This window comes from Patulibacter defluvii (assembly GCF_034096925.1).
GTDB classification, from domain to species: Bacteria; Actinomycetota; Thermoleophilia; order Solirubrobacterales; family Solirubrobacteraceae; genus Patulibacter; species Patulibacter defluvii.
In genome coordinates, this window is sequence record NZ_JAWZSQ010000012.1 from 1 (window position 1) to 57671 (window position 57671).

40 protein-coding genes (1 of these 40 running past the window's edge) are annotated in these 57671 nt (G+C 74.5%); 21 read left to right on the forward strand and 19 right to left on the reverse strand.

What is annotated here, in order from left to right; translation table 11 throughout:
* Window positions 1-198 (forward strand): hypothetical protein (locus tag SH587_RS13330; protein ID WP_320671117.1); only part of this gene is annotated, 198 nt, incomplete at its 5' end.
* Window positions 199-202: 4 nt separating this feature from the next.
* Here SH587_RS13330 and SH587_RS13335 read toward each other — a convergent pair.
* Window positions 203-2071 (reverse strand): glycosyltransferase family 4 protein, encoded by a 1869-nt coding sequence (locus tag SH587_RS13335; protein ID WP_320671118.1) that lies wholly within the window; start codon window positions 2069-2071, stop codon window positions 203-205.
* A gap of 220 nt (window positions 2072-2291) precedes the next feature.
* Between SH587_RS13335 and SH587_RS13340 the strand changes: the two genes are divergently transcribed.
* The 3 genes from SH587_RS13340 to SH587_RS13350 are packed head-to-tail and all read left to right on the forward strand — an operon-like array spanning window position 2292 to window position 6174.
* Window positions 2292-4316 (forward strand): glycosyltransferase, encoded by a 2025-nt coding sequence (locus SH587_RS13340; protein WP_320671119.1) that lies wholly within the window; start codon window positions 2292-2294, stop codon window positions 4314-4316.
* Window positions 4295-5284, forward strand: coding sequence for a class I SAM-dependent methyltransferase (locus SH587_RS13345; RefSeq protein WP_320671120.1), 990 nt, complete (start codon window positions 4295-4297; stop codon window positions 5282-5284). The genes SH587_RS13340 and SH587_RS13345 overlap by 22 nt, the downstream gene beginning before the upstream one ends.
* Window positions 5285-5292: 8 nt before the next feature.
* Window positions 5293-6174, forward strand: coding sequence for a class I SAM-dependent methyltransferase (locus SH587_RS13350; RefSeq protein ID WP_320671121.1), 882 nt, complete (start codon window positions 5293-5295; stop codon window positions 6172-6174).
* Here the strand turns inward: SH587_RS13350 and SH587_RS13355 are convergent.
* Genes SH587_RS13355 through SH587_RS13365 form a run of 3 tightly spaced genes read right to left on the reverse strand, consistent with a single transcriptional unit; the run spans window position 6154 to window position 11093 of the window.
* The gene (locus SH587_RS13355) at window positions 6154-7386 is read right to left on the reverse strand and encodes a class I SAM-dependent methyltransferase (RefSeq protein WP_320671122.1); all 1233 of its coding nucleotides are present in this window, start codon (window positions 7384-7386) and stop codon (window positions 6154-6156) included. The genes SH587_RS13350 and SH587_RS13355 overlap by 21 nt on opposite strands.
* A gap of 57 nt (window positions 7387-7443) precedes the next feature.
* Window positions 7444-9336, reverse strand: a complete 1893-nt coding sequence (locus SH587_RS13360; protein WP_320671123.1) for a hypothetical protein — start codon at window positions 9334-9336, stop codon at window positions 7444-7446.
* Window positions 9336-11093 carry an NHL repeat-containing protein gene (locus tag SH587_RS13365; RefSeq protein WP_320671124.1) on the reverse strand — a complete coding sequence of 586 codons (1758 nt, stop codon included), beginning with the start codon at window positions 11091-11093 and terminating at the stop codon, window positions 9336-9338. Before SH587_RS13365 ends, SH587_RS13360 begins: the two co-directional genes overlap by 1 nt.
* A gap of 464 nt (window positions 11094-11557) precedes the next feature.
* Here SH587_RS13365 and SH587_RS13370 point away from each other — a divergent pair, with 464 nt between their 5' ends.
* The 8 genes from SH587_RS13370 (at window position 11558) to SH587_RS13405 (ending at window position 27130) form a co-directional block, all read left to right on the forward strand.
* The gene (locus SH587_RS13370; RefSeq protein ID WP_320671125.1) at window positions 11558-13291 is read left to right on the forward strand and encodes a hypothetical protein; all 1734 of its coding nucleotides are present in this window, start codon (window positions 11558-11560) and stop codon (window positions 13289-13291) included.
* A gap of 291 nt (window positions 13292-13582) precedes the next feature.
* On the forward strand, window positions 13583-15295 hold the full coding sequence (locus SH587_RS13375; protein ID WP_320671126.1) for a hypothetical protein: 1713 nt from the start codon (window positions 13583-13585) through the stop codon (window positions 15293-15295).
* Between the two features lie 363 nt (window positions 15296-15658).
* Entirely contained in the window at window positions 15659-17398 is a 1740-nt protein-coding gene (locus SH587_RS13380) for a hypothetical protein (protein ID WP_320671127.1), read from the forward strand.
* Between the two features lie 185 nt (window positions 17399-17583).
* Entirely contained in the window at window positions 17584-19245 is a 1662-nt protein-coding gene (locus SH587_RS13385; protein WP_320671128.1) for a hypothetical protein, read from the forward strand.
* A gap of 191 nt (window positions 19246-19436) precedes the next feature.
* Complete coding sequence (locus SH587_RS13390; protein ID WP_320671129.1) at window positions 19437-21167, forward strand: hypothetical protein; 1731 nt, start codon at window positions 19437-19439, stop codon at window positions 21165-21167.
* A gap of 187 nt (window positions 21168-21354) precedes the next feature.
* Window positions 21355-23088, forward strand: coding sequence for a hypothetical protein (locus tag SH587_RS13395; protein WP_320671130.1), 1734 nt, complete (start codon window positions 21355-21357; stop codon window positions 23086-23088).
* Between the two features lie 237 nt (window positions 23089-23325).
* Window positions 23326-25059, forward strand: a complete 1734-nt coding sequence (locus SH587_RS13400) for a hypothetical protein (protein ID WP_320671131.1) — start codon at window positions 23326-23328, stop codon at window positions 25057-25059.
* 316 nt (window positions 25060-25375) lie between these two features.
* Window positions 25376-27130, forward strand: a complete 1755-nt coding sequence (locus tag SH587_RS13405; protein WP_320671132.1) for a hypothetical protein — start codon at window positions 25376-25378, stop codon at window positions 27128-27130.
* A gap of 185 nt (window positions 27131-27315) precedes the next feature.
* Here SH587_RS13405 and SH587_RS13410 read toward each other — a convergent pair whose 3' ends face one another.
* The 3 genes from SH587_RS13410 to lon form a co-directional block, all read right to left on the reverse strand.
* Window positions 27316-28752, reverse strand: coding sequence for a S8 family serine peptidase (locus SH587_RS13410; RefSeq protein WP_320671133.1), 1437 nt, complete (start codon window positions 28750-28752; stop codon window positions 27316-27318).
* On the reverse strand, window positions 28749-29645 hold the full coding sequence (locus tag SH587_RS13415; RefSeq protein ID WP_320671134.1) for an SPFH domain-containing protein: 897 nt from the start codon (window positions 29643-29645) through the stop codon (window positions 28749-28751). Before SH587_RS13415 ends, SH587_RS13410 begins: the two co-directional genes overlap by 4 nt.
* 180 nt (window positions 29646-29825) lie before the next feature.
* A complete protein-coding gene (lon, locus tag SH587_RS13420) occupies window positions 29826-32171 on the reverse strand; it encodes an endopeptidase La (protein WP_320671135.1) in 2346 nt (781 codons plus the stop codon).
* 227 nt (window positions 32172-32398) lie between these two features.
* Here lon and SH587_RS13425 point away from each other — a divergent pair, with 227 nt between their 5' ends.
* Complete coding sequence (locus SH587_RS13425) at window positions 32399-32815, forward strand: hypothetical protein (protein ID WP_320671136.1); 417 nt, start codon at window positions 32399-32401, stop codon at window positions 32813-32815.
* 142 nt (window positions 32816-32957) lie between these two features.
* Complete coding sequence (locus SH587_RS13430) at window positions 32958-35402, forward strand: DUF6351 family protein (RefSeq protein ID WP_320671137.1); 2445 nt, start codon at window positions 32958-32960, stop codon at window positions 35400-35402.
* Here the strand turns inward: SH587_RS13430 and SH587_RS13435 are convergent.
* Entirely contained in the window at window positions 35399-36151 is a 753-nt protein-coding gene (locus tag SH587_RS13435) for a DUF2705 family protein (RefSeq protein WP_320671138.1), read from the reverse strand. The genes SH587_RS13430 and SH587_RS13435 overlap by 4 nt on opposite strands.
* Entirely contained in the window at window positions 36151-37122 is a 972-nt protein-coding gene (locus SH587_RS13440; RefSeq protein WP_320671139.1) for an ABC transporter ATP-binding protein, read from the reverse strand. Before SH587_RS13440 ends, SH587_RS13435 begins: the two co-directional genes overlap by 1 nt.
* Before the next feature lie 111 nt (window positions 37123-37233).
* On the opposite strand from SH587_RS13440, the gene SH587_RS13445 reads away from it, so the two are divergent.
* Window positions 37234-38130 (forward strand): phosphotransferase enzyme family protein, encoded by an 897-nt coding sequence (locus tag SH587_RS13445; protein WP_320671140.1) that lies wholly within the window; start codon window positions 37234-37236, stop codon window positions 38128-38130.
* Between the two features lie 132 nt (window positions 38131-38262).
* Window positions 38263-39768 (forward strand): long-chain-fatty-acid--CoA ligase, encoded by a 1506-nt coding sequence (locus SH587_RS13450; protein WP_320671141.1) that lies wholly within the window; start codon window positions 38263-38265, stop codon window positions 39766-39768.
* 21 nt (window positions 39769-39789) lie between these two features.
* Here SH587_RS13450 and SH587_RS13455 read toward each other — a convergent pair whose 3' ends face one another.
* Window positions 39790-42654: an ATP-binding protein gene (locus SH587_RS13455; protein WP_320671142.1), complete on the reverse strand. Its 2865-nt coding sequence runs from the start codon at window positions 42652-42654 to the stop codon at window positions 39790-39792.
* Between the two features lie 41 nt (window positions 42655-42695).
* Window positions 42696-43154 (reverse strand): MarR family winged helix-turn-helix transcriptional regulator, encoded by a 459-nt coding sequence (locus SH587_RS13460; protein WP_320671143.1) that lies wholly within the window; start codon window positions 43152-43154, stop codon window positions 42696-42698.
* 91 nt (window positions 43155-43245) lie between these two features.
* Between SH587_RS13460 and SH587_RS13465 the strand changes: the two genes are divergently transcribed.
* Genes SH587_RS13465 through SH587_RS13475 form a run of 3 tightly spaced genes read left to right on the forward strand, consistent with a single transcriptional unit; the run spans window position 43246 to window position 45847 of the window.
* Window positions 43246-44172 (forward strand): VOC family protein, encoded by a 927-nt coding sequence (locus SH587_RS13465; RefSeq protein ID WP_320671144.1) that lies wholly within the window; start codon window positions 43246-43248, stop codon window positions 44170-44172.
* Window positions 44169-44861, forward strand: a complete 693-nt coding sequence (locus SH587_RS13470) for an alpha/beta hydrolase (protein WP_320671145.1) — start codon at window positions 44169-44171, stop codon at window positions 44859-44861. The genes SH587_RS13465 and SH587_RS13470 overlap by 4 nt, the downstream gene beginning before the upstream one ends.
* Complete coding sequence (locus SH587_RS13475; RefSeq protein ID WP_320671146.1) at window positions 44858-45847, forward strand: dehydroquinate synthase/iron-containing alcohol dehydrogenase family protein; 990 nt, start codon at window positions 44858-44860, stop codon at window positions 45845-45847. Before SH587_RS13470 ends, SH587_RS13475 begins: the two co-directional genes overlap by 4 nt.
* 49 nt (window positions 45848-45896) lie before the next feature.
* Here the strand turns inward: SH587_RS13475 and SH587_RS13480 are convergent, their stop codons facing one another.
* Together SH587_RS13480 and SH587_RS13485 are read right to left on the reverse strand one after the other, a co-directional pair.
* Complete coding sequence (locus tag SH587_RS13480; RefSeq protein WP_320671147.1) at window positions 45897-46709, reverse strand: spermidine synthase; 813 nt, start codon at window positions 46707-46709, stop codon at window positions 45897-45899.
* A gap of 19 nt (window positions 46710-46728) precedes the next feature.
* Window positions 46729-47394: a TetR/AcrR family transcriptional regulator gene (locus tag SH587_RS13485; protein WP_320671148.1), complete on the reverse strand. Its 666-nt coding sequence runs from the start codon at window positions 47392-47394 to the stop codon at window positions 46729-46731.
* A gap of 155 nt (window positions 47395-47549) precedes the next feature.
* Between SH587_RS13485 and SH587_RS13490 the strand changes: the two genes are divergently transcribed.
* A complete protein-coding gene (locus SH587_RS13490; protein ID WP_320671149.1) occupies window positions 47550-49598 on the forward strand; it encodes a DUF2339 domain-containing protein in 2049 nt (682 codons plus the stop codon).
* An 86-nt stretch (window positions 49599-49684) separates the two neighbouring features.
* Here the strand turns inward: SH587_RS13490 and SH587_RS13495 are convergent, their stop codons facing one another.
* Window positions 49685-51871: an MMPL family transporter gene (locus SH587_RS13495; RefSeq protein ID WP_320671150.1), complete on the reverse strand. Its 2187-nt coding sequence runs from the start codon at window positions 51869-51871 to the stop codon at window positions 49685-49687.
* Between the two features lie 173 nt (window positions 51872-52044).
* On the opposite strand from SH587_RS13495, the gene SH587_RS13500 reads away from it, so the two are divergent.
* Complete coding sequence (locus SH587_RS13500; RefSeq protein WP_320671151.1) at window positions 52045-52758, forward strand: TetR/AcrR family transcriptional regulator; 714 nt, start codon at window positions 52045-52047, stop codon at window positions 52756-52758.
* On the opposite strand, the gene SH587_RS13505 is transcribed toward SH587_RS13500, so the two are convergent.
* The 5 genes from SH587_RS13505 to SH587_RS13525 form a co-directional block, all read right to left on the reverse strand.
* The gene (locus tag SH587_RS13505) at window positions 52731-53717 is read right to left on the reverse strand and encodes an SDR family NAD(P)-dependent oxidoreductase (protein WP_320671152.1); all 987 of its coding nucleotides are present in this window, start codon (window positions 53715-53717) and stop codon (window positions 52731-52733) included. The two genes, SH587_RS13500 and SH587_RS13505, sit on opposite strands and share 28 nt — an antisense overlap.
* A gap of 71 nt (window positions 53718-53788) precedes the next feature.
* Window positions 53789-54574: a hypothetical protein gene (locus SH587_RS13510; protein ID WP_320671153.1), complete on the reverse strand. Its 786-nt coding sequence runs from the start codon at window positions 54572-54574 to the stop codon at window positions 53789-53791.
* A gap of 119 nt (window positions 54575-54693) precedes the next feature.
* Entirely contained in the window at window positions 54694-55875 is a 1182-nt protein-coding gene (locus SH587_RS13515) for an ABC transporter permease (protein WP_320671154.1), read from the reverse strand.
* On the reverse strand, window positions 55872-56543 hold the full coding sequence (locus SH587_RS13520; RefSeq protein WP_320671155.1) for an ABC transporter ATP-binding protein: 672 nt from the start codon (window positions 56541-56543) through the stop codon (window positions 55872-55874). The genes SH587_RS13515 and SH587_RS13520 overlap by 4 nt, the downstream gene beginning before the upstream one ends.
* Window positions 56540-57671 carry the 3' portion of a peptidoglycan-binding protein gene (locus SH587_RS13525; RefSeq protein ID WP_320671156.1) on the reverse strand. It continues 131 nt past the right edge of the window, so 1132 of the gene's 1263 nt are visible here — the last part of the coding sequence; the start codon falls outside the window, past its right edge — the gene reads right to left on this strand; its stop codon occupies window positions 56540-56542. Before SH587_RS13525 ends, SH587_RS13520 begins: the two co-directional genes overlap by 4 nt.

Below are 57671 nucleotides of genomic sequence, written 5' to 3' on the forward strand. Positions count from 1 at the left end.
GCGCCGGCGGGTTCGGATCCGTATCTGCGGGTCTATGGCGTGACGCGTGAGGGGTGGTTGTTCGAGACGTTGACCGATGTCGCGAACAACACCCCTTGGGGGTCGTACGGGCTCGGGCCGGTGCGGCTCGCGGCCGGCCGCCTGAGCGCCTTCCGCACGCCCGACGGACGGCAGCACGTCTACGGCGTGAAGCCGTGACCGATCAGATCCACTGCATTCGGTCGCGCTCGATCTCGGCCAGCGCGTCGCCGGCGGGCCGGTTCGCCCCCGGCCGCGTGCGCGGCCGGCCGAGCAGCGTCTCCGGAATCGCGAGGCCGAAGCGCCGGCCCGAGGCGAGTGCGGAGAAGGCCGCTCCCCTGGCCTGAGCGGTGAGCGTGTCGACGGCGTCCGGCGCCACCAGCAGCACGGTTCCGCCGAGGTCGCGTTCGGGCAGCAACTCGGTGGCGTCGTTGGCGATCGGCACCGCGCTGGGAGCACGGCCGGTGCCGCGGGCGGTGACGTAGGCCGGGCCGCCATCACGAGCGAGCAGCCCGAGCCCGCGCGGAACGAACGACGGCTCGAACCGGTCGCCGGCGCGGAGCAGGAGCACGGCGCCGTCGCGTCGGCGAGCGGCGATGCCGGTCCGAAACGCACCATCGTCGTCGGTCGCCGCGGGCAGGAGCTGCAGGGCATCGATCCGGTCCAGGGCGTCAAGGGCGACGCGTCGCGGGTCGTCGGCGACCACGATGGTCTCGACCGGCGTCCCCGGGATCGCCGCGATGGCGTCGAGCGTGGGCGTGAGCGGCGTGCTGTCGTTGGCGACGACGACCGCGGTCAGCTCGTCCGCGGCCTTCGGTTCGGCGACGGCGACCGCGGCAACCTCGTCCAGGAGCCGTCGGTACGCGGCGGTGAAGGCCCCCGGATCGGGCAGCGCCGCCGACTGGGGGGCCCGTGACGCGATCATCCGGTCGACGGCGCCGGGGTCCGCGGCGAGCGCCTCGATCGCGGCGGCGAGGGCGTGGTGGTCCGTCCCCTCGGCGACCCATCCGGATCCCTGAGCCACCGCGTCCTCCAGGCCACCGACGGGCGTGACGAGCAGCGGACGGTTCTGCTGGAGCGCTTCGCGGGCCACGTACCCGTAGCTCTCGAACCGAGAGGGGAGGACGACGAGGTGGTGCGCGGCGTAGACCGAGGACAGCGCGTCGTGCGGGACCTCGTCCCGGATCGCGATTCGGGGGTCGCCGTCGCTCAGGCGGTCGAGCTCCGCCCGCATCGAACCGCCGCCGGGCGCGGTCGGCGTGTCCCGGCCGACGACGGTCAGTCGTAGCCGCGGGTCGTCGACCTCCCGCAAGGCAGCCACCAGGGCGCGTACGCCCTTGCGTTCCTCGAGCCGACCGACGAACAACAGCCGCAGGCCGTTGCCCGCGGGCGGAGGGTCACTGGGAACCGCGTCGACTTCGCTGCTCGCGAGCGGCATCGGGACGATTCGGCTGGCCGCCAGCCCGTCGCGGCCGTAGAAGCGCTCGTAGGTCTCGAAGGTCTTCGCGCTCGGTGTCAGCAGTGCGTCTGCGAACCGCAGGGCGTGACGTTCGAGCGCCATCGTGTAGCGGCCGACGTCGTCGTGGTGCGCGACACCGTTGAGGACGGCGGTGAGCTCCCAGGTCGTATGCAGGCGAACGCAGACGCGTGGGGCCGGATCGCCGGCGCTGCCGGCTCTCACCGCGTCGACGACCACGGCCGCGTCGCCACCGTAGTCGGCCAACTCGATCAGGTCGACCGGGCGTCGTTCGTGGATGCTGCGGAGCGCCTGCCACAACGAGTCGGCGACCGCGTGCGCCCGGCTGGCGAAGGGCGACAGATCGCCGCCGACGACGTCAGGCGCCCAGGCGAACTGCACATGCGGGTCGAACGGCAGCTCGCCGCTGTCGGCCAGCTGTCGGTGATGGGCACGGAAACGCTCCGGCAGGAGCACCGTGACGTCCATGTCCCGCGCGAGCAGGTTCGCTGCGTCGCGCACGTAGCGACCGAGCCCTCCGCCGCCGACGAACGGCCAGACTTCCTGAGAGGCGAGGACGACGTGGGGGCGGGACACCTGCGGGACTCTAGTTTCCACGCGGAGGCCGGGCGCCGACCGCTGGCATGGTGCCCCGGCGTGCCCTAGACTCCGCGAGGTTCGAAGGGTCCTCGCGGGTCGTCGGCAGTCCTCGGAGACATGACGTCCCGGCGTCTGCGGCGCACGAACGGTCAAGGGGTCGGTCATCGACGCAGCACGCGTCAACAACAGCAACAACGGAGCACCGGGGCGCGGTGAGGTGTCGTCGGCGGTTTCCGCGCGGTCGCAGCGGGGGCCTGGCGGGCGTCCGCAGATCGTCCTCGCGACCCGCGAGCTGTTCCCCTTCGCCGGTCCCTTCGGTTGGAGCGGGATCGGGGCCTACGTCGCCGAGACAGCTGTTGCGCTGGCGCCGATCGCGGACGTCACGCTGGTCGTCGCCGACTGGTTGCGGAGCGACTACGATCGGGCACGGGCGACCAACGACCCTCGTGCTGAGCTGGGCGGGGCTCGGATCGCGTGGGTCGCGGTGCCCGAGCCGGCCGAGGAACAGGGCTACTTCGCTCACATGCAGCTGTACGGGGCTCGCGTCCTCGAACGGATCCGCGAGCTGTTTCCGTTCGAAGGCCCCGACCTGATCGAGTTCTGCGACTACCTCGGCGAGGGCTTCGTCACTGCCGAGGCACGCCGTGCCGGCGATCCGCTGCTGGCCGAGACCCTGATCGCCGTTCGCCTCCACACCAGCCTCGACATCTGTCACGCGCTCAACGAGCATCGCGAGCGTCGCTTCGACACTCGCGTGAACCGCGAGCTCGAGCGGCGAACCCTGGAGCAGGCTGACGTCCTTCTCCACGGCGGTGGTGACGTGCTCGACACCTACCGTCGTTGGTACGGGCCCGGCCTGGCGCCGGCGGTTCGCGTCCGCCACCCGCTCACGACCGTTGGCGCCGAGCCCGGACCGGCGCCGGACGGGCCGCTGCGCCTGCTCTACATCGGGCGGCTCGAGCGGCGCAAGGGCCTGAACGAGCTGATCGAGGCGATGACTGCGGTCGGTGGCGCCTGGACGCTGTCGCTGGTCGGCGGAGACAGCCCGACGGCGCCCCGGGGCGAGTCGATGCGAGCGGCGCTGGAGCGCGCGATCGCGGGCGACGAGCGGGTGCGGTTCGTCGACGCTGTCCCCCGGGAGCAGCTTCCGCAACTGATCGCCGATCACGACGCCGTGGTGCTCCCCTCGCGCTGGGAGTGCTGGCCCTACGTCGGATTGGAAGCGATGCTGGCCGGGATCCCGCTGATCGGGACGCCGGTCGGAGGCCTCACCGAGATGGTCCAGGAAGGGGTCTCCGGGTGGACCACCGGCGGCACCGACGCCGAGTCCCTGATGACGACGCTGAGCCCGTTGATCCAAGATCCGGCGCGGGTCCGGTCCTTGCGGGGCAGCAGCGTCTTGCGCAAGCACGTGGCGGGCCTGGTGGACGCCGACGGAATCCGGTCGTCCTACTCCCACCTGCTGCACGACCGCCCGCGGGAAGTGCCGGGCCGCCGTCCGCGGCCCGCCGGTGCCGTCGATCCGTTGGTCTCGGTCGTCATCCCCTACTACCGGATGCACCGGTTCCTGGAGGACGCGGTCGCGTCGGCCTTTGCGCAGCGCTACCAACGGATCGAGGTGATCGTCGTCAACGACGGCTCGTTCAGCCCGCAGGATCGGGCCCTCGCCGAGATCGCGAGCCGCTGGCCGGTCGCCGTTCTCTCCCGACCCAACGGCGGGCTGGCCTCGGCCCGGAACTTCGGGATCGGCCAGTCGCGGGGACGTTACGTGCTGCCGTTGGACGCTGACAACGTGCTCGAACCAGAGTTCGTGGAGCGCTGCGTCGCGGTGCTCGAGCACGATCCGCAGACGGCGTACGTGACGTCGTGGAACCGCTACGTCGATCAGAACGGCACGCCGATGCCGGCGCCTGACATCGGCTATCACCCGCTCGGCAACTGGTGCCCGCTGGTCGAGGAACGGAACGTCGCGGGCGACGGCACCGCCGTGCTGCGGCGCTCGGTGTTCGACCGTCATCGCTATCCGCCGGAGATGACGGCTTACGAGGATTGGGCGTTGTACCGGCTCCTGCACCGGAGCGGGCTCCACGGTCGAGTGATCCCCGAGCGTCTGTGGCGCTATCGGGTGCGGCAGGACTCGATGCTGCACACGATCGACGAGCGAGACGCACAGCGGCTGCTCGCGGAGAAGGACGCTGTGATCCTGAAGGAGGAGATGACGTGGACGTCGACGAGCGCCTGAGCCTCGAGGCCGTCAGCGCCAATACGCTGATCGCGGCCGAGCACCGCCACCGCTACGAGGTGGCGGCTCGCGCGGTCGTCGGTCAGCGCGTTGTCGATCTCTGCTGCGGGGTCGGCTACGGGACCGCGATGCTGGCGGAGGGGGCGCTCTCCGTCGTCGGCGTCGATCGTGCGGCGGCCGCCACCGACGCGGGTCGCGCGAGCTGCGAGCGGGCTGGTCTCGACAACGTGACGTTCGTGACGGCGGATGCGCTGGGGTACCTCCGGAGTCTCGTCTCGGGTGAGGTCGACGTGGTGGTGTGCTTCGAGGGGCTCGAGCACCTGCCCGAGCTCGACCGGGTGGTCGACGAGCTGGCGCGGCTCGCGTCATCGGGAACGGCGATCGTGACGTCGGTGCCGAACAGCGCGACGCTCGGCGAGGAGAACGACTTCCACCTGACGGACTTCGATCTGCCGTCGGCGGAGGCATTGGCGGTGCGGATTCCCGGCGCGTGGATCGCGTACCAGACCCACGCCGAGGGCTCGTTGATCCGGACGGCCGAGACTGACGACGTCGACGCGCGGGTGCGGCTCGGCGGAGAGCACGACCTGGACTGGGCGAACTCGTTCCTGGTCGTGGCCGGGATCGACCAGCGTCGCCTGCTGCCGGTCGAGGACGCGAACCTGCAGCTGACAGTCTCGCCGGTCAACCACCGTTACATGCGCCACCTGGAGCAGGCGAACCGCGAACTCTGGGCCACGAACATGCGGTTGGGCCGCGAACGGCTGGGGCGGGTCGCTCGGGACGCCGGCGACACGGAACAGCGAGACCGCGACCCGTCCGATGTGACCCGGATCGCCGATCTCGAGGCCCAGCTCGCGAGCGCGATCCGTGAGCGGGACGAGCATCGACGCGCCTGGATCGTCGTCCGGCACAGTCGCCTGACGCGGGTTGCCGCTCGCCTGGCCGGCCACAGGTTCGACCGATGACGCGGCCCATGAACGGCTCGGCCGCCGACTCACGAGACGATGCCTTTGCTCTGCTGGCCGATCAGGTCTGGCAGATGAGCTACGGCGAGCGCCTGGCGATCGAGGGGCTGCTGTCCGCGCTGAGTCCGTCGTTGGCGGTCGAGATCGGCACCGCCGAAGGCGCCAGCCTGCGTCGGATCGCCGCCCACAGCGCGGAGGTCCACTCCTTCGATCTGGTCCAGCCCCAGCTCGAGTTGCCGCCCCACGTTCACCTGCACTCCGGCGACTCGCATCAGCTGCTCCCCGAGGTGCTGGCCGGCTTCGCCACCGAGGGTCGCAACGTCGACTTCGTGCTGGTCGACGGCGACCACTCGGCCGAGGGCGTCCGCCGCGACGTCGAGGACCTTCTCGCGTCGCCGGCGATCTCGCGAACGATCATCGTCACCCACGACACCGGCAACGAACGCGTTCGGGCGGGCCTTGACGCCGTCGCCTACGGCGCGTGGCCCAAGGTTGCGCACGTCGACCTGGACCTGGTGCCGGGACACCTGGGACGTGAGCGGTTCCCTGGTGAGCTGTGGTATGGCCTTGGCGTCATCGTCGTCGACGCCCGACGGGGAGCTTACGGCCAGCCCGACCCGGTCCAGCGCGACCGCTACCACGGAGGGGAGCTGCTCGCGCTGGCCCGCGACGTCCTCTCCGCGGGCGGACCTCCGCCCCCGGCGCTGGTTGCCGCCAACGCCCGCGTGGCCGAGCTCGAAGCGACGGTCGCTGGACTGCGGGGCGAGGTCGAGCATCATCGCGCGCTGTGGCAGGCGCTGATGGCGTCCCCGAGCTGGCGGGCCACGGCGCCGCTGCGGCTGGCGAAGCGGCTGGTGGCGCGCCGACGGTCACCAGCCGAAGACGCGTGAGCTGCCCCAGCCGTCGAGGCCGGTTGGGGCCCCAGGCGCAGCGGCATAGCCGACGAAGGTGAGCTCGCCGCCGCCGGCGAGCGACAGCTCGACGTGATCGGTCACCCAAGGCAGTGCGGCGACGGCATGCCACGGCGGCGTACCGAGACGGTTGCGGAGCCCGAGGGGGCTGAGCGTCCGATCGCCGACATGGACTCGGACAGCGTGCCGCGGATCCTCGCTGGCGATCATGCCTACGTGCAGTTCGTCGGTGGCAGTGGGTAGGCGCACGGGCAGTCGCATCCCCGGGCCGAGGACGATCCGTCCGTCGTCGCGGACCCACGCTGCGCCCGCTGCATCGGGGTCGATCCGCATCCGCCACGGGCGCACCAGCGCCGGCGGGTCGTCAAGCGGACGGGCGCTCAGGATCGTGTCGATCCAGCTGCGTGACCAGGCCGGAGGCAGGTCGGGCCTCCAGCCGTCCATCATCGCGGCCAGCTGGAGCTCCTCCCAGAGGACCGGTCGGACGCCGTAGAGCGATTCGGCGTAGCTCGACGCCACGGTTCGCTGCGCGAGGTCGCCGAATACCAGCTCGAACTCGTGGAAGGACACACCACGACCGGCGCGGACCAGGGCCAGGCGCTCGGCCGCAGCGCCCCCGGCCGCCCGCGCGGCAGCGATGTCCTCGACGAAGGACGCCCGTGGCGAGCGTTCCGCGTAGCGGGCGAGGACGTCCTCGGGCAGACCGTCGACGAACGGCAGCCGGGAGCTGTGGTGATCGACCGGTGTCAGACGGTTCGGGCATTCGACGATCACGACATGGCCGTCCTCCGCCACCACGTCGCGGGCCATCTCGAGCACGGCGAGCCGCTCATCCCTCGTCAGGTGCTCGACCACGGCGTAGAGCAGCACCACGTCGATCCGCTGGTCCAGAGCGCGGACCTGGTCGACGATTCCGCCGACCGGCAGGGCCCGCAGGTCGACGTTGTCGAGGCCGCGCTCCGCCACCCGAAAGCGAGCCTGCTCCACGGCATCGGCGTCGATGTCGACGCCGATGTGGCGGGCGACGTGGGGTCCGAACGCACAGCTCACAGCGCCTTGGCCACAGCCGTACTCGAGGACGGTCGCGTCGGCCAGCGGAACGTGCTCGGCGATCCACGGGATCACATGCGAGGTCGCGGTCCTCCAGCGTGCGCTCCATTCGGGATGCTCCGGACCGAACGTCGTCGCCACGGCGGGCACCCTACCGTGGCGGCGCGCTCGGGCAGGTGGGCGATCGGAGCCGGCCCGTCATCGGACGGTGAAGCCGATCCGCGCGACCGTGCCGCCGGCCACGCGGACGACCAAGCGGTAACGGCCGCGCCGCAGCGACTTGCCGAGCAATCGGCGCGTGACGGTTCGCCGGTTGTTCCCGGCGACGCCGCTGAACGACACCTTGCCGGCGACCGCGACCACCCGGGTGCACCGGGGACGCCGAGCATTGCGCGGCGTCGGCGCGCGACAGACAGAGCGAGCAGGGCGCCCGACCTGCTGACGCCGACCGGGCAACAACCGCTCGACGGTCAAGGTCGAACGCGCCGCCGCGTCGAGCCTGAAACGCAGCTGCGCGCGCGTGCGGCTGGTGAGTGTGCGCGGCCGCAGCGACGCATCGAAGATCCGGGCCGCCGGGGAGCCCGCTCCTCCGCCGGCGCCGCCATTCGCCGGTTCGCCGCCGGTGCCTCCGTCGCCGTCCGGCCCGCCGCCACCCGGAGCCGGCTCCGGGATCGCGGTGAAGAGCGCGATGACTCCGCGCGTGGCGGAGGGCGTCACGCCGCCCAGGTTGCTGCCAGCGACCCCTGCGCCGACCAGGTAGCGCCCGTCGGCGGTGCGGGCGAGCGCCTGCAGGCTGCTGCCTGGACCGGTTGTGGCCGGCTCGGCCATACCGTTCACGAAAGCGTAGGTCGTTCCCGGTTCTTGCGGGAACATCTGGTAGTCGACGCCGAGCGTGGCACCGAAACCCGAGATCGGCGTTCCGGTGACGGCGTCGAGGGCCGTCAACGCCATGATGCGGTACTGCGAACCCTCCGCGGTGCCGCCGACGTAGACGGTTCGCGGGGTCACCAAAACCGCGGTGGCTCCCGGATAGGGCCTCGTGAGGACCGTGGCGCTGGGGGGCGCCGCGCGGTTCCAGGCGAAGCCGCCCGACCCGAACGTCGGATCGAGGCCACCTCCCGACGACCGTCGTAGCGCGAAGGCGTCGGCGCTGCTGCTCACGGCGTTGCTGCCGACACCGATCACGTCGTTGGCCGTCGTCAGCGCGATGCCCTCGACCGACGAGTACGACCCGCCGAGGCCCACGAGAGGGACTTCGAGCGTCCCGTCCGGCCCCATGCGGCCGATCGCCATCTGTTGGGCCCCGAAGGTGTTGGTGACGCGCCCGCCGAGGACGATCCGGCCGTCGCCCTGGACTGCCACCGATCGGCCGACGGATTCCTGCGTTCCCGCGCTGCGCGGCCGCTGCCAGACCCCGTCCCCGTCGAAGCTCGGGTCGGGCTGGCCGCTCGCGTCCCAGCGGGCGACGGTCGCCGCGTCGGAGCCGTCGTCCAGGCGAGTGGTTCCCGCCACCACCGCTCGCCCGTCCGAGGTCAGGGCCAGCGCGGCTCCGCGGCTGGCCGCCGCGCGCTGGGCGACCGCGACGCCGCCGCTGCCGTAGCTGCCGTCGAGGTGGCCGTCGGCGGTGAAGCGCTCGGCCAGCAGGCCGACCGCGCTGCTGCCCTGGAGGAGGGTGCCGCCGACGACGATCCGGCCGTCGGGCTGGAGGGCGATGCCGCTGGCCGAGGAGTTCGTCGCCCCGGCCGCGGGGCCGCTGAAGGAGACCGGGCCACGGGCGATGCCGCCGTCGCCGAATCCGGGATCGAGCCGACCGTCGCGGAGGTAACGCGCCACGATCAGGCGCGGGCCGCTGGCCGGGCCCTCCTGGCCGGCCACCAGGAAGCCGTCGCCGTGGGCCACCACCGCCGCGTAGGCGCTGTCGACCGGGCCGAGGACGACCCCGGCGGTCTGCGGGGGCGCGGCGGCGCCGAAGCTCGGCACCAGCGCACCCGGAGTCCCCGGGGCCGGGGCCCCGGGTGTCGCCGCGCCCGCCGTCGCCGGCAGGGCGGCGAGCGCCAGGGCGGCGGTCAGGAGGGCGCGACGACGGACCATCAGGGCCGGACCTTGAACTGCATGGTCAGCTTGTTGCCCTTGCGGCCCTGGGCGTCCGTGGCCTGGATCTGCAGCCGGTAGTCGCCGCGGGCGAGCGCCTTCTTGATCACGGTGCGGGTGATCGTGATGGTGTTCTTGCCCTTCTTGCCCTTGACGCTCTTGCTGCCGGGCAGCGGGGCGTAGCGGGTGCAGCGCTTGGCCTTGCGGTTCTTCTTCGTCTCCTTGACGCAGGTGGTCTTCGCCGTCTTGCCCTTGCCGGTGGTCTGCTTGCGGCCGCCGGTCGCCTTCTCGACGTAGTACTTGACGGTCCCCGCGTCGGCCAGGTTGAAGGTCAGCTTGGCCTTCGTCTTCTTCTTCAGCGTCCGCGTCGACAGCTTCATGCCCGAGATCCGCGGCCCGACCTTGGTCTCGCCGCCGTCCCCGGGCGGGATCTCCTTGCCCTGCTCGTCCGGCAGGCTCGGCCCCGTGTACGGGTACGCCCCGTAGCGCGCCACTACGCCGTAGGTCGTCGTCCCCGACGGGCTGGTCGCCGTTCCGGCCAGGTAGACCCCGTCGCTGCTCAGCGCCACCCCGGACGCCCGCAGCGCGGTCGAGTTCGACCCCGGCACGCCGTTCTGGACCTCGCCGCCCGCGAACGCGGCGTCCGGGTTGCCGTTGCCGTCGAGCGCGGCGATCGAGAGCCGCGAGATCGCGTTCGCGTCGAAGCTGCCCCCGACGTACGTGTGCGCCCCGTCGATCGCGACCCCGTAGCCGCCCGGCACCGGCGCGTTGGGCGGGAAGTTCTCGCCCGCCGACGCCGCCCGGTACGCCTTGCCGCCGTTGCCGAAGGCGTCGTAGGCGCCGTTGGCCTGCAGCCGCACCGCCAGCGAGAGCGCGCCGGGGCTGCCGCCCTGGCGGGCCGCGCCGGCCAGCGCGATCCGGCCGTCCGGCAGCAGCGCGACGTCCTCGAACGAGGAATAGGACGCGCTGATCGCGTACTGCTCCAGCAGCGAGCCCGAGCCGCGGAAGCTGCCGTCGGGGCTGCCGTCCGCGTTCACCCGCAGCGCCAGGCCGAGCGTCGGCTGCCCGACCTGCTGGGCGCCCACGGCGACGATCCGACCGTCGGCCTGGACCCGCAGGGCGTTGATCCGCGACGGCCCCGCCGCCACCCGCACGCCGCCGCCGAGGCCGCCGTCGGGCGCCCCGGCCGGCGTCAGCCGGGCGACGGTCGCCGCCGGGTTCGGATCGGTCTGGTCGTTGACCGACGATCCACCGAGGACGATCCCGCCGCCGGGCGCGACCGCCACGTCGTTGGCCTCGCCCTGGCCGTTGAAGCCGCCCTTGACCGCTTGCACGCCGTCGCCGTCGAAGCTGCCGTCGCGCTTGCCGTCGGCGTTGAACTTGACCGCCACCATCCCGTCGGCCAGGCCGCTCGCGCGGGCGGTGGCGGAGACGACGACCTTGCCGTTGGCGAACAGCGCGACGCCGGTGCCCTCGAGCGAGGTGGCGTCGGCGACGGCCTGGTTCGGTGCCGGGATCTCGGCCGCGAACGAGCCGTCGCGCGAGCCGTCGCGGTTGAGCCGGGCGACGAACAGCTGCGAGCTGCCGGGCGCGCCGCTGCTGCCGACGACGACCGCCTTGCCGTCGGCGCCGACGGCCACGGCCTCGATCCGCGTGTTGTCGTCGAAGCGGGCGATCCCGGCTCCGGTCGGGCTGCCGACGGCGAACGCGCCGTCGAGTTGCCCGAGCGGGGCCGCGGCGGCCCCCGAGGCGAGCATGAGCGTGCCGCCGGCGGCGAGCACGGTGATGGACGCCAGACGGCGCGAACGGCCTCGCTCGGCGAGGCGACGATGATCGGACACTGATCCGCTCCTTGACCCTGGGAGATCCCGGCACCCCACCGGGACGGACCCGAGCCAGGCTACTCCATCGCCTGCGGCCCGCGACGCAGTTCCCCCGGTCCCGACGGCGGCCGCCGCGCTCTGTCGTCGCGCCGACAGCCGGACCGACGCGGCGGCGTCGCAGCGGGTGACGAAGCGGTGAATCGGGCGCCGATTTCCGACGGCGGCACGGGCGACGTGCGACAGTCTCCCCTGCGCCGGGGATCCGGCCGCGGGGGTCCGCGGCCGGGAGGCGCGATCCGCGGGTCCACCGGTGCCGGGGCTCGCGGATGGGGACGGGGCCCGGTCAGGCCCGCCCGATCCGTTGAAGACGGCGCCGGGTGTCTCGAGGGAGACGACGAATGGGTCAGAAGACGACGCGGCGCGCCCGGCGCGCCGCGGTCACCGGTGGCGTGCTCGCCGCCACGCTCGCCGCGGCCGCTCCGGCCTCGGCCGCGCTCGGCGGGGCGAACCCCGCCAGCTACAACCACGTGCCGGACCTGCGCTCGGTGACCTTCGGGTCCTCGGGGCCGGACAAGGTCGCCTGGTTCACGTTCGACGAGCCGCTGGCCTCGAACGCGATCGATCCGAGCCAGTTCACGCTCGGCGGCTACGCGTCGTCGGACCGGCTGCCGACGGCCAACGCGGCGTCGGTGGTCGGCACCAAGCCGAACACGGTCGAGCTGCGCTGGACCTCGACCTCGCCGGACTTCGACGAGACGTCGTACGGCGTCGTCAACGCGGGCGCCGTGCGGGCCTTCAACGGCAACCAGCCGAACCGCGTCGACTCGACCTCGGTGACCGCCGCGAAGGGCCAGTCGGGCACCCGTGGCCATTCGGTCGCGCCGGACCTGGTCGGGGTGCGGGTCGACGAGACGAACCTGAACGCCAACGTCCTGATCTACACCTTCGACCAGAAGATCAAGGGCCCGGTCGCCGCGCCCGCCTATGGCTTCGTCAAGCAGGACGGCCAGAGCGTCGCCGGCGCCTCGATCGCCGCCCAGAGCGACTACGAGGTGGCCGTCCGCTTCCCGTCGCTGCCCGGCGACGACCTGGTGACCGAGGCGGTCAACGGCTTCGTCGACGTCAACAGCAACACGTTCGCCAAGAACTACGCGTCGGACCTGCTCCACGCGGCCACGCCGACCGTGCTCGCGGTCGCCGGGAAGAGCAAGGCGACGGCGATGCCGGACCTGCTCTCCGCCGAGCTCGGCAGCGGTGGCGGATCGACCTCGATCACGTTCCACTTCGACGAGCCGGTCAACACGCCGCTCGCGCCCTCGATCCTCGCCCGGACCGCGGCCGGGCAGCTGGTCCAGGCGACCTCGGCGGTGGTCAACGCCGACGGCAAGTCGGTGACGGCGAACTTCCCGAACCCGGCGGCCAACCTGGCGCAGGAGCACTTCGTCCAGGCGATCCTGTTCGGCGGGGCCCTGCGGAACGCCAACAACGTGCCGATCTTCGGCGACACCGCGCCGATCGGCGGCAACGCGGGGGCCAGCTCGACCGGCTGGACCAGCGCGCCGGAGGCCACCTCGGCCACGTTCAACAAGAGCAACGGCCAGGTCGACGTCACGCTCGACACCCGGCTGCAGATCCCGTCGGTCAACACGGCCGGCTTCACGCTGGTCGACGCCAACGGCGACACGGTCGCTCCGGCCGCCGCCTCGGTGGTCAGCGAGGGCTCCAACGGGGCGCCCGGTCCGCAGACGATCCGTCTGCAGTTCCTGCCCAACCAGGTCGCGGCGTCGTCGGCGCTCGAGATCCAGGGCTGGAACGCGGGCGGCCAGTCCGGCCCGTTCGGCCTCTTCGGCTCCAACCTCGGCTTCGACGGTCCGAACGCGGCGCCGGTCGCGCAGTCGCTGACCGCGGCCGCGTCGGCGGCGGCGATCGCCCCGGTCGGCACGCCGAAGTCGGCCTTCAAGCTCCGCCGCCCGACCTCCAAGGTCGTGCTGCCGGCGAAGATCCGCAAGGCCCTGAAGCCGACCAAGAGCGCCAAGCAGGCGCGCGCCAACGCCCGGATCCTGCGGGCCTACGCGCTCAGCAAGCACAAGGTCCGCGTGGTCGCGATCAAGAAGGCGGCCAAGCGCAAGTAGCGCCGCCCTCTCGATCGGCAGCACCCGACGCGCCGCGGTCGCCCGACGACCGCGGCGCGTCCTCCTTCAGGACTCCCGGTCGCGCGCCCCCCTCGCCCGTGCGGGGGAGGAATCCGGGGGTGCGCCTCAGGGCTGATCTTGGGGTGGCTCCCGCTTGCGGGGTCCCCGGACGTCGTCTTTCCTTGCAGCCTCTGTACGGCTGCCCTCGTGGCGGTCGTGGGGTGCGGCCCGCACGACGCCCTGGTCACGGTGAGCGGGTCGGAAACGACACCAGGCCTCGAAGGAGACCTCATGACGCATCAGTCCCGGCGCGGTTCGCGCCGTGCCACCATCGCCGGCGGCGTGCTCGCCGCGTCCCTGATCGCCGCCGCTCCCGCGTCGGCTGCCCTCGGCGGGGCGAACCCGGCCAACTACAACCACGTGCCGGACCTGCGCTCGGTCACCTTCGCGACCTCCGGTCCGGACAAGGTGGCGTTCTTCACCTTCGACGAGCCGCTCGCCTCGAACGCGATCGACCCGACGCAGTTCACCCTCGGCGGCTACGCCTCGAACGACCGGATCGCCGACGCCGACGCCGCGTCGGTCGTCGGCAGCAAGCCGAACACGGTCGAGCTGCGGTGGACCTCCACCGACCCCGACTTCGACGAGCTGACCTACGGCGTCGTCAACGCCGGTGCCGTCCGCGCCTTCAACGGCAACCAGCCGAACCGGGTCGACTCGACCTCGGTCACCGGCGCCAAGGGCCAGTCGGGCACCCGCGGCCGCTCGGTCGCCCCCGAGCTGACCGGCGTGCGGGTCGACGAGACGAACCTCAACGCGAACGTCCTGATCTACACCTTCGATCAGAAGATCGACTCCGGCTCGGTGGTCGCCGGCTCGTTCCGCTTCATCAAGCAGGACGGCTCGGCCGTCGCCACCGGCACGATCGCCTCGGCGTCCGACTACGAGGTCGCCGTGCGCTTCCCGTCGCTGCCGGGCGACGACCTGGTGACCGAGGCGATCGAGGGCCAGGTGCTGCTCGGCGCCGTCCAGGGCCGCAACCACAGCAAGCTGGGGACCCCCGGCGTGATCGCGGTCGCCGGCAAGAGCAAGGCGACGGCGCGGCCGGACCTGCTCAGCGCCGAGCTGACGCTGACCGGTGGCTCGACCTCGATCACCTACGTCTACGACGAGCCGGTCAACACCCCGGTCGCGGCCAACTTCCTGGCGCGCACCGCCGCCGGCTACCTGGTCGCGGGCACCAACGCCGTGATCAACGCCGACGGCAAGTCGGTGACGGTCAACTTCCCGACGCCGGTCGCCGGCTCGCAGGAGCACTTCGTCCAGGCCGTCAACTTCGACGGTGCCGTCCGCAACGCGAACGGCCAGCTGGTGCTGGCCGACTCGGCCCCGGTCGGCGGCAACGCCGGCGCGGCGTCGACCGGCTGGACCTCGGCCCCGGACGCGACCTCGGCCACCTTCAACAAGCAGAACGGCCAGGTCGACGTCACGCTCGACAGCCGGCTGACGATCCCGTCGGTCGACCCGACCCAGTTCCACCTGGTCGACGCCAACGGCGACACGATCCAGACCCTCGGCGCGACCGTGATCAGCCAGGGCTCGAACGGCGCCCCGGGGGCGCAGACGATCCGCCTGCAGTTCCTGCCCAACCAGGTCGCGGCCGCCTCGGCGATCGAGATCGACGGCTACCAGGCCAACGGCACGCTCGGCACGCCGTTCGTCGGCTCGAACGCGCTCAGCGACGGGCTCGACGCGGTCCCGGTCGCCCAGTCGCTGACCGCCCGCGCCTCGGCCGCGGCGATCGCGCCGGTCGGCACCCCGCAGTCGCGGCTGAAGCTGCGCAAGGTGAAGACCGTCGGCGTGCTGCCGGCCAAGGTCCGCGAGGCCCTGAAGCCGGCCAAGAACGCCAAGCAGGCCCGCGCCAACGCGAAGGTCCTGCGCCAGTTTGCCCAGGGCAAGGTCACGGTCAAGAAGACCGCGGTCAAGAAGGCCAAGAAGGGCTGAACGACCACCCACAGCGGTCGGGGCGCGTGCGTGCCCCGACCTGACCGCGCCCCCCCGGCGCGGTCGAGCGACGGCCACCGGTCTCCCCACCGGTGGCCGTCGTCGTTCTGTCGGCCGGCCGACGGACCGACGGACGCGGGGGCGTCGCAAGCCGTGACCATCCGGTGAAATCGGCCGCTTTCCGCCGTCTGGGGGTCCGGCGGCGTGCCACAGTTGCGGCCGCGCTGGGGTATTCGTCCGCGGGATCCGTGGACGGGGCGCGACTCGCGGGCCTACCGGTGCCGGGGCCTCGCGGGTGGGGTGCGGTCCGGTCAGACCTCCCGATCCTGAACACGGCGCCGGGTGTCTCGAAGGAGACCACGAATGGGTCAGAAGTCGACGCGGCGCGCCCGGCGCGCCGCGGTCACCGGTGGCGTGCTCGCCGCCTCGCTCGTCGCCGTCGCTCCGGCGTCGGCCGCGCTCGGTGGGGCGAACCCCGCCAGCTACAACCACGTGCCGGACCTGCGTTCGGTGACCTTCGGGTCCTCGGGGCCGGACAAGATCGCCTGGTTCACGTTCGACGAGCCGCTCGCCAGCAACGCGATCGACCCGGCGCAGTTCACCCTCGGCGGCTACGCCTCGTCGGACCGGCTGCCGACGGCCAACGTCGCCTCGGTCGTCGGCAGCAAGCCGAACACGGTCGAGCTGCGCTGGACCTCGACCTCGCCCGACTTCGACGAGACGAGCTACGGAGTCGTCAACGCCGGCGCCGTCCGCGCCTTCAACGGTAACCAGCCGAACCGCGTCGACTCGACCGGCGTCACCGGGGCCAAGGGCCAGTCCGGCACCCGTGGCCGTTCGATCGCGCCGAACCTGGTCGGGGTGCGGGTCGACGAGTCGAACCTGAACGCCAACGTCCTGATCTACACCTTCGACCAGAAGATCAAGGTCGGTCCGGGCGGCATCTCGCCGATCGCGTTCTCGTTCCTGAAGCAGGACGGCTCGGCCCACAACGCGACCACCGTGGTCTCGTCGAGCGACTTCGAGGTCGCCGTCCGCTTCCCGTCGCTGCCGGGCGACGACCTGGTGACCGAGGCGGTCTCCGGCTTCGTCAACAGCGGCGCCAACATCTTCGCCAAGAACTACGCGACCGACAGCGCGCACTCGGTCCAGAACACCGTCGTGCCGGTGGCCGGCAAGAGCGGCACCACCACGCTGCCCGACCTGCTCTCGGCGTCGCTCGGCGCCTCGGGCGGCTCGACGTCGGTGACCTACGACTTCGACCAGCCGGTCGCCAACGCGGTCGCCGGCGACTTCCTGGTCCGGACCTCGACCGGCCAGGTCATCACCGGCACCAGCGCCGTGATCACCGCCGACGGCCGGTCGGTGACGGTCAACTTCCCGAACCCAGTCGCCCAGAAGTCGCAGGAGCACTTCGTCGAGGCGCACTTCTTCACTGGTGCGGTGACGACCCCGAACGGCACGCCGGCCTGGGGCGACACCGAGGCGATCGGCGGCAACGCCGGTGCCTTCTCGACCGGCTGGACGTCGGCGCCCGACGCGACCGCGGCGACGTTCAACAAGTCGAACGGCCAGGTCGACATCACCCTCGACACCCGCCTCAACACCGCGGTGCCGATCGCGCCCGGCCAGTTCACGCTGGTCGACGGCAACGGCGATCCGATCGCCGTCGCCGGCAGCGCGATCTCGGCCGGCTCGGACGGGGCGCCGGGCCCGCAGACGATCCGCCTGCAGTTCCTGCCCAACCAGGTCGCGGCCGCCTCGGCGATCGAGATCAACGGCTACAACGCCGGCGGCCTGCTCGGTACCCCGTTCAACGGCTCGCTCGGGACGGTCGACGTCGCGAACTCGATCCCGGTCGCGCAGTCGCTGACCGCCGGCACCACCGCCGCGGCGATCGCGCCGGTCGGCACGGCCAAGAAGTCGCTGAAGCTGCGCCGCGCGACCAGCCAGGCGGTCCTCCCGGCCAAGGTCCGCAAGGCCCTGAAGCCGGCGAGGACGCAGGCCCAGGCCCGCCGCAACGCCCGCGTCCTGCAGGCGTTCGCCAACGGCCGGTACAAGGTCAAGACGGTCCGGATCAGGCCGGCCGCCAAGCGCAAGTAGCGCTTCCCCGACGCGCCGTGGTCGGCCCTGCCGGCCGCGGCGCGTCGCGCGTTCGCGCCCGCACCGACGCCACCGGCGCTTGACCGGGGCCTCGCGAGCGCGTTCAATCCCCCGTCGTGCCTGGTCAGCATGAACTAGTCCGTAGATGGGGGTGGGGTGCGGCGGTCGCCGTCGCGCTGGCGCCGTTGGCCGTCGCCCAACCGGTCGCCGCCGCGCTCGGCGGAGCGCCACCGGCCCGCTACGCCCACGTGCCCGACCTGCTGTCGGTGACCCTCACCCGCAGCGGTCCCGACCGGGTGGTGCTGTTCGCCTTCGACGAGCCGCTGGCCAGCAACGCGGTCGCCGCCGCCGACTTCCGGCTCGGCGGCTACGGCTCCAGCCAGCAGCTGCCGGTCGCCGACGCCGCGTCGGTGGTCGGGACGCGGCCGAACGTGGTCGAGCTGCGCTACGCCAGCCCCGGCCCCGACCTGTCGCAGGCGACCTACGGGGTCGTGAACGCCGGGGCGGTGCGGGCCTTCGACGGCAACCAGCCGAACCGGGTCGACGCGATCGCGGTCAGCGGCAGCGAGAGCCGCTCCGGCACCCGCGGCCACACGATCGGGCCCGATCTGGTCGGGGTCCGCGTCGACGAGTCGAACCTGAACGCCAACGTCCTGATCTTCACCTTCGACCAGCGGATCGACCGGACCGCGGTCGTGCCGGGCCAGTTCCGGTTCGTCAAGCGCGACGGTCGCACCGAGCCGGCGGGGGCGCTGGCCTCGGCCAGCGACTACGAGGTGGCGGTCCGCTTCGGCTCGCCGCCCGGCGACGACCTGGTGACCGAGGCGGTGCGGGCCAACGTCGGCGTCGGCGCGGTCCGCTCCGCCGACCACGGCAACCCGAGCCCGCCCGGCCAGGCGGTGGTGGTCGGCCAGGGCGGCACCACCGCGCTGCCCGACCTGATCACGGCCGAGGTCGATCCGACGGCGGGTGCGACCTCGATCGACTACCGCTACGACGAGCCGGTCAACACGCCGATCGCCGCCTCGTTCCTGGCCTACACCGCCTCGGGGGTGCCGGTGCCGGGACGGACCGCGGTCGTCACCGCCGACGGCTACACGGTCCGGGTCACCCACCCGCACCCCGCCCGCGAGCAGGAGCACTACGTCCACGCGGTCACGCTGCCGGGCGCGGTGCGGGACGCCAACGGCAACGCCGCCGCCAGCGGCGCCGTCGCGACCGGCGGCAACGCCGGGGCGCTCGCCGGCGGCTGGACGACCGCGCCCGACGCGACCGCGGTCACCTTCGACCGCCGCAACGGCCAGGTCGACCTGACGCTCGACACCCGGCTGGAGATCCCCTCGGTCGATCCGGCGCGGTTCCGGCTGGTCGACGACAACGGCGACCTGGTCCGGGCCGGGGCGCTCGACGTCGTCAGCCAGGGCTCGAACGGGGCTCCCGGCCCGCAGACGATCCGGCTGCAGTTCCTGCCCCACGAGCTGGCGGTGGCGCACGCGCTCGAGCTGGACGGCTACGCGGCCGGCGGCCTCGCCGGCGTGCCCTTCCGCGGCTCGCTGGCGGCGGTCGATCCGGCCAACGCGATCCCGGTCGCCCAGGCGCTGAGCCCGGCGGCGACGGCGGCCGCGATCGCGCCGCTCGGCACCTCCGCCGCGCGGCTGCGGCTGCGGGGCGTGCGCACGATCGGGGTCCTGCCGGCGGCGGTCCGGCGGGCGCTGCGGCCGACGCGGGATCAGCGCCGCGCCCGCGCCAACGCGCGGCTGATCGTGCGCTTCCTGCGCGCCGACCCGCGCGACCGGCGGCTGCGGGTGACTCGGGTCGCCGCCCGCCGGGCCCCGCGCAAGCGCTGACCGGACTCTGTCGGCGCGCCGACACGGGCTCCGTCGTGGGCCCGGCAGAGCGGCGCGTCGGCGTTGACGGTGCGGGCTCCGTCGCGGTTGACTGGGGCGGTCGTGCGGCCGTCACGGGTTGGCCGCGGGGTGCGACACCGGGCCTTGGTCGGGCTGCGGGTCGGAAAAACAGCTCGAAGGGGGACCCTCGAATGACGTCCTACGCTCGGCGCCTCGCGCGCCGTTCGGCGATCGCCGGTGGGGTGCTGGCGGTCTCGCTCGCGGCCGCCGCGCCCGCCTCGGCCGCGCTCGGCGGGGCGAACCCCGCCAACTACAACCACGTTCCGGACCTGCGGTCGGTGACCTTCGGCGAGTCCGGGCCCGACCAGGTGGCCTGGTTCACGTTCGACGAGCCGCTGGCCTCGAACGCGATCGATCCGACCCAGTTCACGCTCGGCGGCTACGCCTCCAGCCAGCGGATCCCGACGGCCGACGTCGCGTCGGTGGTCGGCAGCAAGCCGAACACGGTCGAGCTGCGGTGGACGTCGAACGGCGTCGACTTCGACGAGACTACCTACGGCGTGGTCAACGCGGGTGCCGTCCGCGCCTTCAACGGCAACCAGCCGAACCGGGTCGACTCGACCGCCGTCACCGGCGCGAAGGGCCAGTCGGGCACCCGCGGCCACTCGGTCGGTCCCGAGCTGGTCGGCGTGCGCGTGGACGAGTCGAACCTGAACGCCAACGTCCTGATCTTCACCTTCGACCAGGCGCTCAACGGCGTCGCGGTCCCGGGGGCGTTCGGGTTCGTCAAGCAGGACGGCACCACGGTGGCGCCGGCCTCGATCGCGTCGATCAGCGCCTACGAGGTCGCGGTCCGCTTCCCGTCGTTGCCCGGTGACGACCTCGTGACCGAGGCGGTCGAGGGCTTCGCCAACGTCGGCGCGACCTTCTCCGCCAACTACGCCAACTTCAACTCGGCCGGCGTGGTCGCGGTCGCGGGCAAGTCGAAGGCGACCGCCCGTCCCGACCTGCTGGCGGCCGAGCTGGGCAGCGGCGGGGGCACGACCTCGGTCACCTACAGCTACGACGAGCCGGTCCACGCGCCGATCGCGGGCAGCTTCTTCGTCCGGACCGCCAGCGGCGTCTACGTGGCGGGCAGCACGGCGGTGGTCAACGCCGACGGCAAGACGGTGACGGTGAACTTCCCGAACCCGACGGCCCAGAAGAGCCAGGAGCACTACGTCCAGGCCTTCAACCTGACCGGGGCGGTGCTGAACGCCAACAACGTCCCGGTCCTCAACGACTCGGCGCCGATCGGCGGCAACGCGGGGGCGTCCTCGACCGGCTGGACGTCCGCGCCCGAGGCGACCTCGGCGACGTTCAACAAGCAGAACGGCCAGGTCGACGTCACGCTCGACACCCGCCTGAACGTGACGATCGGCGTCAACCCGGTCGCGTTCACGCTGGTCGACAGCAACGGCGACACCGTCGTCGCCGGCGCCCAGTCGGTCGTCAGCGCCGGCTCGGACGGTGCGCCGGGCCCGCAGACGATCCGGCTGCAGTTCCTGCCCAACCAGGTCGCCGCCGCGTCGGCGATCGAGCTGAACGGCTACGACGCGCCGTTCGGCGTCACCGGTCCGACGCCGTTCTTCGGCTCGCTGGTGACGGCCGACGGGGCGAACTCGGTGCCGGTGGCGCAGGCGCTGACCGCGGGCACGACGGCGGCGGCGATCGCGCCGGTCGGGACCGCGAAGGCGAAGCTGAAGCTGCGCTCGGTGAAGAAGGTCGGCGTGCTGCCGGCCAGGCTCCAGCGCGCGCTGAAGCCGACCCGCAGCGCCAAGCGGGCCCGCGCCAACGCGCGGGTCATCCGCCGCTACCTGAAGGCCGGCGGCTCGCTGAAGGCCAGGAAGGTGGCCGTCAAGAAGGCCGCCGGGAAGCGCTGAACGGCCGCTCGCGACGGGACGGCGACGACGCGTGTGTCGCCGTCCCGACACGTCCGCGGCGGGCTCCTGCTCCGGTGGTACGGTCGACGCTGTCAGCGGCCGCACTGGGTTGGCCGTGGGGTGCGGTTGGGAGCCTTGGTCGGGCTCCGGCCGGAGACAGAAACGGGCCTCTGAAGGAGGACCTCATATGACTACGAACGCTCGGCGCCGCGCGCGCCGTTCCGCGATCGCCGGCGGGGTGCTGGCGATCTCCCTGGCTGCCGCCGCTCCGGCGTCGGCCGCCCTCGGTGGGGCGAACCCCGCCAACTACAACCACGTTCCGGACCTGCGGTCGGTGACCTTCGGCGAGTCGGGTCCCGACCTGGTCGCGTGGTTCACGTTCGACGAGCCGCTGGCCTCGAACGCGATCAACCCGGCCGACTTCACGCTCGGCGGCTACGCGTCGAGCCAGCAGGTTCCGCCGGCCGACGCGGCCTCGGTGGTCGGCAGCAAGCCGAACACGGTCGAGCTGCGCTGGACCAGCAACGACGTCGACTTCGACTCCGTCACCTACGGCGTGGTCAACGCGGCTGCGGTGCGCGCCTTCAACGGCAACCAGCCGAACCGGGTCGACTCGACCGCGGTCACCGGGGCCAAGGGCCAGACCGGTACCCGCGGCCACACGGTCGGTCCCGACCTGGTCGGCGTGCGGGTCGACGAGTCGAACCTGAACGCCAACGTCCTGATCTACACCTACGACCAGCGGATCGACAGCGGCTCGGTCAACCCGGCGCAGTACTTCTTCATCAAGCAGGATGGCGCCGCCGTCGCCGCGGCGTCGATCGCGTCGGCCAGCGGCTACGAGGTGGCGGTCCGCTTCCCGTCGCTGCCCGGTGACGACCTGGTCACCGAGGCCGTCGAGGGGGTCGACGGCGGCGCCGGCGTCCTGTCGGTGAACAACGGCAACCCGAGCGCGCCGACCGTCCTGGCGGTCGCGGGCAAGAGCAAGGCGACGGCTCGTCCGGACCTGCTCTCGGCCGAGCTCGGCAGCGGGGGCGGATCGACCTCGATCACGTACCACTACGACGAGCCCGTCACCAACGCGGTCGCGCCGCTGTTCCTGGCGCGGACGGCCAGCGGCACCAACGTGCCGGCCACGTCGGCGGTGATCAACGCCGACGGCAAGTCGGTGACGGTCAACTTCCCGAACCCGGCGGCCAACCTCTCGCAGGAGCACTTCGTCGAGGCGCTGGCCTTCTTCGGCGCGGTCAGCAACGTCAACGCCGTGCCCTCGATCGGGGATTCGGTGCCGATCGGCGGCAACGCCGGCGCGCTGGCGACCGGGTGGACCTCGGCGCCCGACGCGACCTCGGCCACGTTCAACAAGAGCAACGGCCAGGTCGACGTCACGCTCGACACCCGGCTGCAGATCCCGTCGGTGAACCCGGCCGGGTTCACGCTGGTCGACGCCAACGGCGACACGGTCGTCGCCGGGGCGGCGTCGGTGGTCAGCGAGGGCTCCAACGGGGCGCCCGGTCCGCAGACGATCCGCCTGCAGTTCCTGCCCAACCAGGTCGCGGCCGCCTCGGCGATCGAGATCCAGGGCTGGGACGCCTTCGGCACCTCGGGACCGTTCGGCTTCCTCGGCTCGAACGTCGGCGTCGACGGGCCCAACAGCGCGCCGGTCGCGCAGTCGCTGTCGGCGGCGGCGTCGGCGGCGGCGATCGCGCCGGTCGGGACGTCGAAGAAGGTCCTGAAGCTGCGCAAGGTCAAGACGGTCGGCGTGCTGCCGGCGAAGGTCCGCAAGGCCCTGAAGCCGGCCAAGAGCGCCAAGCAGGCCCGCGCCAACGCCAAGGTCCTCCGGGCCTTCTACGGCAAGAAGCGCGCCGCCAGCTACAAGGTCAAGAAGGTCGCCGTCAAGCGGGCGGCCAAGAAGCGCTGACCCCTCGCTCCCGGTCCGCGGCACGGCGCCTTCCGTGCCGCGGACCGACCGGCGACGGTTCGGCGACGGACGAACCGTCGTCGTGCCGACACAACGGCGGTCTGCGGCGCGTGTCGACGATGGTTGGTGCTAGCGTCGTCGCCGTCAGCGGCCGTACTGGGTTGGCCGTGGGGTGCGGTTCGGAGCCTTGGTCGGGCTCGAGCCGGAGGACATTCGGCCCTCTGAAGGAGGACCTACATGACTACGAACGCTCGGCGCCTGGCGCGCCGTTCCGCGATCGCCGGCGGCGTGCTGGCGGTCTCCCTCGCCGCGGCGGCTCCCGCCTCGGCGGCTCTCGGTGGGGCCAACCCCGCCAGCTACAACCACGTTCCGGACCTCCGTTCGGTGACGTTCGGCGAGTCGGGTCCCGACCTGGTCGCCTGGTTCACGTTCGACGAGCCGCTGGCCTCGAACGCGGTCAACCCCGGCGACTTCGCGCTCGGCGGCTACGCCTCGAGCCAGCAGGTCCCGCTGGCCGACGCCGCCTCGGTGGTCGGCAGCAAGCCGAACACCGTCGAGCTGCGGTGGACGTCGAACGACGTCGACTTCAACGAGGTCACCTACGGCGTCGCCAACGCCGGCGCCGTCCGCGCCTTCAACGGCAACCAGCCGAACCGGGTCGACTCGACCGCGGTCACCGGCGCCAAGGGCCAGAGCGGCACCCGCGGCCGCACCGTCGCGCCCGACCTGGTCGGCGTCCGGGTCGACGAGTCGAACCTGAACGCCAACGTCCTGATCTTCACCTACGACCAGCGGATCGACACCGGCTCGGTCGACCCGACGCGCTACGCGTTCATCAAGCAGGACGGCGCGACCGTCGCCGCGGCGTCGATCGCGTCGGCCAGCAGCTACGAGGTGGCCGTCCGCTTCCCGTCGCTGCCCGGCGACGACCTGGTGACCGAGGCCGTCGAGGCCGCTGATGCCGGCGGCGGCACCCAGTCGGTCAACAACGGCAACCCGAGCCTGCCGACGATCCTCGCGGTCGCCGGCAAGAGCAAGGCGACGGCCCGTCCCGACCTGCTCTCGGCCGAGCTCGGCAGCTCGGGCGGCTCGACGTCGATCACCTTCCACTACGACGAGCCGGTCAACACGCCGCTCGCCAACCGCTTCTTCGGCCAGACCGCGAGCGGCACCCCCGTGGCCGGCACCTCGGCGGTGATCAACGCGGACGGCAAGTCGGTGACGGTCAACTTCCCGAACCCGGCCGCCAACCTCTCGCAGGAGCACTTCGTCTCCGCGACCGTCTTCGACGGCGCGGTCCTGAACGCGAACGCCGTTCCGGTGCTCGCCGACACGACCCCGATCGGCGGCAACGCCGGCGCGACGTCGACCGGCTGGACCTCGGCCCCCGACGCCACCTCCGCCACGTTCAACAAGAACAACGGCCAGGTCGACGTCACCTTCGACACCCGCCTGACGATCCCGTCGGTCGATCCGACCGCGTTCACGCTGGTCGACGCCAACGGCGACACGGTCGTCGCCGGTGCGGCGTCGGTCGTGAGCGAGGGCTCCAACGGCGCCCCGGGCCCGCAGACGATCCGCCTGCAGTTCCTGCCCAACCAGGTCGCGGCGTCCTCGGCGCTCGAGATCCAGGGCTGGGACGCCTTCGGCCAGTCCGGCCCGTTCGCGGTCGCCGGCTCCAACGCCGGCCCCGACGGTCTCAACGCGGCACCGGTCGCGCAGTCGCTGTCGGCGGCTGCCTCGGCTGCCGCGATCGCGCCGGTCGGGACCTCGAAGAAGGTCCTGAAGCTGCGCAAGGTCAAGACGGTCGGCGTGCTGCCGGCGAAGGTCCGCAAGGCCCTGAAGCCGGCCAAGAGCGCCAAGCAGGCCCGCGCCAACGCCAAGGTCCTGAAGGCCTTCTACGGCAAGAAGCGCAGCGCCAGCTACAAGGTCAAGAAGGTCGCGGTCAAGAAGGCCGCCAAGAAGGGCTGAGTTCCGCGTCCGGTCCGCCGCCCGTTGCGGCGGACCGGCGGATGGGCGCGCCCTCGGCACGGGCGCGCCGCCGGAGAGCGTCGCGATCGCACGGATCGCGGCGCTCGTCCGTCTCTGGCTCCCCTGCGCGGGGATTTCGTCACGCCGGCGTCGCCGGTTGTGACGGGTCCCCGACAGAGAAGGTTGACCGGCCACGAACGACCCTGTTCACTAGTCCGAGGACTTGTGGCCGTGGGTCGGTCGCAGGGGGTGGTCCGGCGGTGTCGAGGGGTCGACGCCGCTGGGAAACGCGACATAGACGTCTCTAGGGGGACAGATGACCAACGATCGTGCTCGGCGCCGCGTGCGCCTGGCGACCGCCGCGGGCGGCGTCCTGGCGGCCTCGCTGCTGGCCGCCGCGCCGGCCGGCGCCGCTCTCGGCGGGGCCAACCCGGCCAACTTCAACCACGTGCCGGATCTCCGCTCGGTGACGTTCGGCGAGTCCGGCCCCGACAAGGTGGCCTGGTTCACCTTCGACGAGCCGCTGGCCTCGAACGCCATCAGCCCGAACCAGTTCACGCTCGGCGGCTACGGCTCGTCGAACCGCTTCGGCTCGGCCACCAACCTGCCGTTCGCCAACGCGGCGTCGGTCGTCGGCAGCAAGCCGAACACGGTCGAGCTGCGCTGGACCTCCACGTCGCCGGACTTCGACGAGGTCTCCTACGGCGCCGTCAACGGCGGTGCGGTCCGCGCCTTCAACGGCAACCAGCCGAACATCGCCGACTCGACCGGCGTCACCGGCGCCAAGGGCCAGACCGGCACCCGCGGCCACACCAACGGCCCGGACCTGGTCGGCGTGCGGGTCGACGAGTCGAACCTGAACGCCAACGTCCTGATCTTCACCTTCGACCAGAAGCTCGACCCGCAGATCGCCCTGCCGGCGCTGTTCAGCTTCGTGAAGTCGAGCGGCCAGATCGTCCTCGGCACCTCGATCAACAGCTACAGCGACTACGAGGTCGGCGTCCGCTTCCCGACCGGCGCCAGCAACCTGGTGACCGAGGCCAAGCGGGTCATCGTGGTGCCCGGCGCCGTCCAGGCCCGCAACCGCACCGGCCTGATCGGCGGCCTCAACCCGATCAGCCACGCGGCCGTTCCCGGCACCAGCGGCCTGACCGCGCTGCCGGACCTGGTCTCGGCCGAGCTCGGGCTCTCGGGCGGCTCGACGTCGGTCACCTACCACTACGACGAGCCGATCAAGTCGCCGATCGCGCCGCTGTTCTACGCCTACACGGCGACCGGGAACTTCGTCACCGGCAGCAACGCGGTGGTCAACGCCGACGGCACGTCGGTCACGGTCAACTTCCCGAACCCGGCCGACAAGGCGCAGGAGCACTTCGTGCACGCCGGCCAGATCGTCGGCGGCATCCAGAGCGCCAACGGCCAGATCGGGATCGGCGGCGGCGCCCCGATCGGCGGCAACGCCGGCGGCGTCTCGACCGGCTGGACCTCGGCGCCCGACGCGACCTCGGCCACGATCAACAAGAGCAACGGCCAGGTCGACATCACGCTCGACAGCCGCACCAACGGCACCACGTTCAGCGGGACGGACTTCCACCTGCTCGACGCCAACGGCGACGTGATCGCCGGCGTGCCGACCCTGGTCAGCCTCGGCAGCACCGGCGCGCCGGGCCCGCAGACGATCCGGATCCAGTTCCTGCCCAACCAGGTCGCGGCGGCGACGGCGGTCCAGATCGACGGCTACCAGGCCGGCGGCACCCTCGGCGTGCCGTTCCGCGGTGGCCTGCAGTCGATCGACCTCGCCAACTCGGCGCCGGTCGTCCAGGTCGTCTCGGCCGGCACCACGGCGTCGGCGATCGCCCCGGTCGGGACCTCGAAGGCCGCGCTGCGGCTGCGCAAGGCCAAGACGCAGGGCGCCCTGCCGGCGAAGGTCCGCAAGGCCCTCAAGCCGGCCAAGAGCGCCAAGCAGGCCCGCGCCAACGCCAAGGTCCTGAAGGCCTTCGCGAAGGGCCAGTACCGGGTCCAGAAGGTGTCGGTCAAGAGCGCCGCCAAGCGCTCCGGCAAGAAGGGTTGACCCGGTGCGGGTGACCGTCGTCCCGCGGGACGACGGTCACCGGCCGGGGGCCACGAGCACCCGCGCTCCTCACGAGCGCGGCGGCGGGCGTCGCAGTCGGGGGGCTGCGGCGCCCGCTCGTGCTTGGCGGGCCGGAAAAGGCCCGCCGGCTGTGACGTTCCGGTCGCTGAGCGACCGCAACGCGACTAGCGGCGGACGGTGAGCGAGCGGGTCGTCTCGCGCGACCAGCGGTCGGCCGCGGAGCGCGCGCGGACCGCGACCCGGTAGCCGCCGGGCTTCAGCGTGCGACCGCCGACGCGGCCGCCGAGGTCGTAGCGGCCGCGGCCGGCCGCGACGGTGCGGGTGGTGGTGGCGACCGTCCGCCAGCGGCGGCCGCTGCGGCGCTGGACGCGGATCCGCAGCGTCCCCGCGAGCGAGACCCGCCACGAGAGCCGCGCGGCCCGCGAACGGCAGCCGCGGCGCTTCGGGCGGCAGTCGACCAGCGTCCGCCGCGAGAGCGCGACCTGGTCGAGGGTCGGCGGGCCGGCCAGGCTGCCGCCCTTGGCCACCGCCGCCGCGCGGACGGCCGCGGCGGCGTCGAGCCGGCCGCCGCTGGTCGCGGCCCCGGCCAGCGAGGGCACCCGCCGGACGTGGGCCAGCAGCGTCGCCTTCAGCCCCGCCGCGTCGAGCGAGGGGTTCGCCTGTCGCATCAGCGCCAGGGTCCCGGAGACGAGCGGGGCGGCGACCGAGCTGCCGCTGGCCGCGACCAGCTCGCCGTCGCCGCGGGTGGCGTAGATCGCCACGCCGGGCGCGAACAGGTCGACGGCGGCGCGGCCGTAGTTGGCGAACCAGGCGCGGTTGCCGGTCAGGTCGCTGGCGCCGACGCAGATCACGTTCGGCAGGTCGAGCGCGCAGGGGTAGGTGGGGCGGGCGTCGACGTCGACGCCCTGGTCGCCGTGGGCCGCGATCCCCAGCTCGCTCTCGGTCGTCTCGCCGTTGCCGGCCGCGGCCACGTAGAGCGTCTGCGGGTGGGCGGCGATCGCCTGCACGACCGCCTGCGCGGCGGCCGTCTCGACGATGCTGACGTTGACGATCGGGATCCCGCGGTCGCCGGCCGACGCCAGCGCCTCGGCGAGCGCGTTCGGACCCGGCCAGAGCCCGCCGATCCCCGGCAGCGAGAGCACCGTCGCCCGCGGGGCGATCCCGGCGATCCCGGTCCGGTCGCCGGCGTTGGCGGCCAGCACGGTCGCGACGACGGTCCCGTGGCCGCTCGGGTCGGCGTCCGGCTGGTTCTGCCCCGGCGCACCGTCGGCGACGGCCAGCCGGCCGCGCAGGTCGGGCGTCGTCGGCGTGATCCCGGTGTCGACCACGGCCACCCGCTGGCCGTCGCCACGGGCGATCGCCCACGCCTCCAGCGCGCCGACGTCGGCTCCGGCGACGGCGCGTCCGCTGGCCCCGCGGCCGTCCTCGACCGTCGCCCCGCCGGCCCGCAGCGCCCACTGCTGGTCGAAGGCCGGGTCGTTGGGGGCGCCGGCGGTCGCGGCGACCACCCCGGGCGCGGCGGCACCGGCGGCCATCGCGGCGGCGGTCCCGGCCAGGGCGGCGGCGGTCCCGGCCAGGGCGGCGGCGCGCAGGCGGCTCATCGCGCGTCCCAGGCGGCCGGGCGGGTCGCGGCGCGGGCGCGGGCGATCCGCTCGCTGGCCCCGTCCTCGCTCTCGCGCTGGACGGCGAGCAGCGTCTGCAGCCGCGCGGCGGGCGTCTTGCCGTAGCGCCGGCGGTAGCTGCGCAGCAGCTTCTCGGCTCGCGCCTTCTCGCCCAGCGCCTGGACGTGGGAGATGATCACCGCCCGCGTCGAACGGGCCGCGCCGGCGGTCCGGGCCTTGCGCAGCGCCCGCGTCAGCCGCCGCAGCTCGGCGTGGTGCTGCTCGTCGCTGGTGACGTCGATCCAGCCGTCCTCGTCGAGGCTGACCCAGCGGTAGTTCGGCTGGTGGGCGCGCCAGCGCCAGTCGAGCGTCTCCCAGGCCTGGTTGCCGACCCGGATCCGCGACACCTGGTCGACGCTCAGCAGCCGCTCGCCGCCGGCGTTGAGCGTCGCCACCGAGTAGCCGCCGGCCGGGTCGGGCACGTAGCCGACCAGCAGCTGGCAGCAGTGGTCGCCGGCGCGCTTCATCTGCACGATCACGCCGGGCGGGTCGCGGAGGTTGTCCTGGACCACCAGCCCCAGCTCGCCGATCAGCTTCGGCGGGCCGGGCGCCACCCGCGCCGGCACGCAGTTCGGCCGCTGCTTGGGCCGGCAGCCCTCGGACTCGAGGTCGGTCTCCGGGTAGAGGACGTCGGTGACCTGGCCGGAGAAGTCGCGGATCGCGATCTCGGTGCTGACCTTCGCGTTCTCGGCGACCGTGTCCGGCCCGTGCACGGACACGGTCCAGCCCGTCAGCGTGCGGATCGTCTGATCGGCCGGCGAGCGCGGCGCGGGGACCGCGGCCGCGGCCGGGCCGGACGCCGCGAGCAGCGCCAGCAGGACGGCGCCGCCCACCCCGAGCGGCGTTGAGGAACGAGAAGACAAGACGGTGACCCCGACGTCGTTGTTGGACCCCAGTTGTAGCGGACCGGCGGTCGCCCACGCGCCGGCTGACGGGCGGGCGGCCGCGAACGGCGACGGGCCCCGCCGCGCTGGCGGGGCCCGTCGTGGGGGAGGGAGGGGCGGGGTCGGGGGTCAGGCGGCGGTGGCGACGCCGACCGGGCGCTCCTCCAGCGCGACGGCGAGCACCTCGTCGAGGCTCATCGTCGGGTGGAAGGAGACCGCGTCGCGGACCTCCTGCGGCACGTCGTCCAGATCGCCCCGGTTGCGCTCGGAGATCACGATGTCGGTCAGCCCCGCGGCGTGCGCGGCCAGCGACTTCTGCTTCAGCCCGCCGATCGGCAGCACCCGGCCCTGGAGGGTGACCTCGCCGGTCATCCCGACCGTGTGCTTGACCGGGCGGCCGGTCAGCAGCGAGACCAGCGCCGTCACCATCGTGATCCCGGCCGAGGGGCCGTCCTTCGGGATCGCGCCGGCCGGCACGTGGACGTGGAACTCCGCGTCCTCGAACTGGGCCGGATCGATCCCCAGCTTCTCGGCGTTGGCCCGCACCCAGCTGAGGGCGATCCGGGCCGACTCCTTCATCACGTCGCCGAGCTGGCCGGTCAGCACCAGGCCGCCCTTCGAGCCGGGCACCGGCAGCCGCGTCGCCTCGATGAAGAGCACGTCGCCGCCGGTCCCGGTCACGGCCAGGCCGGTCGCCACGCCGGGCACCGCCGTGCGGGCCGCGGACTCGTGGAAGACCTTCTGGCGGCCGAGCGCGTCGCGGACCCGGTCGAGGTCGATCACCACCGGCGCGTCGTCCTTGCCGGACGCGATCCCGGTCGCCGCCTTGCGCAGCAGCTTGCCGACCTCGCGCTCGAGCTGGCGGACGCCGGACTCGCGGGTGTACTCGTCGACGACGAGGCGCAGCATGTCGTCGCTGATCGCGACCTCCTTCGGCTCGAGGGCGTTGGCCTTCAGCTGCCGGGGGACCAGGTGGTCGCGGGCGATCGCGGTCTTCTCGGCCACGGTGTAGCCGTCGAAGGGGATCAGCTCCATCCGGTCCAGCAGCGGGGCGGGGATGGTCTCCAGGCTGTTGGCGGTGGCCAGGAACAGGACCTGCGACAGGTCCAGCTCGACGTCCAGGTAGTGGTCGCGGAAGCTGTGGTTCTGGGCCGGGTCCAGGACCTCGAGCAGCGCCGCCGAGGGGTCGCCGCGCCAGTCGGCGCCGACCTTGTCGACCTCGTCGAGCAGGATCACCGGGTTCATCGTGCCGGCGTCGCGCAGGGCCCGCACCAGCCGGCCCGGCAGCGCGCCGATGTAGGTCCGGCGGTGGCCGCGGATCTCCGACTCGTCGCGGACGCCGCCGAGGGCGATCCGCACGAACTCGCGCCCGGTCGCCTTCGCGATCGACTCGCCGATCGAGGTCTTGCCGGTGCCGGGGGGCCCGATCAGGGTCAGGATCGTGCCGCCGGTCCGGCGCTGGCTCGACCGCGGACGCTCGTCGCCGTCGCCCGCCTCGTCGCCGTCGAGGCCGCGGTCGGCCCGCAGCTTCTTGACGGCCAGGAACTCGACGATCCGGTCCTTGACGTCCTCGAGCCCGAAGTGGTCGCTGTCGAGCACCTCGCGGGCGTGGGTCGGGTCGAGGTTCTCGTCCGAGCGCCCGCTCCACGGCACGGCGATCAGCCAGTCGAGGTAGTTGCGGATCATCTGGGCCTCGCCGGAGCCCTCGCCGCCCATCCGCTCGAAGCGGGCCAGCTCCTTGTCGGCCTGCTCGCGGACGGCCTCGGGCATCCCGGCGTCCTCGATCTTCGTGCGGTACTCGTCGACCACCGAGGCGTCGTCGTCGCCCAGCTCCTGCCGGATCGACTCCATCTGCTTGCGCAGCAGGTACTCGCGCTGCTGCTTCTGGGCGCCGGACTCGACCTCGTCGCGGATCTTGCGCCGCAGCTGGAGGTCGGTCAGCCGCTCGCGCAGCAGCCGCGTGGCCAGGGCCAGCCGCTCGGTGACGTCGAGCGTCGAGAGGATCTCGACCTTCTGCTCGACGGTCAGCTCGGGGTCGTAGCCGGTCGAGTCGGCCAGCGTGCCGGGCTCCTTGATCGCCCGCAGGACGGCGGCCACCGAGCCGTCGTCGCCACGCAGCTGGAGGATCTCCTCGATCGTGGCGCGCAGCTCGCGCTCCAGCTCGCGGGTGCGGCCGTCGACCGGGACGTCGTCGGGGTGCTCCTCGACCGCGACCCGCAGCTCGCCGGTCGAGCCGGTCTGGGCGGCGCCGGCGACGCCGCGGGCCACGCCCTCGAACATCGCGCCGCGGCCGCCGCCGGGCAGCCGCACGCGGCGGGTGACGCGGGCGATGGTGCCGACGGGCGCGAACTCGCCGTCGATCCGCGGGACCAGGAGCACGCGCTCCTCATCGCCCGGGTCGACCGGCAGCGTCACGTCCATCGTCGGGAAGACGACCGTGTCGTCGAGCGGGATCAGGAGCAGGGTGGAGGACATGTGCTTGTGAACCTCGGAAGTTGAGGTGGTCAACCGTCTTGGGGAGAACGGTAGCACGCCGGAGCGTCGCTGCATAGGTGATCTGAGTCGTTGGGACGTAGATCTACTGCGGAGGGTAGCGCAGGGAAGGTGCCGCAGGCGATGGAGAGCCGGCCTTCACGGCGGCTTGATGCGGCGTCCGCGGTTCTTGATCCGCTCGCGGCGGAGGTCGGAGCAACGTCCCCTCCATGAGCACGCACCCCACCTCCGGCGGCCACCGCTGGCGACCGATGGTCGTGCGCGGCCGCCACGACGGCCGCCCGCCGCTCGACGTCCGCGTCCGCACGATGCTCGAGCGGCGCGACCGCACGCGGCTGGCCGACGGCCTCGAGCTGATGGTCCTCCACGCCCAGCGGCCGGAGGGCGTCCTCGGCCCGCGGGTGCCGGTCGTGCCGGCCCAGGTGCTGGACGCGCGCGAGGCGCTGGAGGAGATCGAGCGGCTGCTCCGCTCCGACGTCCAGCTCGACCCGCGCGGCACCGCGCTGGTGCGGGCGCTGCTCGTCGACGGCTGCGGCCCGGCCTACGCCGGCGGCCGCCGCGGCGCGCTGCTGGAGGCCGCGCTCCACGCCCGCAACGCGCTGGTGCCCTACCGCTGGGCGGGCTGAGCGGCGGCGCCGCGGTGGACGCGGATCCCGCCGACTCGCTAGGGTGCTCCCGCTGGTTGCACCGGCGTAACCGGTGCGGGGGAGTCGGTCGGGGAGGACCGTGGTGCGAGTTCGTTGGGGACGCGTCGCGCGGACGGCGCAGGTGGCCGTGCTGCTGCTCGGAGCGAGCGGGGCGGGGGCGAGCGCGGCCGCGGCGGCCGCACCGGACGGGGTCACGATCACGACCCTCTCCAACCGGGCCGACCTGATCTCGGGCGGCGACGCCGCGCTCGCGATCGGACTGCCGGCCGGCAGCGACCCGGCGCGGGTGGTGGTGCGGGTCGGCGAGCGCGACGTCAGCCGCGCCTTCGCCCGCCGCTCCGCCCGCCGGCTGGAGGGGCTGGTCGAGGGGCTGCGGGTCGGCCGCAACGTCGTCACCGCCCAGCTGCCCGACGGCCGCGGCGCGCGGCTGACGATCACCAACCACCCCAACGGCGGCCCGCTCTTCTCCGGTCCCCAGATCCAGCCCTGGAAGTGCCAGAAGACCGCCCGCGACCGGCAGTGCAACCAGCCGCCGAGCTACGAGTACCTGTATCGCCCGGCCAACCTGCTGGACCCGGGCCTGCGGCCCTACGACCCCGCCGACCCGCCGAGCGACGTCGCGACCACCACCACCGACAACGGCCAGAGGGTGCCGTTCGTGATCCGGATCGAGACCGGCTACCAGGACCGCGACCAGTACAAGATCGCGACCCTCTACCGGCCCGGGCAGCCGTGGACCCGCGCCCGCCCGCAGGCCCAGTTCAACGGCAAGCTGCTGATCACCCACGGCGGCAGCTGCGGGGTCTCCTACGGTCCCGGCGGCGCGCCCAGCGTCACCAAGGACAACCTCGCCACCGGCGCCGGGCTGGTCGACGGCCTGGCCGGGGCCGACAGCGTCGCGACCGCCCTCGGCCGCGGCTTCGCGGTGATGTCGACCGCGCTCGACAACAACGGCCACAACTGCAACCTGGTGGTCCAGGCCGAGTCGCTGATCATGGCCAAGGAGCGGGTGATCGAGCGCTACGGCGACCTCCGCTACACGATCGGCGTCGGCTGCTCGGGCGGAGCGCTGACCCAGCAGCAGGTGGCCAACGCCTACCCCGGGATCTACCAGGGGCTGATCCTCGCCTGCGCCTACCCCGACACGATGTCGCCGGGCGCGCAGTTCCTCGACTACCACGTGATGCGCAGCTACTTCGACGACCCGTCGCGGTCGGGCGACACGCTCTGGACGCCGCTCCACATGGCGCTGGTCGAGGGCCACCTGACGCCGCTCAACTCGATCACCGCCGACGAGGGGCTGTTCAAGGGCGTGACCTCGGCGAGCAACTGCCCGGACGAGGTCGGCGACGCCGCCTACGACCCGCAGCGCAACCCGGGCGGCACCCGCTGCACCTTCTGGGACTACATGGTCAACGTGCTCGGCCCGCGGCCGGCCTCGGCCTGGACGCCGGCCGAGCGGCGGCTCGGGCGCGGCTTCACCGGCCTGCCGCTCGGCAACGGCGGGATCGAGTACGGGCTGGGCGCGTTGCGGTCGGGGGCGATCTCCGTCCAGCAGTTCGTCGACCTGAACGCCGACGTCGGCGGGCTCGACATCGACGGCCAGCGGAGCCCGCAGCGGACGCGGGTCGACCCGCGGGCGGTCGCCAACGCCTACCGCAGCGGTGCCGTCAACAGCACCCGCAACCTCGACCAGGTGGCGATCATCAACCACAGCGGTCCCGACCCCGGGATCGCCCACGACTTCCGCCACGCGCTCTGGACCCGCGACCGGATGCGGCAGCGGCTGGGCCACTTCCCCCGCAACTACGTGATGTGGTTCGGGCTCTTCCCGGTCTTCGGCGACCCCAGCTACGCGAAGCAGGCGCTCGACGCGATCGACCGCTGGCTGGCGACGGTCGAGCGCGACCACCGCGGCCTGCCGCTGGCGCGCAAGATCGTCGACGCGCGGCCGGGCGACGTCCAGGACCGCTGCTCGCAGATCCCCGGGCTCGACCTGGTGGCGCTGCCCGGCGTCGGCAAGGTCTGCGAGAACCGGGTCCTCCAGACCGCGCTGGAGACGCCCCGCAGCGTCGCCGGCGACGGGCCCGCGGGCGACGTCATGGAGTGCGCGAAGAAGCCGCTGCGGCGCGACGGCTACCCGGTCGCCTTCAGCGACGAGCAGTGGGCGCGGATGCAGCGGACCTTCCCCGACGGCGTCTGCGACTGGAGCAAGCCGGGGATCGGCCAGCAGGCGACGGTGCCGTGGCAGACCTACCAGGACGACGAGGGCCGCGTGATCTACGGCGGCCGGCCGATGGCGGTGGCACCGACGGCCAGCGGCTGCCAGGACCACCGGACGCTCGCCGCCGCGCTGCCGAAGGGGCGGCTGCGGCTGGCGAAGGTCTACCTCAACGGCCGCCGGGTGCGGACCCTGCGCGGCGCGACGCTGCGGCGGCCGGTGCGGCTGGCCCGCTTCGCCGGCGGCGAGGCGCTGGTGCGGACCGTCGCCCGCGACCGCCGCGGCCGCCGGCGGGTGGCCGAGCGCCGCTACAGCGTCTGCCGGGGGACGCTGCCCGACGCCTAGTACTCGTCGCGGCGGACCCGCCAGACCGCCAGGCCGAGCAGCGCGGCCAGCCAGGCGCCGAGCAGCACGAACGAGCCGGCGATCGAGACGTGGTCGTCGTCGAGGAAGTCGCTGGTGTCGTCGAGGCTGATCACGGTGCCGGCCGGCCGCGGCAGCAGCACGTTGGCGACCTCCTTCGAGACCTCGCTGCCGATCAGGCCGGTGATCAGGCTGCCGGCGACGAAGAGCACGATCCCGACCGCGATCGCCGGGCCGTTGGAGCGCATCAGGGTGCCGACGGCGAGGCTGACCACGCCCCAGATCCAGACCGCGGCGAAGCAGCTCCAGACGTCGTTGAGTGTCTCCTTGGCCGACATCGCGCTGCCGCCGTCGGTGCCGATCGTCGCGCCGACCACCAGCCCGAGCAGGATCGGCAGCACCACCAGCGCGCAGAGGGCGATCATCAGCGCCGGCACCCGGATCAGGGTCAGCTGCCAGCGGGGCACGCCGGTCAGCACCAGGTAGCGCATCGTGCCGTTGGCGGTGTCGTAGCTGCCGGCCAGGGCGCCGACCACGATCGCCGCGAAGACGCCGACGTACTGGCCGACGCTGGTGATGTCGCGGAAGCTCGACTCGCCGCCGCGCGGATCGTTGACCAGGATCACGATCACCGCGATCACGGTGATCGCGGCCGTGATGCCGATCGCGCCGAAGAACGACCCGCGGCGGCGGGTGATCCGCGTCAGCTCGGCGCGCAGGAGCGGGGTCATCAGCGGGCCTCCGGGGACTCGGGGACGGGGGGCGCGTCGTGGGCCAGCTCGCCCGCCTGGTTGCCGGTCAGCTCCAGGAAGCGGCGCTCGAGCGTCTCGCGGACCGCCCGCAGCTCGAACAGCCCGACGCCGGCCGAGAACAGCTCCTGGCCGGTCCGCCGCAGCTGCTCGTCATCGAGCTCGTCGACGGCGACCTCGAAGGCCCCGGGCGCGATCGCCCGCACGTCGCGGGCGAAGGGCAGCGCCTGCAGCAGCGGCAGCGCCCGCTCGGCGTCGTCGACCCGCACGCCGACCGCCTGGCGGCCGCCGCGCAGCAGGTCGCCGACCGAGCCGTGGGCGAGCACCTTGCCCTTCTCGATGATCGCGACGTCGTCGGCCATCTTCTCGACCTCGCTGAGGATGTGCGAGGAGATGAAGACGCTGCGGCCCTCGGCCACGAACTCGCGGATCATGTGCCGGAACTCGGCCAGGCCGGCCGGGTCGAGGCCGTTGGTCGGCTCGTCGAGCACCAGCAGCTCGGGGTCGTTGAGCAGCGCCCGCGCGACGCCCAGCCGCTGGCGCATGCCGAGCGAGTAGCCGCTGACCTTGTCGTCGCCGCGGTCGGCCAGCTGGACCCGGGCCAGCGCGCCGGGGATCGCGGCCTTCGCCTCGCGGCTCTGGTGGGCGGCCCAGACCTCCAGGTTCTGGCGCCCGGTCAGGTAGGGGTAGAAGCGCGGCTCCTCGACGATCCCGCCCACCCGCGAGAGCGCCTCGCGGGTGCGGGCGGGAATCGGTAGCCCGCGGACGGCGATCTGGCCGGCGGTCGGCCGCGCCAGGCCCAGCATCATCCGGATCAGCGTGGTCTTGCCGCAGCCGTTCGGGCCCAGCCACGCGTAGCAGCGGCCCTTCGGCACGTCGATCGTGACGTCGTCGACGGCCACGTTGCTGCCGAACCGCTTGGTGACGTTGCGCAGGGAGATGACGGAGTCCATGGCGGAACGCGCCGGGTCGACCCTGGGGGCGGCGGGGACCGCGGGGGACGGCACGCGGGCCGGAGGATAGCGGCGCCGCGCCCGTCTTCCGACATGGGGATCATCCGTCCAGTGAGCGCGATCCGGATCCCGTGGGAGCCCGAGCGGGCCGCGGCGCTGGCCGAGCGGGTCCGCGGGCACTGGGACCTGGGCCCCGAGCCGGCGCGGCTGCTGCGGCTGGGCACCAACGCCAGCTTCCGGATCGGCACGGTCGTGATCCGGATCGGGCCGGCCGGCGGCGACCCCGCCGGCGCCGCCCGCGAGCTGCAGCTGGCGCGCTTCCTCGCCGACCGCGACGTGCCCGCCGCGCGGCCCGAGGGGCGGCCGCCGGCGGTCGTCGACGGCCACCCGGTCAGCGCCTGGCGGTGGATCGAGCACGACCCGGCGGCGACGGTCGACGGGCGTGCCTTCGGGACGCTGCTGCGGCGCTTCCACGACGCCACCACGGACTACGACGGTCCGCTGCCGGGTTGGCCGCAGCCGCGGCTGATCGGCGACCGGATCGCCGCCCTCCGCCGCCACCCGGCGTTCACGGAGGCGGAGGTCGACCGGCTGCAGACGCGGCTCGACGGGCTGCTGGCCGCGCTGGCCGAGCATCCGTCGCCGGCGCTCCCGATCCACGGCGACGCCCACCCGGGGAACGTGATCGTTGGTCCTGACGGGCCGGTGCTGCTGGACTTCGACCTGGTCTGCCGCGGTCCGCGTCCCTGGGACCTGGCCCCGGCCGCGCTCCACGCCGAGCGCTACGCGGGCGGGTCGCCGGCCTGGTTCGCGGCCCTGCGCGAGGGCTACGGCCCGCCGCGCGACCCGGCCGAGCCGCTCCACGTGCGGCTGCGCGAGCTGGCCTCGGCGGCCTGGCTGCTGGCCGCCGAGACCGCGCCCGATCGCGGTTCCCGCTCGGCCGAGGCCGACGTCCGGCTGCGGGCCTTCGGCGACGATCCCGACCCGCCGCCCTGGGACGCCCACTGACCCCGGCCGCGCGCCGTTTGGTACCGCTGCGGTGCCAAACGGCGCGCTTCGGCCTCCCGGCACAGTGGCGGCGCGCCAACTCGTGCGCGGATCACCGCCCCCGACGGTCGTCGGGATGGCAGGATGCCGCTCATGGCCAACGCGAACCTCGCCACGCTCCTGACCGAGAGCGCCGCCAAGCACCCCGAGCGGATCGCCATCCGCCTGGACGACGCCGCCGTGCCGTACGCCGCCCTGGACGCCGGGAGCCAGCGGGTCGCGGGCCTGCTTCGCGAGCTGGGGGTCGAGCCGGGCGACCGCGTCGGCGTGATGCTGCCGAACGTCCCGCACTTCCCGCTGGCCTACTACGGCGCACTGCGGCTGGGCGCGGTCGTGGTGCCGATGAACCCGCTGCTCAGCAAGCGCGAGGTCGCCTACTACCTGGACAACTCGGGCGCCAAGCTGCTGCTGGCCTGGCACGGCTTCGCCGAGTCGGCCCAGGGCGGGGCCGAGCAGGCGGAGATCGACGCCGAGGTGCTGCTGGTCGAGCCGGCCGACATCGCCCAGCGGGTCGCCGCGGCCGAGCCGGTCGCCGAGGTCGCCCAGAAGCAGGGCGACGACACCGCGGTCGTGCTCTACACCTCGGGCACCACCGGCCAGCCGAAGGGCGCCGAGCTGACCCACCACAGCGTCGGCAGCAACGTCGAGGCCTGCCTGGAGCTGTTCCGCCCGACCGAGCAGGACGTCTTCTTCGGCGGCCTGCCGTTCTTCCACGTCTTCGGCCAGACGGCGACGCTGAACGTGGCGGTCGCGGTCGGCGCCGAGGTGACGCTGCTGCCGCGCTTCGACCCGACCCAGGCGCTGGAGATCATCCAGCGCGACAAGGTCTCGATCTTCATGGGCGTGCCGACGATGCACGGCGCGATCCTCAACCACCCCAAGCGGCCCGACTACGACACCAGCTCGCTGCGGCTGTTCGTCTCCGGCGGCTCGGCGCTGCCGGTCGAGGTGCTGAAGGGCGTGAAGGAGGCGTTCGACACGCCGATCCTCGAGGGCTACGGGCTCTCGGAGACCTCGCCGGTGGCGTCGTTCAGCCGCATCGACCTGCCGCAGAAGCCGGGCTCTATCGGGGTGCCGATCGAGGGCGTCGAGCTGCGGGTCGTCGACGACGAGGGCAACGAGGTGGCGGTCGGCGACGTCGGCGAGCTGCAGATCAAAGGCCCGAACGTGATGAAGGGCTACTGGCGCAACCCGGAGGCGACGGCGAAGGCGATTGACGACGAGGGCTGGTTCTCCTCCGGCGACATGGCGCGCAAGGACGAGGACGGCTTCTACTTCATCGTCGACCGCAAGAAGGACCTGATCATCCGCGGCGGCTACAACGTCTACCCGCGCGAGATCGAGGAGGTCCTCTACGAGCACCCGGCGGTCTCGGAGGCGGCCGTGATCGGCTTGCCCCACGAGGAGCTGGGCGAGGAGGTCGGCGCCGCCGTCGCGCTGAAGGCCGGCCAGAGCGTCGACGAGGCCGAGCTGCAGGCCTTCGTCAAGGAGCAGGTCGCGGCCTACAAGTACCCGCGCAAGCTGTGGATCGTCGAGGAGCTGCCGAAGGGCCCGACCGGCAAGATCCTCAAGCGCGAGATCTCGGCGCCGGGCGAGTAGCGCGCCTCCGCGGGCGACGGATCAGCCGTCGCCCGCCATCGCGCCGGCGAGGCCGGCGCGGTCGACGTCGAGCTTGCCGTAGACGTGGGTCAGGTGGGTCTCGACCGTCCGCAGGGTGACGAACAGCCGCTGGGCGATCTGGCGGTTGGTCAGGCCCTCGGCGGCCAGCTCGGCGACCCGTCGCTCGCTCGAGGTGAGGGCGTCGGAACCGGAGATCCGCAGCCGCCGCGGTCGTCCGCCGGCCACCCGCAGCTCCTCGGCGCCGCGGCGGCTGAGGGCGTTGGCCCCGCAGCGCTCGGCGACGTCGATCGCCCGCCGCAGCGTCTCGCGCGCGGTCGTCCGCTGGCCCGCCCGCCGCTGCCAGGCGCCCAGCTCCAGCAGCGAGCGGCCCAGCTCCAGCTCGCCCTCGCTGCGCTCCAGCACGTGGACGCTGGCCGGCAGCAGCTCGGCCGGGTCGCCCGCCCCGACCAGGCCGGCGGCGCGGCGCGCGATCCCGATCGCCCGCGGCGCCCCGTAGCCGTCGGCCCGCCGCAGCAGCTCGCCGGCCAGCTCGCGGGCCCGACCCTCGTCCCCGACGGCGAACGCGGCCAGCGCCGCCTCGGCCTGCCAGTGCATCACCGACGGGTTGCGGATCCCCTGCGCCTCCTGCCGCTCGCCGCAGCGCAGCAGCAGCGCCAGGCCCTCGTCGGGCCGGCCGTCGTTGGTCGCCCGCACCCCGCGCGTGGCCAGCACGTAGGGGAATGTCGGGTGCTCGGTCCAGCGCTCGTCGCCCCCCGGCAGCGTCAACAGCGCGTCGGCCAGCTCCAGCTCGTCGCGGTCGAGCGCCACCAGCGCCCGCAGCGCCCGCGACGACGGCAGCGCGAACGCCCAGCCCTCCTCGGCCGCGTCGAGCGCCACCTGCCAGTCGTCGATCGCGCCCCGCAGCCGTCCCCGCAGGAAGCGCGCCACGCCGCGGAAGAACGAGGCGGTGGCGAACGCCATCCGCGCTCCGTGCAGCTGGGCGCGGTCGATCTCGGCGCTGAAGGCGACCTCGGCCGCCTCGCCGGCGTCGGAGAAGTAGAGGCTCATCCCCGCCAGCGGCAGCGCCAGCCGGTCGAGCGCGTCGATCCCCGCCCCGTGCAGCGGCGGCACCGCCCGCCGGGCCAGCTCGGCCACCGTCTCCGACGGCAGCTCGCCGGTCTGCAGACCCTGGAACGCGAGCTGGGCGAGGGTCAGCCGCTCGACCGCCGTGCGCCCGCCGCCGTGCTGGGCGAGCGCCGCCGCCGCGGTCGCCTCGTCGGGTCCGGCCGCCCGCGCCAGCGAGCGGCTGACCGTCAGGTCGGCGGCCCGCAGGGAGACCCGGATCGCGTCGTCGTCGGCCAGCGGCTCGCCGAGGCCGCGGGCCAGCAGCGCCTTCGCCGCCGCGGCCTCGCCCCGCTCGTAGCGGGCGATCGCGGCCGTCAGGTCGAGGCCCGCCCGCCGCTGGGGATCGGCCTGGCCGGCCCGCGCCCGCTCCAGCCGCTCGACGCCGTCGGGGTCGCCGGCGGCCAGCTGGACCCGCCCCAGCGCCTCCAGCAGCTCGGGGTCGGCCGCGGCGTCGAGCCGTTCCCGCGCGGCCCGTTCGAGCAGCGCGATCGCGGTGTCCGGATCGCCCCGCTCGGCGGCGTCGGCGGCGGCCACCCGCAGCAGCGCGACGGTCTCGGCGTCCTCGGCCGGCTCGGTGTGGAGCAGGTGCGGGGCGGCGGCCAGCGGATCGGCCCCGGCCGCGACCAGCGCCGCGAACGCCCGCCGGTGCAGCAGCGCACGCTCGCCGGCCGCGATCCCCTCGCGGACCGCCGCCTCCAGCAGCGGGTGGGCGATCTCCAGCGGCCGCTCCGGCCCGAGCAGCCCGGCCTGGGCGAGCGCGTCGGCGTGAAGCGTGGCGGCCGTCGGGTCGAGCCGCGCGACGCGGGCGGCGACCGCCGTCTCGGCGCGGCCGCCGAGCACCGCCACCGCCCGCACCAGCGCGGTCGCCTCGCGACCGAGCCCGGCCAGCCGCGCCGCCACCGAGCGGGCGACCGCGGCCGGCTGCAGGCGGGCGACGATCGCGGCGCCGGCCGCCGTCGCGGGGACATCCTCGCGCCGCAGCTCGGCGATCAGCTCGTGGACCAGGAACGGGTTGCCGCCGGCGTGGCGGTGGCAGGCGTCGGTCAGGGCGACCGCCGCGTCGCTGCCGAGCTGGCGGTCGAGCAGGACCGCGACCGCGGCGGCGCTCAGCGGGCCCGGCCGGCAGACGCGGGCTGCGGGCACGGCGGCCAGCCGGTCGAGCAGCGGGCCGCGCTCGTCGTCGACCTCCGGGCGGGTGGCGACCAGCAGCGCCACCGCCAGCCCGTCGAGCCGCGCGCCGAGGTGGAGCAGGAAGTGCAGCGAGGCGAGGTCGACCCAGTGGGCGTCGTCGACGATCAGCACCACCGGCGCCCGCTCGGCCTGCTCGGCCAGGTGCCAGTAGAGGCCGTGGGCGACGGCGAAGCGGGCCTCGGCGGCGTCGGCCGCGACCGCCGCCGCGCCGCCCGCGGACGGCTGTCCGGCGAGCACGGGGACGGCCAGGCCGGCGGCGCCGCCGGCCAGTGCGGGGGCGGCGGTCGCCGCGAACAGCTCGCGGACCGCGCCCCAGGCGAAGCGCTGGTCGAGCTCGGTTCCGCGCACCCGCAGGACGGTCATCCCGGCGTTGAAGGCCGCGTGGGCGACGGCCCGCAGCAGCGCGGTCTTGCCGACCCCCGGCGCGCCCTGGAGCAGCAGCAGGCCGCCGTCGCCGCGGTCGGCGGCGGCCAGCAGCTCGTCGACCTTCCGCAGCTCGTCCTCGCGCTCCAGCAGGACGGCGTCCGCCGGGGGCAGCGGGGACGAGAACGATGCACCCCCTCGGTTCATGTCCGCTCCAGGGCCGGTTGGCGGACGATCCTACCCGCGGACTAGGCTCCCGCCGGGGGCAGCAGCCGCTCCAGCCCGGCCCGGAGGGCGTCCAGCTCGGGCGGCTCCAGGCGGTCGGCGAACTGCTCGCGGATCCCGCGGCCGTGGGTGCGGCCGGCGGCGCGGACCCGCTCCAGCCCGGCCTCGGTCAGCGCGACCAGCTGGCCGCGGCGGTCGCCCGGGGCGGGGATCCGCTCGACCAGGCCGTGGCGCTCGAGGCCGGCGACCAGGCGGGTGATCCCGGAGCGGGTCAGCAGCACGGCCCGGCTCAGCTCGACCGGCCGCAGCCGCCGCTCGGGCGCCTGGACCAGCTGGACCAGCACGTCGTAGTCGCTGAGCGTCAGGTCGTGGGCGGCCAGGTCCTGCTCCAGCCGTCGCATGATCGCCTGGTGGGCGCGCAGGAACGCCTCCCAGGCGGCCAGCTCGGGCCCCGAGAGCGTGTGTCCTCCTCGCCGCGCCATCGCGGCGATGCTAGATGATCGCGGTGTTCGTTGCGCGCGCAACGACTGCCTGGTATGTTGTTGACAACGCAACAAACGAGGGAGGCGCGCGATGCGGCTCGAGGGTCTGCACCACATCACGATGATCACCGGCGACGCCCAGCGGACGATCGACTTCTACGCCGACGTCCTCGGGCTGCGACTGGTCAAGACGACGGTCAACTTCGACCAGCCGGAGGCGTACCACCTGTACTTCGGCGACGAGGCGGGCAGCCCCGGCTCGATCCTCACCTGGTTCGAGTTCCGCGGCGCGGCGCCCGGTCGCGCCGGCCTCGGGATGGTCCACCGGATCGCGCTCGCCGTCCCCAGCGAGGCGGCGCTCGACTTCTGGCAGCAGCGGCTGACCCAGCAGGGCGTCGCCGTCGAGCGCGAGGACGGCAGCCTCCGCTTCGCCGACCGCGACGGCCTCGGCCTGGAGCTGGTGGTCCACGACATCGGCGCCCAGCTGCGGGCCGCCCACCCCGACGTGCCCGCCGAGCACGCGATCACCGGCGTCGCCGGCGCCCGCGCCTACGGGGCCTTCCACGCCGTTCCCGACGGGGTCCTCACCGACCTGCTCGGGTTCGACCACGAGGGCGACGGTCACTACGTGCTGCGCGGCGAGCAGCGCCACGTCCACTGGACGATCGACCCGGCGCCCGACGCCCACGGCCAGCCGGGGGCCGGCACCGTCCACCACATCGCCTGGGCCTCGCGCGACGAGGACCACGCGGGCTGGCGGCAGCGGATCGCCGACGGCGGCGGCTTCGTGACCCCGATCATCGACCGCGACTACTTCTTCGCGCTCTACTTCCGCGAGCCGCACGGCGTGCTGTTCGAGATCGCCACCCTCGGGCCCGGCTTCGCCACCGACGAGCCGCCCGAGCACCTGGGGGAGGAGCTGCGGCTGCCGACCCAGCACGAGCACCTGCGCGCGCAGCTCGACGGGCAGCTGACGCGGATCGTCAACCCGCGGTCGGGCAAGGAGGTCCGGGCATGAGCGGCGAGATCGTCCCCCTGGTCCACCGCGAGCGGCCGGCCGACGGCGAGCCCGAGGGCCTGCTGGTGCTGCACCACGGCCGCGGCGCCGACGAGCACGACCTGCTCGGCCTGGCCGACGTGCTCGACCGCGAGCGGCGGCTGCACGTGGTCACCCCGGGCGGGCCGCTGCGGCTGCCCGGCTGGCCCGGCCGCCACTGGTACGCGGTGCCGCGGGTCGGCTTCCCCGATCCGGAGACCTTCGCCACGGCCTGGCGCTCGCTGGCCGCCTTCCACGACGAGCTCTGGGAGCGGACCGGGATCGCGCCCGAGCGGACGGTCCTCGGCGGCTTCTCGATGGGGGCGGTGATGAGCTACGCGCTCGGCCTCGGGCGGCTGGAGGGCGAGCCGCGCCGGCCGGCGGTGGCCGGCGTGCTGGCGCTCTCCGGGTTCGTGCCGACGGTCGACGGCTTCGCGCTCGACGCCGCCGGTCGCCCGACCCGAGCGCTGGTCGCCCACGGCCAGCGCGACGGCGTGATCGGCCATCCGTTCGCCGTCGCCGCCCGCGAGCAGCTGACCGCGGCCGGGATCGACCTGACCGCGCTCGACGGCCCCGGCGACCACCAGATCGATCCGACCCACGTGCTCCCGATCGCCGACTGGCTCGGCGCGACGCTGGCGTCCGCCGGGCCTGATCGGATCGGGCGATGAGCGACGCCGTCGTCCGCCACCGCGATCGCGACCGGCTGCTGCTGCTGGGGCCGGGGGCGATCGCGGCCGCCGCGCCGCACCTGGAGGGCGCCGACGTGCTGCTCACGACCCCGCGGGCGCGGGCCCAGCTGCCGGCCGCTGCCGGCTGGGCGCGGACGACGGTCGACGTGCCCGCCGGCCGGGTCGACGAGGTCGCCGCCGCGCTCCGCGAGAGGGTCGTCGGACGGCGGCTGGTGGCGCTCGGCGGCGGGCGCGTGATCGACGTCGCGAAGGCGCTGGCCGCCGCCGATCCGCCACGGACCGTGGTCGCGGTGCCGACCACCCTCTCGGCGGCCGAGATGACCGGATCCCACCGCCAGGCCCGCGGCGTCGCGCCCGGCACGCCGACCGTCGCCGCGTCGGTGGTGGTGGTCGATCCCGCCCTCAGCGCCTCGCAGCCGCCGGCCGAGCGGGCGGCCAGCAGCGCCAACGCCCTCGGCCACGCGCTCACCGCCCTGGCCAGCGACCGCAGCGACCCGATCGCCGGCGCGGTCGCGCGTGACGCCGTGCGGACGATCGCCGCCGCCTGGCGGGCCGGCGATCCCGACCCGCTGCCGCTGGCGACCGCCGCGGTCCAGGCCGGGTGGGCGCTCGACGGGGTCGGGCTGGCCCTCCACCACGCGATCGCGCAGGAGGCGGTCCGCCAGGCCGGCGCCGCCCACGCGACGGCCAACGCCGCCGTCCTGCCCGGGACCGTGGCCGCGATCCGCCGCCGCCGGCCGGCACTGGTCGGCGAGCTGGACGGGCTGCTGGGGGAGCCGCTGGAGGCGGTCGCCGAGCGGCTGCGCGAGCGGGCCGGGGCGGCCGTCCCGGCGCTGGCCGAGCCGGCCGCGCGCGAGCGGGTGGCGGCGGCGGTGCTGGCCCGCGGGCCGCAGCTGGAGCGGATCGGGCCGCCGCCCGACGCCGCCGAGCTGGACGCGCTGCTGCTCGCCGCCGCCCGCCGGTGACGTTCCGGTCGCTGGGCGACCGGAACGTGACGGTGGGCGGGGCGGCGGGTCAGCCCTGGGCGAGGGCGCGCAGGCGATCCGGGGCCATCAGCTCGGCCGGATGGGCGCCGCCGGCCAGCCGCCGGGCGAGGGCGTCGCGGGGGAGCGGGCCGTCGCCGGCCAGCAGCAGCAGGTTGCCGGCGTGGCGACCGCGGACCACCTCGCGGCCGCCGAAGGCCAGCAGCTGGTCGAAGGTCGCGCCGAGGATCGCCGCCTGGGCGCCGACCGTCGTCCACGGCGGCTGGTCGACGACGTTCAGCAGGTAGCGGCCGCCCGGCCGCAGCACCCGCCGGACCTCGGCGGCGAAGGCGGCGGTGGCCAGCTGCTCGGGGGTCTCGGTGCCGACGAAGGCGTCGCCGAGGACCAGGTCGAAGCGGGCGTCGGGGCTGCGGGCGACGGTCGCGGCGCCGTCGCCGACCACCACCCGCAGGCGCGCGCCGCGGCGCAGCCGCAGGTGCTGCTCGGCCAGCCGCACGACCGACGCCGACCGCTCGACGACGGTCTGCTCGGCCTGGGGCCGGGTCGAGGCGACGAACCGCGGCAGGCTGAAGGCGCCGCCGCCCAAGTGCAGCAGCGAGCAGGGCGCCCCGCGCGGGACCAGCAGCTCGAGCGCGGCCCCGATCCGAGCCACGTAGTCCAGCTCCAGGTGGGTCGGGTCGGCCAGGTCGACGTAGCCGTGGGCGAGGCCGTCGATCAGCAGCAGCCGGCCGCCCGGGCGGGCGCCGTCGGGCAGCAGCTCGAGCACGCCGACGCCCGCCTCGACCCGGACCGGGCGGAACGGCGCGCCGCCCCGTCGGTCGCCGCGGCTGCGGGAGCGGGCCACCGGAGCGGAGGGGTCGGGGTCAGGCGCCGACGCCGAGCAGCCGGTCGCCGGCGTCGGGGTCGCCGGCCGCGCGGACCGCGCCGGCCAGGGTCTCGACCAGCTGGTCGGCGAACCGCTCGCGGTCGGGGGCGCCCAACTCCAGCCGCACCAGCATCGCGCCGTCGACGAACAGCAGCCAGCCGAGCACCGCCGCCCGCAGCGCCGGGTCGGTCCGCTCCAGGTCGGCGTGGCCGAGGGTGGCCAGGATCAGCGCCACCGTCGCCTGGCGGATGTTGTCGATCAGCTCGCGGATCCCGCTCTCGCCGGCGGCGGCGGTCAGCAGCCGGCGGAACTGCTTGGGCCGCTCGTCGATCCACTCCAGGTAGGCGCTGAGGCTGTGGTGGGCGGCCTGGTGCAGCGGCAGGTCGGCCCGCGGCCGGACCCGCTCGGCGAGGTCGTCGGCGGCGTCGGCCAGCGTCGCCACGAAGAAGTCGCGCTTGGTCGGGAAGTAGTGGTAGAGCAGCGGCTTCGAGACCCCGGCCGCCTTGGCGATCTGGGCCATCGAGAGCTCGCCGTAGTCGTGCTCGGCGAACAGCTCGGTGCCGGCCTCCAGCAGCCGCCGGCGGCGTTCGTCGACCGCCAGCCGGCGGTAGGCGCGGGTCGCGTCGGCGGGATCGGCGACCGGAGGGGAGTCGGGGGGAGCCACCGCGCCAGTCTAGCGCTGTCGACTGGCGGTCGACACGCTGCCCCTGCTCGTCGACCATCGGTCAGCAACTTCTTGACCGTCGGTCGATAGTGGTGCTACCGTCGCTGCTGACCACGGGTCGACAAGCGGCCCGGCGACCTTCCGGAGGACCCCCGATGCGCCTGATCTCGATCCCGCCCGACCCACCGCCGGCCCGGCCGCGACCGCGCCCGTCCGGCGAGCGCGCGGCGCCCCCGCGGCGGCTGACCGAGGAGTTCGTCGGCGCCCGGCTGCTGGCCTGGGCCGGCGGCGCCGCGCTGCTGATCGCCCTCGGCACGCTCTTCTGGCTCGGCGTCCGCGACGGCTGGATCGGCCCCGGCGCCCGCTGCGCGCTGGGGGCGGCGGCCTCGGGCGGGCTGCTCGCCGCCGGTCTCCGCCAGGCCCGCCGCGGCCGGGCGCGCGAGGCGTCGTGGGCGATGGCCGGCACCGGGCTCGCCGGCCTCTACGTGACGACCGCGGTCGCGGCCGGCCCCTACGCGCTGCTGCCGGCGCTGGTCGGCCTGGCGCTGCTGGCCGGGCTCGGCGTCGCCGCGGCCTGGACGGCCCTGCGGTGGGACGCGCCGCCGCTGGCCGGCGTCGGCCTGCTCGGCGCGCTGGCCGCGCCGGTGCTGGCCCCGGTCGACGGGCTGGCGCTGCCGGTGGTGGTGCTGGCGCTGGCCGCGACCGGGCTGCTGCTGCGGTTCCGGCCCTGGGCCTGGCTGACCGCGCTGGCGACGGTGCTGGCGCTGCCGCAGGTGGCCTGGCACGTGGCGCTGGCCCTCGACGCCGCCGGCGCCGACGCGGCCGGCGCGCTGCGGGTGGCCGCGCCCGGGGCCTGGACGGTCGCCGCGCTGGCCGCCGGCCTGCTGCTGACGGTCGGCTGGGAGCTGGCCCGGCCGGCGGTCCGCGAGCGGTCGGCGATGCCGCTGCTGGCCGCCGTCCACGTGCTGGTCGCCGCCGCGCTGGCCAGCGGCTACGTGGTGGTGGCCGACCGGCCGCTGGCCGCCGCCGCGACGCTGGCCCCGATCGCGGCGCTGCTGGTCGCCGCCGCCACGGTCGCGCGGCGGCGGGCGCGGGCGGTGACGGCGGTCGAGCTGGTGCTGCTCGGCCTGGCGGTGCTGGTGGCCGACCTCGGCTTCGCCCTCGTCGCCACGGGCGTCGTCCAGCTGGTCGGCTGGGCCGCGAGCGCCGTCGCCTTCGCGCTGGTCGCCTGCCGCGCCGCCGCCGGGCGGCTGCCGGTGGTGATCGGCGGCGTCGGCCTGCACGCCGGGCTCGGCCTGGTCGAGGTGGTCGGGACGCTCGGCGACGGCGGGCTGGCGCCACTGGTCGGCGCGGCGCTGCTGGCCGCGGCCTGCGTCGTCTCGGCGCGGGTGGTCGCGCCGCGCAGCCCGGGCCTGCGGGTGGCGCTCGACGTGACCGCGCTGGCGGTGGCGGCGCTCTGGACGGCGACCGCGCTGGCGCCGGCGGAGCTGGCCCTGGCCTGCGCGGCCCAGGCCGGAGCGCTGGCCCTCGCCGCCCGCCTCGACGGCGACCCGGTGGCCCGGATCGGCGGCCTCCTGCAGCTGCTCGCGGCGCTCGGGCTGGCGCTCGCCGTCGGGAGCGGCGCGGCGATCGCGGCCGCCTTCTCGCCGGTCGCCGTCGACGACCTGCCGCTCGTGGTCGGGCCGCTGGCCGCGGTGGCGCTGGCCGCCGCCGTCAGCCACTGGACGCTGGCCGGCCGCCGCCAGCTGCTGGCGGTGCCGGTCGCCGCCGCGGCCGATCCGGCGGGCGAGCGGCGGCTGCTCGACGCGATCCGCGCGGCGCTGGCGCTCGTGGCCGGGGTCGGCGGGCTGCTGGCCGGCTCGGGCCTGACCGCGGCGCTGGTCGCCGCGGCCGGGGGCGGGGACGACGCGGTCGCCGTCGCGCTCGACGCGCTCTGGGCCACGACCGCGGTCGGGCTGGTCGCCGCCGGGCTGCTGCGGCGGGTCGTCGGCCTGCGGCTGGCCGGGCTCGGGCTGCTCGGGGTGGTGGCGCTGAAGGTCGCCGTGCTCGACCTGGCCGCCGTCGACACCGCCGGGCGGGTGGTGGCCTGGGCGCTGCTCGGCGCGCTGCTGCTGGTCGGCGCCGGCCTCTACGGCCGGCTGCGGCCGCACGCCCCGCCGACCGCCGAGCAGCTGGAGGCGCTGGAGCGGGAGCTGCTGGATTGACGCCCGGAACGACGCGACCCGGCCGAGGTCGGCCGGGTCGCGGGATCCTGCGGGGGCGCTCGCCTGGAGCGGGGCGAGCGGCCCGATCAGTCGGCCGCGGAGGCGGCCGGCGCGGGCTCGGCGCCGACCGGGGTCCCCGGCGGGTCGATGTTCTTCACCAGGTGACCCTCGAGCGAGACGTTCGGGATCAGCCGGTCCATCCACTTCGGCAGGTACCAGGCCTTGTCGCCCAGCAGCGTCACCACCGCGGGGGCGATCAGCAGCCGGACGATCACCACGTCGATCAGGATCGCCAGGCCGAGGCCGACGCCGAACATCTTCGAGATCACCTCGTCCTGGGTCACGAAGGCCAGGAAGACCGAGGCCATGATCAGGCCGGCGAAGAGCACGACCTTGCCGATCCGCGAGACGCCGTGGATGACGCTCTGCTTCGGCCCGTCGCCCTCGTTGTAGGCCTCGTGGATCCGGCTGAGCAGGAAGACGTTGTAGTCCATGCTCAGGCCGAAGAGGATCGCGAACAGCATCACCGGCACGAACGAGACCACGGGCACGCCGCTGTCGACGCCGATCAGGCTGGCGCCGACCCCGTCCTGGAAGACCGCCGTGATCACGCCGTAGGCCGCCCCGACCGACAGCAGGTTGAAGACGGCGGAGACCAGCGGGATCCAGAGCGATCGGAAGGCGGCCATCAGCAGCAGCACCGAGAGCCCGATCACCACCGCGATGAACAGCGGCAGCCCGGACGAGACCTTGTCCGAGAAGTCCTGGAAGCCGGCGGTGTTGCCGCCGACGTAGACCTTGCCGGCGATCGGCGTGCCCGTCGTCGCCCCCGGGATCACGTCGTCCCGCAGCCGGTTGAGGGTGTCGGTGGTCCGCTCGTCCTGCGGCGCCGAGGTCGGCGTCGCCGAGATGATCGCCACCTGGCCGTCGTCCGACGGGCCGGCGAGGACGCTGGCCGGGATCAGGCCCTTGTCGCTCGAGATCGCGGTCTTCAGCTTCTCGACCGCGGCCTGGTTCTTGGCGAAGCCGCCCGGGGTGTCGACGGCGACCAGGAACGGGCCGTTCGAGCCGGGGCCGAAGGCCTTGGTCAGCTGGTCGTAGGCGACCCGCTGGGTCTTCGAGGTCGGCTGGTTGCCGTCGTCCGGCTGGCCGAGTCGCAGGTGCGTCATCGGCGCGGCGAAGATCAGCAGGATCACGACGCCGGCGCCGATCGCCAGCCACGGCTTCGACGCGACCCGCTCGCCCCAGCGGGCGAAGGCCTGCGAGGGCTCGACGTGGGCCCGCTTCTTCGGCTTCAGCCGCTTGGCGAAGGCACCGATGAAGATCGGCAGGATCGTGAGCGCGGAGACGACGACCGCCGCCACGCCGATCGCGGCGCCGATGCCCATCTTGCCGATCATCGGGATCCCGATCACCAGCAGGCCGGCGATCGCGACCATCACGATCAGGCCGGCGGCCACGACCGAGGAGCCGGACGTAGCGGCGGCCTTCGCCGCCGCGTCACGGACGCTGTCGCCGGCCGCCGCCTGCTCGCGGTAGCGGCCGATGATCAACAGCGAGTAGTCGATGCCGGCACCGAGGCCCAACATCACCGCGATCGTGGTCGCGAACTCCGGCAGGCCGAGCGGCTTGGCGAGGGCGGCCAGCAGGATCTGGCCGATCATCACGCCGAGCAGCGCGCCGAGGATCGTGGCGCCCATCGCGGCGCCGGAGCGGAAGAGCACCGTCAGCAGGACGATCGCCAGCGCGACGCCGATCAGCTCGCCGACCGGGGCGGACTGCTCGCTCGCGATGTCGACGACCATGCCGCGCATCTCGACCTGGACGTTGCCGCCCTTCTCGGCGGTCAGCGCGGCCTTCTCCAGCCGCTCGCCGTCCTCCTTCTCGATGTCGGTCGGCTCGGTCAGGTAGCGGACGTCGACCGACGCCAGCTTGCCGTCGGGCGAGATCTGCCCGCCCTTGGCGAACGGGTCGCCGACGCCGCCCTTCGGCGCGACGCCCGGCAGCTTGCGGACCGCGGCCAGCGCCGTCTCGACCGCCTGGCGGTTCTGGGGGTCGCTGATCTTGCCCGACTTGGCGGTGAAGACCAGCGTCGAGTCGGCGCCGGCCAGGCTCTTCTGGTGCTTCTGGAAGAGGTCGACGGCCTTCTGCGACTCGGCGCCCGGGACCTTGAAGTCGTCGGGCGCCTTGCCCCCCGCGCCGGCGGCGATGCCGAGCAGGATGATCACCGCGATCGCGGCGATCAGACTTCGCTTCCAGCGATGGGTGAGCACGCGGGCGATGCGCGCGAGATAGTCCGACATGGTGCTCCTGAAGCTGCGAGTGGGACGGCTCGGCGGACGCCGAGCCGGTGGACCGTAGCACAGCCCCTGCAATTTTGCATGTCATGCAGAGTTGCAGGAGGGGTAAAAGCGCAGACGCTGCAGGCACTCGCTACTGTTGGGGCATGGACGAGCAGACGGTGGACGCCGGAAGCGGCGTCCCCGGCGCCGGTGCCGGGGACGGAGCATCACCCCGCCCCGGCCTTCGGGAGCGCAAGAAGCAGCGCCGCCGCGAGACGATCGCGCGGGTCGCCCTGGAGCTGTTCGACCGCCAGGGCTTCGCCGCCACGACGATCCCCCAGATCGCCGAGGAGGCCGACGTCTCCCCGCGGACCGTCTCCTCCTACTTCCCGGCCAAGGAGGACCTGGTCTTCCCGGACACCGAGGAGGCGTTCGCGCGGCTCGACGAGCGGCTGCGCCTGCGGCAGCCGGGCGAGAGCGCAACCGACGCGCTACGGGCCTGGATCATGGCCGAGCTGCCCGGCTGGGAGGGCCGCGACGCCCAACTGCGGATGCAGCGGCGGGTGATCGAGTCGGACGTCGGGCTGCAGGCGCTGGAGCGCCACCATCACACCCAGGCCGAGCGGCGGATCGCCGAGGCGATCGCGGCCGACCTGGGGACCGCGCCCGACGAGCTGGAGCCGCGGATGGCGGCGGCCGCGACGATCGCGATCTTCGACGTGCTCGGCGAGCACCGCAAGCAGGAGCCGGAGGAGGCCCCGATGGTGCCGAACGGCGAGCAGCCCGAGGCGCTGGCCCTGCTCGACCGGGCGCTGACCTTCGTCGGCGCCGGCGTCCGCGCGATGCGCGACTACGACGACCGGCCGGCGACCGCCTGATCGTCGGTCCAGCCGCTGGCCCGCCGGCAGAGGTCCCAGAGCGCGGCCCGCTCGGCCGCGCTCTCGCGGGTCCGGCGCAGGCGGTGCGTCGGCCGTCGCCGCCGGTCGTGCCAGAAGCCGCCGCTGGCGAGCTCGTCGGCGGGCGCGCCGGCCAGCCAGACGATCGTGTCCGCGGCCTGCTCGGCCGTGCGCAGCAGCGGGCCCATCAGCCGGTGGAAGCCGGGCAGCGCGTCGCGGACGCCGCCGGTGTCGGCCCAGCCGGGGTGCATCGCGTGGGCGGCGACGCCGGTGCCCCGCCAGCGGGCGGCCCACTGCTCGGCCAGCACCACCTCGGCGCGCTTGGTGCGGGCGTAGACCGCCGCCGGCCGGTAGCGGCCGGACGCGCTGGTCGGATCGGCGACGTCGAGCCGCTGGGCGTACATGCCGCCGGACGAGACGACGATCATCCGCGCCGGGGCGGCGGCCCGCAGGACCGGCTCGAGCAGCGCGGTCAGCAGGAACGGCCCCAGCACGTTGACCGCGAACGCCAGCTCGTGACCCTCCGCGGTCAGGGTCCGCTCGGGCGGCATCACGCCCGCGTCGTGGACCAGCAGCCGGATCGGGGCGCCGCCCGCGGTCAGGCGCGCGGCGAGCGCGCGGACGTCGGCCAGCCGGCCGAGGTCGCAGCGCTCGAAGCGGACGTCGGCGCCGCCGGCTTCGGCGGCGATCGTGCGGGCGGCGTCCGCGCCCCGCTGCGGGTCGCGCCCGACGATCACGACGGTGGCGCCGAGCCGGGCGATCCCGCTGGCCGCGGCCCGGCCGATGCCCGCGGTCCCGCCGGTCACCAGCGCGGTCTGCCCGGACAGCGAGAGCGGATCGGCGGGCCAGCCGTCCAGCCGGCGGCGGACGGCGAGGCCGATCCGCGTGTAGCCGGGGACGACGGAGCGGTCGAGCAGGCGGTCGAGGGCGGCGGCGAGCATCACGGGGGCGGAGCGGCGGGGCCGGTCACCCGACCCTACGCCGGCCGCCCCCGTCCGGATGCCCCTCCGGCCTAGGAGGCGGAGCCGCCGGGGGCGGGGGCGCCGTAGCCGGCGGGACCGTCGCCGCCCGGAGCCCCGGGACCGCCGCCACCGTCCGGACCGCCGGGGCCGCCCCGGTGGCCCCCGCGGTGGCCGAACCCGGGACCGCCGCCGAAGCCGAGGCCGGGACCGCGCTTGCCGCCGCGCTCGGGCAGGTTCTTCTCCAGCGCCTTCTCGACGTCGGCCTGGCTCTTGCCCAGCGCCTTCGCGAGGGCGGCGGCCAGCGCCGTGCGGCGCTGCTCGGCCTTCGCCTCGTGCTGCTTCTCGAGGTCGGCGAAGGCGGCGGTGACCTTCGCCTCGTCGATCCCGAGCTGCTTGGCCAGGGCCTTGGCGAAGGCCGCGCGGGCGGCGGTCCGGTCGGCCTCGCTGGGCCGCTCGCCGGGCGCCGCGCCTCGCTTCGGCCGCAGGTCGTCGTCCTTGCGCAGGGCCTGGAGCGCGCTGCGCAGCTTCTCGCTGCTGACGCCGAGCGCCTTCGCCAGCTCCGCGCCCGGCGCGCCGCGCTCGGGACGGTCGTCGGCCAGCTGCGAGCGGACGTCGCCGAGCGCCGCGCGCAGCTTCTCGCTGCTGACGCCGAGATCCTTGGCGAGGGCGGAGAAGCGCTCCTGGCCGCGCTCGCGCCACTGCTGGCGCTGGGCGGTCGAGGGCGCGTCGCCCTTCTCCGGGGTCGAGTCGGCGCCGGCCTGGGTGATGACGGTGGCGGCGCCGCCCGCCAGCGCCCCGGTGGCGAGCAGGGCCGTGGCCTTCAGTCGAACGGTCATGGTGTCCTTCGCGTCGTGGGCACGATCGCCAACGACCGTACGCCGCCCGCCTCAACCGATCCCGAGGGTTGCCGAAGAACCCTTCTTCGGTTCGGTCGACGGCGAACGGCGTCCGTCGCTCAGGTGCTCCGCAGCGCCTCGACCGGCGACAGCCGCGCCGCCCGCACCGCCGGGTAGAGGCCGGCCGCGGCGCCGATCGCCAGCGCCGCCCCCAGCCCGCCGGCCAGCGCCTCGGGCGGGACCACCGCCTGCCAGCCGCGCTGGTCGGCGTAGACCGTCGTCACCACCGCCCCCAGCGCGACCCCCGAGAGCCCGCCGATCCCGGACAGCAGCAGCGACTCGCCGAGGAACTGGACCCGCACGTGGCCGCGGGTGGCGCCGAGCGCCCGCCGCAGGCCGATCTCGCTGCGCCGCTCCAGGACCGAGATCACCATCGTGTTCGCGATCCCGATCCCGCCGACCAGCAGCGCCACCGCCCCGAGCCCGAGGAAGAGCCCGGTGAAGGCGTCGTCGGCGGCGGCCCGGGCGGCGAGCGCGTCGGAGGGCCGGCTGACGTCGACCTCCTCCGGGTTGGCCGGGTTGGCGGTCGCCGCGAGCAGGCTCGCGACCCGCGCGACCGCGGCCGGCGCGGCCCGCACGTAGACCAGCGTCGCCGAGCGCTCGGCGCCCAGGTAGCGGGCCGCCGCGTCGTAGCCGATCAGGGCCGAGCGGTCGAGGTCGGGCGCCAGCGGCAGCGAGGCCATGATCCCGATCACCGCGTACCAGCGGCCGGCGATGTAGACCGGCCGGCCGGGGCGGTCGATCCCCAGCCGCTCGGCCGCGACCGCGCCCAGCACCACCGCCGGCCCGCGGGCGTTGGCGGCGTTGAGGAAGCGGCCGCGCAGCATCCGGCCCCGCATCGTCGCCAGCAGCGAGGGATCGGCGGCCTGGACGCTCAGGCCGCCGGTCTCGTCGGGGTCGATCCGGTCGCTGCGGCGGACGGTCGCGTCGTTGAGGCCGCGGACGGTCGAGACCCGCGCGACGCCGGCGATCCGCCGCATCGAGCCCGCGGCGGTCAGCGGCAGCGTGGCGTCGTCGCCGCCCAGCGTCTGGCCGGGCGCGGCGGTCAGCAGGTCGGTGCCGAGCGCGTCGAGCTGGCGCACCAGGCCCTCGCGCGAGGAGGCGGAGAGCCCGAGGACGCCCACCAGGCTGGCGATCCCGATCGCGATCCCGAGCGCCGAGAGCAGCGTCCGCACCCGCCGCGAGCGGAGCCCCGCCGCGGCGACCCGCAGGACGTCGGCGGGCAGCAGGCCGCCCCTCACGACGCGTCCTCCACCAGGCGCCCGTCGTGGATCGTGACCCGCCGCGGCAGCTGGGCGGCGAGCTGTCCGTCGTGGGTGATGACCACGATCGTCGTCCCGGCCTCGTTCAGCGCCCGCAGCAGCGCGACCACCGCCGCGCCCGAGCGCGAGTCGAGGTTGCCGGTCGGCTCGTCGGCGAAGACGATCGCCGGTCGGGCCACCAGCGCCCGCGCGATCGCCACCCGCTGGCGCTCGCCGCCGGACAGCTCGTTCGGGCGGTGGAGCGCGCGGCGGCCGATCCCGACCCGCTCGAGCGCGATCCGCGCCGCCGCCAGCCGCTCGCGGGCCGGGGTCGCGGTGTAGAGCAGGCCGTGGGCGACGTTCTCCAGCGCGGTGACCCCGTCGAGCAGGAAGAACTGCTGGAAGACGAAGCCGATCCGGCGGGCCCGCAGCGCGGCGAGGGCGCGGTCGCCGAGGGTCGCCACGTCGTGGCCGTCGAGCCGCACCCGGCCGCTGCTCGGCCGTTCGAGGGTGCCCATGATGTGCAGCAGCGTCGACTTGCCGGAGCCCGAGGGGCCGACGACCGCGGCCAGCTCGCCGGCGTCGATCCGCAGCGTCACGTCGTCGAGCGCGCGGACGCCGCCGGGGTAGGTCTTGCCGACGCCGTCGAGGGCGAGGACGGCGCTCATCGCGGCACCACCACCCGCTCGCCGGGTCGCAGCGCGCCGTCGATCTCGACGTAGCCGTCGGCGAAGACGCCGGTCTCGACCGCCACCAGCCGACCGCCGGGACGCTCGACCGCGTAGCGGCCGCCGCCGCGCGCGACCAGCGCCGTGATCGGCACGCTGAGCGCGTCGCGGGCCGCCTCGGTGGCGACCGAGATCGTCACCGGCGCCCGGTCGAGCCCGCTGCTGCGGGCCAGCCGTCCGCGCAGCCGCACCCGCAGCGCGACGGTCGCGTCGCCGCCCTCCTGGCCGGCGCGGGCGACCCGGCCGACCCGCTCGACGACGCCGCGGGCGACGTCGCCGTCGGGCAGGGTCACCTCGACCCGGTCGCCGCGGTCGACCGATCCCTGGCGGCCGGCGTCGAGCCGCCCGCTGACGACCCGGCGGGTGCTGGAGATCGCGGTCAGCGCCCCGCCGCCGGAGCCGCTGCCCGCGCCCTCGCCGCCGTTCCCGCCACCGCCGCCACCCGACCCGTCGCCGCCGGCGGTCGGCCCGCTGACGTGGTCGCCGACCGCGGCCGCGTGGCTGCCGACCCGGATCGGCCCGTCGGCGAACAGCAGCTCGCCGAGCGCCACCCGGCCGCTCTGCTCGACGTCGCGCGCGTCCTGCCAGCGGCGGACCGCGGCGGTCGTCGCGGCCGACCACTCGCCGTCGGCGACGATCGCGCGGTAGGGATCGTGGCCGAGCGCGATCAGGTTGCGCTGGAGCTGGCGGACGTCGGGTCCGTCGGAGACCCCGGCCCCAAGGTCGCGGTACATCGGCAGCGCCCCGAACATCACGATCGCCGTCGGCCGGCCGTCGATCGAGACCAGCGAGCGGCCGCGGCCGAGCACCGCGCCCTCGGCCGCGATCCGGGTCACGGTGCCGGTCGCGGGGGCAGCGACATCGCGGGCGCCGGCGAACTCGAGCGTGCCGTCGACGTCCTGGCGGTCGACCAGGTCGCGGCGCTCGACCGTCGCGGTACCGGTCGCCACCCCGCGGGCGGTCGCGGCCGCCGGCGGCGGGGCGCCGTCGCGGGTCAGCAGCCAGGCCGCCCCGCCGGCGGCCAGCAGCAGCGCGCCGACGGCGGCCACCCGGCGGCCACGGCGCGGG

Excerpts from the sequence above, each read along its gene's own strand:
- SH587_RS13350 (WP_320671121.1), top strand. The coding sequence starts at position 5,293 with ATGAACGGCTCGGCCGCCGACTCACGAGACGATGCCTTTGCTCTGCTG.
- SH587_RS13450 (WP_320671141.1), top strand. The coding sequence starts at position 38,263 with ATGGCCAACGCGAACCTCGCCACGCTCCTGACCGAGAGCGCCGCCAAG.
- SH587_RS13465 (WP_320671144.1), top strand. The coding sequence starts at position 43,246 with ATGCGGCTCGAGGGTCTGCACCACATCACGATGATCACCGGCGACGCC.
- SH587_RS13505 (WP_320671152.1), bottom strand. The coding sequence starts at position 53,717 with ATGCTCGCCGCCGCCCTCGACCGCCTGCTCGACCGCTCCGTCGTCCCC.
- SH587_RS13370 (WP_320671125.1), top strand. The coding sequence starts at position 11,558 with ATGGGTCAGAAGACGACGCGGCGCGCCCGGCGCGCCGCGGTCACCGGT.
- SH587_RS13380 (WP_320671127.1), top strand. The coding sequence starts at position 15,659 with ATGGGTCAGAAGTCGACGCGGCGCGCCCGGCGCGCCGCGGTCACCGGT.
- SH587_RS13460 (WP_320671143.1), bottom strand. The coding sequence starts at position 43,154 with ATGGCGCGGCGAGGAGGACACACGCTCTCGGGGCCCGAGCTGGCCGCC.
- SH587_RS13490 (WP_320671149.1), top strand. The coding sequence starts at position 47,550 with ATGCGCCTGATCTCGATCCCGCCCGACCCACCGCCGGCCCGGCCGCGA.
- SH587_RS13425 (WP_320671136.1), top strand. The coding sequence starts at position 32,399 with ATGAGCACGCACCCCACCTCCGGCGGCCACCGCTGGCGACCGATGGTC.
- SH587_RS13405 (WP_320671132.1), top strand. The coding sequence starts at position 25,376 with ATGACCAACGATCGTGCTCGGCGCCGCGTGCGCCTGGCGACCGCCGCG.
- SH587_RS13440 (WP_320671139.1), bottom strand. The coding sequence starts at position 37,122 with ATGGACTCCGTCATCTCCCTGCGCAACGTCACCAAGCGGTTCGGCAGC.
- SH587_RS13520 (WP_320671155.1), bottom strand. The coding sequence starts at position 56,543 with ATGAGCGCCGTCCTCGCCCTCGACGGCGTCGGCAAGACCTACCCCGGC.
- SH587_RS13360 (WP_320671123.1), bottom strand. The coding sequence starts at position 9,336 with ATGGTCCGTCGTCGCGCCCTCCTGACCGCCGCCCTGGCGCTCGCCGCC.
- SH587_RS13510 (WP_320671153.1), bottom strand. The coding sequence starts at position 54,574 with ATGACCGTTCGACTGAAGGCCACGGCCCTGCTCGCCACCGGGGCGCTG.
- SH587_RS13435 (WP_320671138.1), bottom strand. The coding sequence starts at position 36,151 with ATGACCCCGCTCCTGCGCGCCGAGCTGACGCGGATCACCCGCCGCCGC.
- SH587_RS13470 (WP_320671145.1), top strand. The coding sequence starts at position 44,169 with ATGAGCGGCGAGATCGTCCCCCTGGTCCACCGCGAGCGGCCGGCCGAC.
- SH587_RS13455 (WP_320671142.1), bottom strand. The coding sequence starts at position 42,654 with ATGAACCGAGGGGGTGCATCGTTCTCGTCCCCGCTGCCCCCGGCGGAC.
- lon (WP_320671135.1), bottom strand. The coding sequence starts at position 32,171 with ATGTCCTCCACCCTGCTCCTGATCCCGCTCGACGACACGGTCGTCTTC.
- SH587_RS13475 (WP_320671146.1), top strand. The coding sequence starts at position 44,858 with ATGAGCGACGCCGTCGTCCGCCACCGCGATCGCGACCGGCTGCTGCTG.
- SH587_RS13390 (WP_320671129.1), top strand. The coding sequence starts at position 19,437 with ATGACGTCCTACGCTCGGCGCCTCGCGCGCCGTTCGGCGATCGCCGGT.
- SH587_RS13395 (WP_320671130.1), top strand. The coding sequence starts at position 21,355 with ATGACTACGAACGCTCGGCGCCGCGCGCGCCGTTCCGCGATCGCCGGC.
- SH587_RS13500 (WP_320671151.1), top strand. The coding sequence starts at position 52,045 with ATGGACGAGCAGACGGTGGACGCCGGAAGCGGCGTCCCCGGCGCCGGT.
- SH587_RS13410 (WP_320671133.1), bottom strand. The coding sequence starts at position 28,752 with ATGAGCCGCCTGCGCGCCGCCGCCCTGGCCGGGACCGCCGCCGCCCTG.
- SH587_RS13375 (WP_320671126.1), top strand. The coding sequence starts at position 13,583 with ATGACGCATCAGTCCCGGCGCGGTTCGCGCCGTGCCACCATCGCCGGC.
- SH587_RS13400 (WP_320671131.1), top strand. The coding sequence starts at position 23,326 with ATGACTACGAACGCTCGGCGCCTGGCGCGCCGTTCCGCGATCGCCGGC.
- SH587_RS13365 (WP_320671124.1), bottom strand. The coding sequence starts at position 11,093 with ATGCTCGCCTCGGGGGCCGCCGCGGCCCCGCTCGGGCAACTCGACGGC.